This is a genomic window from Pseudomonas aylmerensis (assembly GCF_001702265.1).
GTDB lineage: Bacteria > Pseudomonadota > Gammaproteobacteria > Pseudomonadales > Pseudomonadaceae > Aquipseudomonas > Aquipseudomonas aylmerensis.
The window spans coordinates 113,305-170,662 of sequence record NZ_MAUE01000005.1 but is presented as its reverse complement, the minus strand read 5'-3'; the positions used below and the strand labels follow the sequence as shown (position 1 = coordinate 170,662).

The following is a 57,358-nucleotide window of genomic DNA, read 5'->3' as shown; positions in this document are numbered from 1 at the left end:
CCTGCCGCAGATCAGCGCCGATGGCCTGACCTACACCTTTCACCTGCGTGACGACATCAAGTTCCACACCACCGACTACTTCAAACCCACGCGCAACATGAACGCCGACGACGTGCTCTGGAGCTTCCAGCGCCAGCTGGACCCGAATCACCCGTGGCATAACAAGTCCCTCGTGGGCTACCCGTACTTCGAAAGCATGGGCTTCAAGGAACTGCTCAAGAGCGTGGAAAAGACCGACGATCACACCGTCGTCTTCACCCTGACCCGCCCTGAGGCACCGTTCCTGGCCGACCTGGGCATGGCATTCTCTTCAATCCACTCGAAGGAATACGCCGACCAGTTGCTGAAATCCGGCAAGACCGAAGACCTCAACGCCAAGCCCATCGGCACGGGTCCGTTCATCTTCAACCGTTATCAGAAAGACGCCCAGGCGCGATTCAAGGCCAACCCGGACTACTTCCGCGGCAAACCAGCAGTCGACCCGCTGATCCTGGCGATCACCACCGATAACAACGTGCGCCTGCAGAAGCTCAAGGCCAACGAGTGCCAGATCGCGCTGTTCCCCAAGCCGGATGACATTCCAAGCATCAAGCAAGACCCGAACCTGAAAGTCGACGAACTGGCGGCGATGACCACCAGTTACACCGCGTTGAACACCACTCACAAATACATGAGCGATGCGCGGGTACGTCACGCGATCAACATCGCGTTCGACAAGACCGGCTATACCGAAGCCCTGTTCGGCAAAGGCAATGCGGTGGTCGGTACCGGCCCTTATCCGCCGACCTTGCTGGGTTTCAGCGACAAACTGAAGAACCCGCCCCGCGACCTGGACAAGGCCCGCGCCCTGCTCAAGGAAGCCGGCGTACCGGAAGGCACCGAGTTCACCCTGTTCACCCGTAACGGCGGCGGCCCGACCAACCCCAACCCGATGCTCGGCGCCCAGCGCATGCAGGCGGATCTGGCGCAGATTGGCCTGAAGATCAACATCAAAGTCATGGAATGGGGCGAGATGCTCAAGCGCGCCAAGAACGGCGAGCACGACATGGTTTCGGCTGGCTGGGTCGGTGACAACGGCGACCCGGACAATTTCCTGACCCCAAACCTGAGTTGCGATGCTGCGAAAAACGGCGAAAACTACGCCCGCTGGTGTAACAAAGAGTTTCAAGCCTTGATCGACAAGGCTCGCGCCATCGCTGAACCCGGCCAGCGCGCTGCACTCTATGAACAAGCACAGGACGTTTTCGAGAAGGACCAACCATGGCTTCCCATGGCTTACCCGAAACTGTTCACCGCCATGCGCAAGAACGTAGAAGGCTTCACCCAAAGCCCTCTGGGGACAAATAACTTCGCCACCACCCAGGTGAAGTAAATAAGAAAAACGCTCGGCGCCTTCGCTATTGAAGGCGTCGAACCTGCCTAACCGGCTGATTGAGGTACACAACAAGATGTTTAGTTTTATTGCCCGCCGACTGGGGTTACTGATCCCCACGTTTTTCGGCATCACGTTGCTGACGTTTGCGTTAATTCGCATGATCCCTGGCGACCCCGTAGAAGTCATGATGGGCGAACGCCGCGTCGATCCCGAGATGCACGCACAGGCAATGGAACGCCTTGGCCTTAACAAGCCGTTGTATGCGCAATACCTGGACTATGTCGGCAAGCTCGCCCAGGGCGACCTTGGCGAATCGCTGCGCACCCGCACCAGCGTGTGGACCGAGTTCACCGCGCTTTTCCCGGCGACCCTGGAACTGTCCATGGCCGCCCTGTTGTTCGCCGGCATCCTGGGCCTGCTGGCCGGGGTGATTGCGGCACTCAAGCGAGGATCCCTGTTCGACCATGGGGTGATGGGCATCTCCCTCGCGGGATATTCGATGCCGATCTTCTGGTGGGGCCTGATCCTGATCATGTTCTTCTCGGTAAGCCTGGGCTGGACCCCGGTATCCGGGCGTATCGACCTGCTCTACGACATCGAGCCGCGCACCGGCTTCATGCTGATCGACACCCTGCTGGCTGACGAGCCGGACGCGTTTTTCGACGCCCTGCACCACCTGATCCTGCCGGCCATCGTGCTGGGCACCATCCCGCTGGCGGTGATTGCGCGGATGACCCGTTCGTCGATGCTCGAAGTGCTGCGCGAAGACTACATCCGCACCGCCAAGGCCAAAGGCCTGTCGCCGGCGCGCGTGGTGTTCGTGCATGGCCTGCGTAACGCGCTGATCCCGGTACTGACCGTGGTCGGCCTGCAAGTCGGCACCCTGCTGGCCGGTGCGGTCCTGACCGAAACCATCTTCTCGTGGCCCGGCATCGGCAAATGGCTGATCGAAGCCATTGGCGCGCGGGACTACCCGGTGGTGCAGAACGGCATCCTGTTGATCGCCTGCCTGGTGATCCTGGTGAACTTCGTGGTGGATATCCTCTACGGCTTCGCCAACCCACGCATCCGTCACCAGCGCTGAGATCATGACCATGACCACACCTACTCAAGTGTCAGCAGTCGATCAGAGCCTGCTGTACCCGTCCCCGTACAAAGAATTCTGGCAAGCCTTTTCCAAGAACAAAGGCGCGGTTGCCGGCCTGCTGTTCATGTTGCTGATCGTGTTCTGCGCGATCTTCGCCCCCTGGGTCGCCCCGCATAACCCCAGCGAGCAATACCGTGACTTCCTGCTGACCCCGCCATCGTGGCTGGAAGGCGGGCAGATCCAATTCCTGCTCGGTACCGATGAACTGGGCCGTGACTTGCTTTCGCGCCTGATCCAGGGCTCACGCCTGTCCTTGCTGATCGGCCTGTCGTCGGTGGTGATGTCGCTGATCCCGGGGATTCTGCTGGGGCTGTTCGCCGGGTTCTTCCCGCGCTTGCTCGGCCCGACCATCATGCGCCTGATGGATATCATGCTGGCCCTGCCGTCGCTGCTGCTGGCGGTTGCCATCGTCGCGATCCTCGGCCCTGGCCTGATCAACACCGTGATCGCGATCGCCATCGTGTCGCTGCCGTCCTACGTCCGCCTGACCCGCGCTGCGGTGATGGGCGAGCTGAACCGTGACTACGTGACCGCCGCCCGCCTCGCCGGTGCCGGCCTGCCGCGCCTGATGTTCATCACCGTGCTGCCCAACTGCATGGCACCGCTGATCGTCCAGGCCACCCTGAGTTTCTCTTCGGCGATCCTCGATGCCGCGGCCCTGGGCTTCCTCGGCCTTGGCGTCCAACCGCCAACCCCTGAGTGGGGCACCATGCTGGCTTCGGCCCGTGACTACATCGAACGCGCCTGGTGGGTGGTGAGCTTGCCTGGTTTGACCATTTTGCTCAGCGTGCTGGCAATCAACTTGATGGGTGACGGCCTGCGCGACGCGCTGGACCCGAAACTCAAGAACGCCGCCTGAGGAGATTCCCATGTCACTGTTAGAAATCAAGAATCTCAACGTGCGCTTCGGCGACAAGACCGCCGTACCGGTGGTCGATGGCCTCGACATTTCCGTCGACAAAGGCGAAGTACTGGCAATCGTTGGCGAGTCGGGCTCGGGTAAATCCGTGACCATGATGGCGCTGATGGGCCTGATCGAGCACCCCGGCATCGTCACCGCCGACGCGCTGAACTTCGACGGCAAGGACATGCTCAAGCTGAGCAACCGCCAGCGCCGCCAGATCGTCGGCAAGGACCTGGCAATGGTGTTCCAGGACCCGATGACCGCGCTGAATCCCAGCTACACCGTGGGTTTCCAGATTGAAGAAGTACTGCGCCTGCACCTGAAGATGTCCGGCAAGCAAGCGCGCAAGCGGGCCATCGAGCTGCTCGAAAAGGTTGAAATCCCAGGCGCTGCCAGCCGTATGGATGCCTACCCGCACCAACTGTCCGGCGGTATGAGCCAGCGTGTGGCCATCGCGATGGCAATTGCCGGCGAGCCGAAACTGCTGATCGCGGATGAGCCGACCACCGCCTTGGACGTCACCATTCAAGCGCAGATCATGGACCTGCTGCTGGCCCTGCAGAAAGAGCAGAACATGGGCCTGGTGCTGATCACCCACGACCTCGCGGTCGTGGCCGAAACCGCCCAGCGCGTGTGCGTGATGTACGCCGGCCAGGCCGTGGAAGTCGGCCAGGTGCCGCAACTGTTCGACATTCCGGCGCATCCGTACAGCGAAGCGCTGCTCAAGGCGATCCCCGAGCACAGCCTCGGCGCCACGCGCCTGGCCACGCTGCCGGGTATCGTGCCCGGCCGCTATGACCGTCCGCAGGGTTGCCTGCTGTCGCCACGCTGCCCGTATGTGCAGGAAAGCTGCCGCCAGACCCGCCCGGGCCTGGACCCTAAATCCAACAGCCTTGCACGCTGCTTCTACCCCTTGAACCAGGAGGTGGCGTAATGGCCGTCGTTCTTACCGCCCGCGACCTGACCCGTCACTACGAAGTGTCCCGTGGCCTGTTCAAGGGCCACGCCACCGTGCGTGCCCTCAATGGTGTGTCCTTCGAGCTGGAAGCCGGCAAGACCCTCGCCGTGGTAGGCGAGTCGGGTTGCGGCAAGTCCACCCTGGCCCGTGCACTCACGCTGATTGAAGAGCCGTCGTCGGGCTCGTTGAAAATCGCAGGCCAGGAAGTCGCCGGTGCCGACAAAGCCCAGCGCAAGCAATTGCGCAAAGACGTGCAGATGGTGTTCCAGAGCCCGTACGCCTCGCTGAACCCTCGGCAGAAAGTCGGTGATCAACTCGGCGAGCCGTTGTTGATCAACACCAACCTGTCCGCTGCCGAACGCCGCGAGAAAGTGCAGGCGATGATGAAGCAGGTGGGCCTGCGCCCCGAGCATTACCAGCGCTACCCGCACATGTTCTCCGGTGGTCAGCGCCAGCGCATCGCCCTGGCCCGGGCGATGATGCTGCAGCCCAAGGTGCTGGTGGCGGACGAGCCGACCTCGGCACTCGACGTGTCGATCCAGGCCCAGGTGCTCAACCTGTTCATGGACCTGCAGCAGGAGTTCAACACTGCCTACGTGTTCATCTCCCACAACCTGGCGGTGGTGCAGCATGTGGCCGACGACGTGATGGTGATGTACCTCGGTCGCCCGGTGGAAGTGGGCCCCAAGGAAGATATCTACGCCCGCCCCTTGCACCCCTACACCCAGGCGCTGCTGTCGGCGACCCCGACGATTCACCCGGACCCGAACAAGCCGAAGATCAAGATCGTCGGCGAGCTGCCCAACCCGCTGAACCCGCCGCCGGGCTGCGCTTTCCACAAACGCTGCCCGTATGCGACCGCGCGATGCAGCACCGAAGAGCCGCAATTGCGGGCGCTGGATAACCGTCAGGTGGCCTGCCACTACGCGGAGCAATTCGTCGCCTGAAATCATCCGTGCCCTGCACGGAAATGATAAAGGCCCTGGGGGTTAGCCCAGGGCCTTGCAGAAGTTGTACCGCCCCACCTGTCGGATTGCGCATCAGTCCGGCAGGCGGGGCTTTTTTTTACTTCGACTTACGTATCGCTGTCACCGTCAGCATCGGCGTCATCGTCGTCTGGTGGAGCTTGCTGGTCGTCATCATCCTTGGAGCCGCCCTGGCCTTCATCACCCGGCTCGGACTCGCTCTTGGCCAGCTGCAAGCCACCCGCCTGCGCCGTCTTCGCCGCTACAAACCCTGGGGCCTGGCTCTGCACGGCCGTACTAGCCCACGCAGAGGACGCGCCCAGCGACAACATCACCAGCACTTTCAGCAGCAGCACTAAACGTTGAAAAATACTCATGGTCGATTTCCGTCCAGTCAGTGAATCACGTGCGCCGGTGTTCGACCGTCGCTGTGAATTAAGCTAGTTCCGATCCTGGGTTTGCGCCACTCGCGCTTCAGGTATCACCGTCGTCATAGGTTTCACTGTCTTCCCCTTCGTTGTAGGGGTTTTCTGCATCCTCCTTGGGCGCCGGCTGGGCCTGTGGCTGCCATCCGCCCGAGTTGACCTCGTTCTGCTTTTTCTTGGTCACCGGTCCGGTGTCCTTCCACTGGGGCGTGCCCGCGTCCGCCAGCGTCGAGGTGTACGCCAAGGTAGTGGACACGCCCAAGGCTCCCAGCAGCACCAGTTGGATGGCGCGTTGAGTTATACGCAAGGTCCTCTCCTGATCCGTCGGTGAGTGGGTGAAGTAGTTCAAACGCTAGACTGAATGTGGGCTTCTCGCCAATCGCCCTGACAGATGAAAATCAACGGCGGGCACCCGATTCAGCCCCCCCACCCTGTAGGTGCTGAGCCAGGCACAGGAATCAGGCCACACACAAATAAGTGTGGGAGCTGGCTTACCTGCGAAAGCGTTGGGTCAGCCAGCCTATTTATCACTGACACACCGCTTTCGCGAGCAAGCCCGCTCCCACATTGGAACTGCGCCAGGCACAGAAACCAGGCCCCACAAATAAGTGTGGGAGCTGGCTTGCCTGCGAAAGCGTTGGGTCAGCCAGCCTATTTATCACTGACACACCGCTTTCGCGAGCAAGCCCGCTCCCACATTGGAACTGCGCCAGGCACAGGATTCAGGCCCCTACAAATAAGTGTGGGAGCTGGCTTGCCTGCGAAAGCGTTGGGTCAGACACCTGGCTATTACTGACACACCGCTTTCGCGAGCAAGCCCGCTCCCACATTGGAGCTGCGCCAGGGACAGGAATCAGGCCAGACACCAATAAGTGTGGGAGCTGGCTTGCCTGCGAAAGCGTAGGGTCAGCCAGCCTATTTATCACTGAAATACTGCTTTCGCGGGCAAGCCCGCTCCCACATTGGAGCTGCGCCAGGCACAGGATTCAGTCCCACACAAATAAGTGTGGGAACTGCGCCAGGCACAGGATTCAGGCTTCCCACCCTTAGCTTTATGCCACCCACAAAAAAGGGCAAAGCCATGACAGCTTCGCCCTTCTCTTTACCACTCAGACCTTAATGATGCTCACGGGTCGCGCGGAATTTCACGTCCGGCCAGCGCTCTTCCATCAGCGCCAGGTTGACCCGGGTCGGGGCCAAGTAGGTCAGGTGGCCGCCGCCGTCGACCGCGAGGTTTTCCACGGCCTTGTTGGAGAATTCCTCCAGCTTCTTCTTGTCGCTGCAATCAATCCAGCGCGCGGAGTACACGGTGATCGGCTCGTAGGAGCACTCGACCTTGTATTCCTCTTTCAGGCGGCTGGCGACCACGTCGAACTGCAGCACACCGACGGCGCCAAGAATGATGTCGTTGCTGCGCTCGGGGAAGAACACCTGGGTGGCGCCCTCTTCCGCCAGTTGCTGCAGACCTTGGCGCAGTTGCTTGGATTTCAGCGGGTCACGCAGGCGTACGCGGCGGAACAATTCCGGGGCGAAGTGCGGGATACCGGTGAAGCCCAGGGTTTCGCCTTCGGTGAAGGTGTCGCCGATCTGGATGGTGCCGTGGTTGTGCAGGCCGATGATGTCGCCGGCGTAGGCTTCTTCGAGCTGTTCACGCTCGGAGGAGAAGAATGTCAGCGCGTCGCCGATGCGCACGTCCTTGCCGGTGCGCACGTGGCGCATCTTCATGCCTTTTTCGTATTTGCCGGAGCAGATGCGCATAAAGGCGATGCGGTCGCGGTGCTTGGGGTCCATGTTCGCCTGGATTTTGAACACGAAGCCGGAGAATTTCTCTTCCACGGGCTCCACGGTCCGCTCGTTGGCCACACGGGCCAAGGGACGCGGCGCCCAGTCGACAACAGCGTCGAGCACGTGGTCGACACCGAAGTTGCCCAGGGCGGTCCCGAAGAACACCGGGGTCAGCTGGCCGTCGAGGAATTCCTGCTGGTTGAACTCATGGCAGGCGCCCTGCACCAGTTCCAGCTGGTCAACAAAGCGGTCGTACTCGTCACCCAGGTGGGCGCGGGCTTCGTCGGAATCAAGTTTCTCGATGATCTTGGTTTCGGTGCGCTCGTGACCGTGACCGGCGGTGTAGACAATGATGTAGTCGTCAGCCAGGTGGTACACGCCCTTGAAGTCGCGGTAGCAACCGATCGGCCAGGTGATCGGCGCGGCCTTGATCTTGAGGACCGCTTCGATTTCATCGAGCAGTTCGATCGGGTCGCGGATATCGCGGTCGAGTTTGTTGATGAAGCTGACAATCGGCGTGTCCCGCAGGCGGCACACGTCCATCAGCGCGATGGTGCGTGGCTCGACGCCTTTACCGCCGTCGAGGACCATCAGGGCCGAGTCCACCGCGGTCAGGGTGCGGTAGGTGTCTTCGGAGAAGTCTTCGTGGCCCGGGGTGTCGAGCAGGTTGACCATGTGGTCGCGATACGGGAACTGCATGACCGACGTGGTAATGGAAATACCACGCTGCTTTTCCATCTCCATCCAGTCGGATGTCGCATGGCGGTCGGATTTGCGCGACTTCACCGTGCCGGCCACAGCGATTGCCTTGCCCATCAGCAGGAGCTTCTCGGTGATGGTGGTTTTACCGGCATCGGGGTGGGAAATAATGGCGAAAGTGCGGCGTTTCGCGACTTCGGCGGCCTGGTGGGTCATGGGAAATCGCCTGGCAGGTGAGTCAAAAAAGGGCGGCGAGTATAGCGCAAACCCAGGGTCACGGACCACCGTTCACCCCATTGGGGGTGGCTAAATGCTGCCAAGTGTGGAACCTTTTAAAAGGTAGAGACGTCCACTCCCCTGCTGCCGCACTCGTAACAGGGGCTGAAAAATCAGCAAGTTAGCCTGACGAGGCTGCGCTCATGGCTCGAATACATACCGCATTGCCGGTATCGACGAGCTGCTTTTCGCGACCCTATTCGCCGACAGCCAGGAATGGCATTGCCGCTCGGAAATGTGGTCGCCGACAAAAGAAAAAAGGAGTCCGCCTGTGGCTATTCGCTATGGCAAAGGGCTGATAGGAGGAGCGGTTGTCGTCGCTCTCCTGGCCCTGCTGGTCCACTGGATCGGCATCAACACGATCGAACTGTACCGCGACGATTTGTTGTTTTACCTGCAAGCTCATCTGATCCTCGTTCTTGTCTCCATGCTGGCCGCCCTGATTGTGGGCATCCCCGCCGGTATCCTGCTCAGTCGACCGACTATGGTCGGGCGCGCAGAACGCTTCATGCAGATCTTCAACATCGGCAACACCGTCCCTCCCCTGGCCGTACTGGCCATCGCCCTCGGCGTCCTCGGCATCGGCAGTGGCCCGGCTATCTTCGCGCTGTTCCTCGCCTCCCTGTTGCCCATCGTGCGCAATACCTACGAAGGCCTGAAAAACGTTCAAGGCTCGCTGAAAGAAGCCGCCACCGGCATCGGCATGACGCCGCGCCAGGTGCTGTTTCGCGTGGAATTGCCCAACGCCGTGCCGATCATCATCGGCGGTGTGCGCGTGGCCCTGGCGATCAACGTCGGTACCGCGCCGCTGGCCTTCCTGATTGGCGCCAACAGCCTGGGCAGCCTGATTTTCCCCGGCATCGCCCTGAACAACCAGCCGCAATTGCTGCTTGGCGCCGCGTGCACCGCGTTGCTGGCATTGCTGCTCGACGGTCTGGTGACCATGGCCAGCCGCCTCTGGCTGGAACGCGGGTTGCGTGCGTCTTAAGGCTTGGCAAAGGAAATCACATGAAAAGACTGACCCTGATATTGAGCTGCGTCCTGCTGTTTGCAGGCATTGCGCAAGCTGCCGAAAAACCGGTGATCCGCATCGGCGCCCGGGTGTTCACTGAACAGACCCTGCTCGCCGAAATCACGTCCCAGTACCTGCGCACCAAGGGCTACGACGCCCGCGTGACCGGTGGCCTGGGCAGCAACCTGGCACGCAGTGCCCAGGAAAGCGGGCAACTGGATCTGATCTGGGAATACACCGGCGTGTCACTGGTGGCCTACAACCACGTCGACGAGAAACTCGACAGCGAACAGTCCTACGCCCGGGTGAAAGAACTCGACGCGAAAAAAGGCCTGGTCTGGCTCTCGCCATCGAAATTCAGCAACACCTACGCGTTGGCACTCCCCGAGAACGTGGCCAAGGAATTCCCGCAGATCAACAGCATCAGCGACCTCACCCAAGCCCTTGCGGAAAAAACCAAAGGCACGCGCCTGGTCGCCCTGGACACCGAGTTCGCCAACCGTTCCGACGGCATGGCGGGCATGGTCAAGCTGTATGACATGAACCTCACGCGCAAAAACACCCGGCAGATGGACGCCGGCCTGGTCTACACCGCCCTGCGTAATGGCCAGGTGTTTGCCGGTTTGGTCTACACCACCGACGGTCGCCTGAACGCCTTCAAATTGAAGCTGCTGGAAGACGACAAGCACTACTTCCCGGACTACACCGCAGCGCCGGTGGTGCGTCAGGTTTATCTCGACGCCCACCCTGAGTTGGCCGCCGACCTCAAGCCGCTGGCCGCCCTGTTCGACGATGCAACCATGCGCGAGCTGAACGCGCGGGTCGACGTCGAGCATGAAAGCCCGTCCGCCGTGGCTGCCGATTTCCTGCGCCAGCACCCACTCAACTAAGAGGAGAAGACATGGAATTCCTGAACGCCTTTTCCCATCTTGATTGGGCACAAGTCCTGCACCTGACCTGGCAGCACATTACCCTCGTGGGGATCGCCGTACTGCTGGCGATCTTTATCGGCGTGCCCCTGGGCATCCTGATGACCCGCTTCCCGACCCTGGCCGGCCCGCTGCAAGCCAGCGCCACGGTGCTGCTGACCGTGCCGTCGATCGCCCTGTTCGGCCTGCTGCTGCCGTTCTACTCCAAATTCGGCCAGGGCCTGGGGCCGATGCCGGCGATCACCGCCGTGTTCCTCTACTCCCTGCTGCCGATCATGCGTAACACCTACCTGGCCCTGACCGGCGTTGAACCGGGCATTCGCGAGGCCGCACGCGGCATCGGCATGACCTTCGGCCAGCGCCTGCGCATGGTCGAATTGCCCATCGCCGTGCCGGTGATCCTCGCCGGTGTGCGCACCGCCGTGGTGATGAATATCGGCGTGATGACCATTGCCGCCACCATCGGCGCCGGTGGCCTGGGTGTACTTATTCTGGCTTCCATCAGCCGCAGCGACATGTCGATGCTGATCGTCGGCGCCGTGCTGGTCAGTCTCCTGGCCATCTTCGCCGACCTGCTTCTGCAATGGCTGCAACGCTCGCTGACTCCAAAAGGACTGCTCAAATGATCGAACTTCAAAACCTGACCAAGACTTTTCAAAGCAACGGCAAGACTGTTTCCGCCGTCAACGACGTAAGCCTGACCGTCAACGAAGGCGAGATTTGCGTATTCCTCGGCCCCTCGGGCTGCGGCAAGAGCACCACGTTGAAAATGATCAACCGCCTGATCAAGCCCACCTCGGGCAAGATCCTGATCAACGGCGAAGACACTACCGACCTTGATGAAGTGACCCTGCGCCGCAACATCGGCTACGTGATTCAGCAGATCGGCCTGTTTCCCAACATGACCATCGAAGAAAACATCGTGGTAGTGCCCAAGCTGCTCGGCTGGGACAAGCAGAAATGCCATGACCGCGCCCGCGAGTTGATGAGCATGATCAAGCTGGAACCCAAGCAGTACCTGCACCGCTACCCGCGCGAGCTGTCGGGCGGCCAGCAACAGCGGATCGGCGTGATTCGCGCTTTGGCGGCCGATGCGCCGCTGCTGCTGATGGATGAGCCGTTCGGCGCGGTCGACCCGATCAACCGCGAGATGATCCAGAACGAGTTTTTCGAGATGCAGCGCGCGCTGAACAAGACCGTGATCATGGTCAGCCACGACATCGACGAAGCCATCAAGCTGGGCGACAAGATCGCCATCTTCCGCGCCGGCAAGCTGCTGCAGATCGACCACCCGGACACCCTGCTGGCGCATCCGGCCGACGAGTTCGTCAGCAACTTCGTGGGCCAGGACAGCACCCTCAAGCGCCTGCTGCTGGTGAAGGCCGAAGACGCCGCCGACAACGCCCCGTCGGTGAGCCCGGAAACCCCGGTGGCCGAGGCCCTGGAGTTGATGGACGAACATGACCGCCGCTACATGGTGGTCACCTGCGCCGAGAACAAGGCGCTGGGTTATGTACGACGTCGCGACCTGCACCGTCAGACCGGCACTTGCGGCCAGTACCTGCGCGAGTTCAACGCCACCGCGGCGTATGACGAGCATTTGCGCATCCTGTTGTCGCGCATGTACGAGTTCAACCGCTCGTGGCTGCCGGTGATGGATGCCGAGCGGGTATTCCTCGGCGAGGTGACCCAGGAGTCGATTGCCGAGTACCTGAGTTCCGGTAAGTCGCGTGGCGGCAAGACCAGCATCGTCTCCCCTGCGGAAACTGCGCTGGCCTGATAAACCTGCCTCTGTGGCGAGGGGGCTTGTCCCCCGTTGGGCTGCGTAGCAGCCCCAATGAACTCCGCGCGTTTTTTTCATACAAAACGCGGGGGCAGGATTTGGGGCCGCTCCGCAGCCCAAAGGGGGGCAAGCCCCCTCGCCACAAAGGCCCTCGCCGACCAGCTGTTTTCCTTGCAAATTGCCCCTCCCGGGGAACATCAATCCGTCACACCTGTCGGTTACATAAGTAGCTGCACGCCATCGCGCGACGAACGCGTGCAAAAACGCGACATTTTTAGTTGATCTATGGCCCCTCACGTCCTAAAGTTCGCGCCGAACGTCCATGCTGGAAACGATCCATCCGGCTCAAGTACTGACGACGAGACAGCAAGGCCAAGGGAAGCGGTTATTCCCATGGCCTTTTTGCTTTCGGCGACATGCCTTGGGAAGTAGGCGAACCAAAGTGGGGATACGGAGGACGTTCATTTGCACCCATTGATCAATACAGTTTGCCCTTAGGAGTTCCCAGCATGTCGATCAACGTCGAAGATTATTTCGCGCGCGCCACTTTTGACAAAATGAAGGCGTTCGCCGACAAGCAAGAAACCCCGTTCGTGGTGATCGACACCGCGATGATCAGCCAGGCCTACGATGACCTGCGCGCCGGTTTCGAATTCGCCAAGGTGTACTACGCCGTCAAGGCCAACCCGGCCGTCGAGATCATCGACCTGTTGAAAGACAAAGGGTCGAGCTTCGACATCGCCTCGATCTACGAGCTGGACAAGGTGCTCGGCCGCGGCGTCAGCCCGGACCGTATCAGCTACGGCAACACCATCAAGAAATCCAAGGACATCCGCTACTTCTACGAGAAGGGCGTGCGCCTGTTCTCCACCGACTCCGAAGCCGACCTGCGCAACATCGCCAAGGCCGCGCCGGGCTCGAAAGTCTATGTGCGCATCCTCACCGAAGGCTCGACCACCGCAGACTGGCCTCTGTCACGCAAATTCGGCTGCCAGACCGACATGGCCATGGACCTGCTGATCCTCGCCCGTGACCTCGGCTTGGTGCCTTACGGCATCTCCTTCCACGTCGGCTCGCAACAGCGTGACATCAGCGTGTGGGACGCGGCGATTGCCAAGGTCAAAGTGATCTTCGAGCGCCTGAAGGAAGAAGACGGCATCCACCTCAAGCTGATCAACATGGGTGGCGGCTTCCCGGCCAACTACATCACCCGTACCAACAGCCTGGAAACCTACGCCGAAGAAATCATTCGCTTCCTCAAGGAAGATTTCGGTGATGACCTGCCGGAAATCATCCTGGAGCCGGGCCGCTCGTTGATCGCCAACGCCGGCATCCTGGTCAGTGAAGTGGTACTGGTGGCACGCAAATCGCGGACCGCCGTCGAGCGCTGGGTTTACACCGATGTGGGCAAATTCTCCGGCCTGATCGAAACCATGGACGAAGCCATCAAGTTTCCGATCTGGACCGAGAAGAAAGGCGAGATGGAAGAAGTGGTCATCGCCGGTCCTACCTGCGACAGCGCCGATATCATGTACGAAAACTACAAGTACGGCCTGCCGCTGAACCTGGCGATCGGTGACCGCCTGTACTGGCTGTCGACCGGTGCCTACACCACCAGCTACAGCGCGGTTGAGTTCAATGGCTTCCCGCCGCTGAAGTCGTTCTACGTCTGATCATCCCGCCCGGGAACGATCACCCTCTGTAGGAGCCGGCTTGCCGGCGATAGCGATCTTCAAGACGCCATCGCCGGCACGCCGGCTCCTACGGGTTCAGGTGTGTGGCGCATTCTTTGTAAGCTTCGGCCATCGCCCGGATCTGCGGGTCATTCGCCGCCGCCAGCGCCTTGTGCGCCGTGCGCAGGAACTTCAGGTTGCCACCGGCCAGCGCCTTGCGCAGCCACTCCAGCGCCGCCTCGATCTGGCCTCCGTCGGCCAACACCGCTGCATAACTGAACTGCCCACGAAAATCCCCGGCTTCGGCTGAACGGCGATACCACGTCACGGCCGTCTCCAGATCCCTGGGGCAACACCGGCCGTCTTCCAGATAGCGCCCCAACAGGTTCATCGACTTGGCATGCCCCTGCTCCGCCGCCTGGCGGTATAACGCCAGTGCCTGCGGTTGGTCTTCAGCGACGCCCCGCCCGGTCGCCAACAGATTGGCATAGTTGTACTGCGCCCAATCCAGTCCGGCTACGGCTGCCACGCGGTATTCACGCGCCGCGGCTGCCTCATCCACCGCACAGCCCCAGCCATGCTCCAGGCAGCGACCGGTCATATTGCGCGCCATCAAGTGGCCGCCCTTCGCCGCAATCTGGAACCAGCGCAGCGCCAAGGCTTCATCGCGGGCAATGCCACGGCCTTCCAGCAGGATTTGCCCGAGCAGGGCCTGGGCATCCACCACGCCCTCTTTCGCCGCCATCAGGATCGCCTGGGCCGCGCGCACCGGGGAGTCGTCGAGCATGCTCTGCAACTGCTCGACGTTGAGCACTTCTTCACGACGCAACAAAAAGCCCATGTCAGACCTCGACCCAGCGGCGCAGCAGGTTGTGATACGTGCCGGTGAGCTGGATCAGGGCCGGATGGTCAGGCACATCGCGGGTCAGTTGCTGGATCGCACCGTCCATCTCGAACAGCAGGGTGCGCTGGCTGTCTTCGCGCACCAGGCTTTGCGTCCAGAAAAACGAGGCATAGCGCGCACCACGGCTCACGGCGTTGACTTTGTGCAGGCTGGAGCCGGGGTACAGCACCATGTCGCCGGCCGGCAACTTCACGCGCTGCAGGCCGAAGGTGTCCTGGATCTCCAGTTCGCCGCCGTCGTATTCCTCCGGGTCGCTGAAGAACAGCGTCGACGACAGGTCAGTGCGCACCCGCTCGTGACTGCCCCGGGCCTGGCGCACGGCATTGTCGATATGGAAGTCGAAGCTGCCACCCGCGGTGTAGCAGTTGAACAACGGCGGGAAAACTTTGTGCGGTAACGCCGCTGACATAAACAGCGGATTTTTCCACAAGCGCTCAAGCATCGCCGCACCGATTTCCTTGGCCAATGGATGGCCTTCGGGCAATTGCAGGTTGTGCTTGGCCTTGGCGGATTGGTGCCCGGCGGTGATTTTTCCGTCGGCCCACTCGGTGTTTTCCAGGGCTTGGCGAATGCGCTGCACTTCCTCACGAGAGAACAGGCCGGGAATGTGCAGCAGCATGGGCAGTACCTGATATCGAAGAGACATCAATGATATTGATTCTTATCCACGCTGTAAAACATGCCAGACGAACGACTTCGTAAAAACCGTAAGCAAAAAGTGTAAAGAATGTAAATTCAGTGCGAATAGCAATGTATCGCAATTGATAGAAAGTCTTGTTGACCCTATATTCCGCGGCCTCACATCCTTGGGGAAAGGACACGTCATGTCGCGCACCACTACAAAAATACCTGCCAGTTCACCACGCATGCTGGCTTCGGCCATCGGCGTCGCCCTCAGCGCCGGCTCTGTTGCCCATCTGGCGCAGGCGGCCGAAGACACTGAACAAAAAGGCCAGCGCAACAGCATCTCCCTGGGCGCCACCAGCATTACCGGGGAAGAGCAGGACACCACGTCCTACCAGGTCGAAAAAGCCTCTTCGCAGAAATACACCGCCCCGCTGGTGGACACGCCGCGCTCGGTCACCGTGGTGCCGCAACAAGTGCTCAAGGACACCGCCGCCACTTCGTTGCAGGATGCCTTGCGCACCGTCCCGGGGATCACCTTCGGCGCCGGCGAAGGCGGCAACCCGCAGGGCGACCGCCCATTCATCCGCGGTTTCGACGCCCAGGGCGACACCTACCTGGACGGCGTGCGCGACACCGGCGGCCAGAGCCGTGAGATCTTCGACATTGAATCCATTGAAGTCAGCAAAGGCCCGAACTCCTCGTTCGGCGGCCGTGGCTCGGCCGGTGGCAGCCTCAACCTGGTGAGCAAGACCCCACAAGCGCGGGACTTCACCAACGGCGGCTTCACCTACGGTTCCGACCAGACTCGCCGCTATGTGCTCGACGTCAACCGCCAGTTCCTCGACGACAGCGCCGCGTTCCGCCTGAACCTGATGAGCCACGAGCAAAACGTGGCCGGTCGCGATGCGATCAACTATGACCGCTGGGGCGTGGCGCCGTCGCTGACCTTCGGCCTGGGCACGCCGACCCGCGTCAACCTCAGCTACTACCACATGGAAAGCGACGACCTGCCGGATTCGGGCATTCCGTATGGCTACGGCTCCTCGACGGCCGCCGCCCACGTGCATGACAAACCCAACGATGGTGGCGACAGCACGAACTTCTATGGCTTGAAGGACCGTGATTTCCGCAAGACCCGCGCCGATATCAGCACGATCTCCATCGAGCACGACCTGAGCGACACCATGACGCTGAAAAACACCCTGCGTCATGGCAGCACCGGCCAGGACTACATCCTGACGCAACCGGACGACAGCAAATTCAACGTCAACCGGTTCGGCACCGTGTGGCGTCGCCCCAACTCACGCGTCTCCACCACGGAGACCACCACCAACCAGACCGACCTGTTCGGCAGCTTCCAGGCTCTGGGCTTCAAGCATTCCTACTCCACCGGCCTGGAATTCACCGGCGAAGAAACCCGCGCCAGCAGCTACACCGTGCGCACCGCCAACGGTGCCGTCGCAGCCAACCCAAGCGGCGGCTGCCTGCCGAGCCAGATCGGCAGCAGCGGCGGCAACTGCACCTCGCTGGGCAATCCCAACCCGGACGACGCGTGGACCGGCAGCGTCGCGCGCAACTACTTCGGCACCAACACCAAGGCCACCAGCCGTGGCGCGTATGTCTTCGACACGATCGAGCTGGACCCGAAATGGCTGCTGAACGTCGGCCTGCGCTACGACACCTTCGACACTGTGGCCAATACCGACTCCGCCACCGGCCGCACCAAACTCAAGCAAGACAGCCAGTTCTTCAACTGGCAGGCCGGCCTGGTCTGGAAGCCGGTGGAGAACGCCAGCATCTATGCCTCCTACGCCACCTCGGCAACCCCTGCCGGTGGCCTGGTCGGTGAAGGTTCGGACGGCAACCCGCTGTCCGCCGGCGCCGCGACCAGCGACCTGCAGCCTGAAGAAACCGTCAACTACGAGCTGGGCACCAAGTGGGACCTGTTCCACGATCGCCTGTCCCTGACGGCGGCGGTGTTCCGTACCGAGAAGAAAAACACCCGCATCCTGGTGGACTCCCTCACCTACGAAAACGCCGGCGAGTCCCGCCTGGATGGCGTGGAGTTGTCGGCCAGCGGCAAGATCACCGATCACTGGCAGGTGTTCGCGGGCTATAGCTACCTGGACAGCGAACTGGTCAACGCCGGCCTCAACGGTCGAAACGGCGTGGTCAGCACGGGCTCAAGCAAAGGCAACCAGATGCCGAACACGCCGAAGAACACGTTCAGCCTGTGGACCACTTACGACATCACCTCCAAGCTCACCGTCGGCGGCGGCGCGTTCTATGTCGACGAAGTCTATGGCGATGCCGGCAACCTCGTTTATGTACCGTCCTACACCCGCTACGACGCCATGGCCAGCTACAAGCTGACCAAGAACGTCGACCTGCAGTTGAACGTGCAGAACCTCACCGACAAGGTGTATTACGACAAGGCCTTCTCCACCCACTTCGCCAACCAGGCGGCCGGGCGTACTGCGTTGTTGACCACCAGCTTCCACTTCTAAACGCGCTCGACGCGCAACCAGGAGCCCCACGCATCGGATGCGTGGGGCTTTTGCGTGTAAAACAGAATGTTTCTCGACAACTCACGGCATAATGCGCGCCGTGGCATTTACAGACAGATGAGCGAGGCGGTCCGACGTGTTGAAGAAAACCCTGTTCCAGTTGCACTGGTTCTTCGGCATCACTGCCGGGCTGGTGCTGGCCTTGATGGGGATCACCGGGGCTGCGGTCTCGTTTCAGGATGAAATACTGCGGGCGCTCAACCCGACGGTGCTCAGCGTGCAAAAACGCGAGGCCGGGGTACTGCCGCCCGCCGAATTGGTACGCAAGCTCGAAGCCACCGAAGGCAAGACCGTGTCGATGCTGTGGGTCGAAAGCGAAAGCGGCAACGCCGCGCGCGTGTTCTTCACCCCGCCGCCCGGCGAGCGCCGTGGCCAGATGCGCTACTTCGATCCCTACACCGGCGACTACATGGGCGACGCTGTCGGCCAGGATGTGTTCGGCTTCATCCTGCAACTGCACCGCTTCCTGGTCATGGGTGAAACCGGCCGGCAGATTACCGGTGCGTGCACGCTGATCCTGGTGTTTTTCTGCCTCTCCGGCCTGTACCTGCGCTGGCCACGCCAGGTGGCAAGCTGGCGTGCCTGGCTGACCCTGGACTGGCGCAAAAAAGGCCGCAACTTCAACTGGGACCTGCATTCGGTGTTCGGCACCTGGTGCCTGCTGGCCTACCTGTTGTCGGCGCTGACCGGCCTGTCGTGGTCCTACGACTGGTACAGCCAGGGCCTGACCAAGCTGCTGTCCGATGCCCCGCAAAATGAGCGGGTGCGCAAACGTGGCCCGGCGCCCGAAGGCCCTTTGCCGGTGGCCAACTATGACGCGATCTGGAGCAGCATCTACAGCAATGCCGGTCCCGGCCTCAGCGCCTACAACATCCGCATGCCCGCCGTCGCGGGGCAGCCGGCCACCGTCTACTACCTGTTGAAAGACTCGCCCCATGACCGAGCGCTGAACCAGATCAACCTGGACCCGGCCACCGGCGAGGTCAAATCCCACGACCAGTACGCGAGCAAGAGCCTCAAGTCGCAGCTGCTGACCAGTATTTACGCGCTGCACACCGGCAGTTATTTCGGCCTGGCGGGGCGCATCATCCTCACCGTCAGCTCGCTGCTGATGCCGTTGTTCTTCATCACCGGTTGGCTGCTGTACCTGGACCGCCGGCGTAAAAAACGCCAGGTGCGCGATGCACGCAAAGGCCTCGGCGCCAACCCCAGCGATGCCCCGGCCTGGTTGATCGGCTTTGCCAGCCAGAGCGGCTTTGCCGAGCAGTTGGCCTGGCAGACGGCCGGGCAATTGCAGGCTGCCGGCTTGCCGGTGAAGGTGCAGCCCTTGGGCAGTGTCAGCCAGGACGACCTGCGCCAGTCGCAGAATGCGCTGTTTGTAGTCAGCACCTTCGGTGACGGCGAAGCGCCCGACAGCGCGCGGGGTTTCGAGCGCAGCGTGCTCGGCCAGGACATGTCCCTCAAGGGCCTGAACTACTCGGTATTGGCCCTGGGTGACCGACAGTACGAACACTTCTGCGGCTTTGCCCGCCGCTTGCATTTCTGGCTGACCAACCAGGGCGGCAACCCGTTGTTCGCCCCGGTCGAAGTGGACAGCGGCGACAGCGCCGCGCTGCTCAATTGGCAACAACAACTGGGACAGCTGACAGGGCACGCACCGGCCGCCGCCTGGCCGACCGCCCAATACGAAAACTGGACGCTGAGCCAGCGCACCCTGCTCAACCGCGACAGCAGCGGCTCGGATGTCTACCTGCTCGGCCTCACCAGCACGTCGCCACAGCGCTGGGAGGCCGGCGATCTGGTCGAAGTCCTGCCGCGCAACTGCCCATGGGCCATCGAGCACTTCCTGGAAGGACTGGGCCTGGCCGGCAGCGACGGCGTGCTGATCGACGGCCTGGCGCAAACCCTCAACCAGGCCCTGGCCACGCGCCAATTGCCGGACAACCGCGCGCACCTGGTGGGCCTGCATGCCCAGGCACTGGTGAATGCACTGGCGCCGCTGGGCATGCGCGAATACTCCATCGCCTCGATCGCCAGCGACGGCGTGCTGGAACTCATCGTGCGCCAGGAGCGCCACCCGGATGGCGGCCTGGGCGTCGGCTCGGGTTGGCTCACCGAGCATGCGGCCATCGGCGCCGCAATCAGCCTGCGCCTGCGCCGCAACAGTGGCTTCCACCTGCCGGACGCGCCCGTGCCGTTGATCCTGCTGGGCAATGGCACGGGCCTCGCTGGCCTGCGCAGTTTGCTCAAGGCGCGCATTGCCGATGGCCAGCAGCGCAACTGGCTGTTGTTCGGCGAACGCAATATCAAGCATGACTTCCTGTGCCAGGACGAGCTGCAAGGCTGGCTCGCCAGCGGTGACCTGGCGTTGCTGGACCTGGCGTTTTCACGCGACCAGGAGGAAAAAATCTACGTGCAGGATCGCCTGCGTGAATCGGCCGAGGTACTGCGCAGGTGGCTGGCAGAAGGCGCGGCGATTTATGTGTGCGGGAGCCTGCAGGGGATGGCGGCCGGGGTGGATCAGGCGTTGGTGGACATACTCGGCAGTGACGCGGTGGAGCGCTTGATCGAACAAGGCCGCTACCGCCGCGACGTCTACTGATGATCAACTGTGGGCGCTGGCTTGCCTGCTCCCACAGTCTTGAGCGCAGGCCAATCAGGCGGGTTGCAGCTTTTGCTCGAACACCGAGACGCCATCCAGGTCACGCAGGATCACGGTCAACTCCGCAGTCTGCCCATCGATCTGCACCTCGCCAAAAAACTGGAAACCCGCAAACGGCGACGTGTTCTGCGCCGGTGGGGCCTTCTCGAACACCACCTCGGGGCCAAAGGTCTTGTCCAGCGGATTAGGCCCGAAGCTCCCCGCATTCAACGGCCCGGCGACAAACTCCCAGAACGGCTCGAAATCCTGGAACGCCGCGCGATCTGGGTGATAGTGATGCGCCGCGCAGTAATGCACGTCTGCCGTCAGCCAGACATGGTTGCGCACCTGCTGTGCACGCAGGAACCCGAGCAGCTCGGCGATTTCCAGCTCGCGGCCCTGGGCCGGGCCCGGGTCATTGTTGGCAATGGCTTCCCAACGCGGCACGCCGGGGCTGACTTCGCCGTCGGGCACGCCGAGGCCGATGGGCATGTCGGCGGCGATGACCTTCCACTGCGCCTGGGAGGCCTTGAGTTCGCGCTTGAGCCAGTCCAGTTGCTCGCGGCCGAGGAAGGGCTTTTCTGCGCCCAGGTTGTCGTCGTTGGGGCCGCGATAGCTGCGCATATCGAGCACGAACACATCCAGTAGCGGCCCATAGCTGAGCTTGCGATAAATGCGCCCGCCACCGTCGGCGCTTTGCCGGCGCATCGGCGAATATTCCAGCCAGGCCTGACGCGCGCGGCCGACCAGGGTGTTGATGTCCTTGGTCTGGTAGCGCTCGTCGAGTTGCTTGCTCGGCGACCAGTTGTTCACCACTTCATGGTCGTCCCACTGCCAGATCTGCGGCACTTCGGCATTGAAGCGGCGCACGTTTTCATCCAGCAGGTTGTAGCGGTAATTGCCGCGATATTCATCCAGGGTTTCGGCGACTTTGCTCTTGGCCTCGGTGGTGATATTGCGCCAGATGCGCCCGCCTTCGGTGGCCAGTTGCGCGGGCACCGGGCCGTCAGCGTAAATGGTGTCGCCGCTGTGGATAAAAAAATCCGGCAGGCGCAGGCGCATGGCTTCGTAGATGCGCATGCCGCCGATGTCCGGGTTGATGCCAAAGCCTTGGCCCACGGTGTCGCCGCTCCACACAAACCGGATGTCACGGCGCTGTTGCGGCACGCTGCGCAGGTGGCCGAACCAGGGCTCGCTGGCCACGCCGGTCTGGGCGTCTTCGAAGTGCACGCGATAGAAGATCGCCTGGTCGGCGGGGAGCCCGGTAAGTTCGACGCGGGCGGTAAAGTCGGTGCGGCTGTCGGCCAGCGGCGAGACGAATTTGCGCGGGTTGCTGAACACGCTGCGGGTGTCCCACTCCACCACCATCTTCGCCGGGCGGTCGCTGCGGCTCCAGATCATCGCGCGATCGCCCAGCAGGTCGCCGGACTGCACGCCATCGGTGAGTTGCGGGCGATCTTTCACCGAAGCGATCACCGCCGGGGCCAGGCCCGGCAGCAACAGGCCGGCGCCGACGGCTTGCATCACGCGGCGACGGCCGAGGTCGAAGTGGCTCATGCAGGTGCCCTCTTGAGTATCAAAAGGGAAACTTAACCACGCCGGGATGAAAGCCAGATGACACCCCCACTGTAGGTGCCGGCAAGCCGGCCCCTGCAGGGTCAGGCAGGGGCGACGGCCAGCTCCACCGCTTCCGGGCGCTTGATCAGCGCGTACACCAACCCGGTCAGCAGGCTACCCGCGACAATCGCCAGCAAGTACAGCAACGCATGGTTCATCGCATTCGGGATCACCAGCACAAACAGGCCGCCGTGGGGCGCCGCCAGTTTGCAGCCGAAGTACATCGACAGCGCGCCGGTCAACGCGCCGCCGGCGATGCTGGCCGGGATCACGCGCAGCGGGTCCTTGGCGGCAAACGGGATCGCGCCTTCGGAGATAAAGCACAGGCCCAGGATCATCGCGGCCTTGCCGGCCTCGCGTTCGGTCTGGGCGAACTTGCGCCGCGCCAGGAACGTGGCGATGCCCATGCCGATCGGCGGCACCATGCCGGCGGCCATGGTCGCGGCCATCGGTGCGCCACTCTGCGCAGCCAACAGGCCGACGGAAAACGCATACGCGGCCTTGTTGATCGGCCCGCCGAGATCCACGCACATCATGCCGCCCAGCAGGATACCCAGCAGCACCGCATTGGTGGTGCCCATGGTACTGAGAAAATCCGTCAGCCCGGTGAGCATGCGCGCCACCGGTGGGCCGACCAGGTAGATCATCGCCAGGCCGGTGAACAGGCTAGCGAGCAACGGGATGATCAGGATCGGCTTGAGCGCTTCCAGGCTTTGCGGCAACTTCACCGCGCGGGTGATCAGCTTGACGCAATAGCCGGCGAGGAAACCGGCGAAGATCCCGCCGATAAACCCGGCGCCCAGCGTCCCCGCGAGCAGGCCGCCGATCATGCCGGGCGCAATGCCCGGACGGTCGGCAATCGAGTAGGCGATATAGCCCGCCAGCAACGGCACCATCAGCATGAAAGCGCGGTCGCCGACGGTTTTCAGCGCCGCCGCCAAGGTGCCTTCCTGTTCGAATGCGTGGATGCCGAACACGAATGACAAGGCGATCAGCAAGCCGCCCGCCACCACCATCGGCAACATGAACGACACGCCCGTGAGCAGGTGTTTGTAGACGCCGGTTTTTTCCGGCTTCTTGGTCGCCGCACTGCCGGCCGCGCTTTCCACCGCGCCTTCGGCCAAGGCTTTGTTGAGGGTCGCTTCGGACTGCTTGAGCGCAATGCCGGTGCCACAGCGGTAAATCTTCTTGCCGGCGAAGCGCTCGGTGGCGACTTCAATGTCGGCCGCCAGCAACACCACATCGGCATCGGCGATGGCCTGCGCGCTCAACGGCGTGCGGGCGCCGACTGAGCCTTGGGTCTCGACCTGCAAGTCATATCCCAGGCGCTTGGCCGTTTGCTGCAAGGCCTCGGCAGCCATGAAGGTGTGGGCCACGCCGGTGGGGCAAGCCGTGACGGCAACAATGCGCGGAACGTTTTTCGCGGCGACGGGGGCCGTCGCGACATACACCTGCGCCTCTTGCGCACCGCGGCGCAAGACCGCCTCGACATCCGCCAGCGCCTGGGCCGGTGTGCTCTGGAACACGCGCTTGCCGACAAACCGCTGCATGTCCACCGCGGTGCTGCTGACCAGCAATACCCATTCGGCCGCGTCGAGCGTCGCCTGGGACAGCTGGCGCTCCGGACGTTGCACGTCGACCACTTCGACGCTGGTGCTCCAGCCTTGACGCTGCGCGGCCGCGTCCAACAAGCGGGCGCACAGCACACTGGTGACCATGCCGTTCGGGCAGGCAGTAACAATGGCTAACTTCATCACAATCCCTCTTATTGTTCTGTCAGCGTGCGGACGTCGACGCCGTTTTGCAGGCGCGCCAACTGCGCGTCATCGCTGATGCCAAAACCGATCTGCGTCACCGCCATCGCGGCAATCGCCGTCGCGCGGCGCAGGGTGTGCTCCGGTGTATCGCCACTGAGCAGACCGTGAAGCATCCCGGCCAGCAGCGAGTCACCGGCGCCGACCGTACTGGCGACCGTCACCTTGGGCGGCGTGGCATGCAGGGCCCCCTGCGGGCTGTACCAGGTCACGCCTGCGGCGCCGTCGGAGACAACCACGTGTTCCACGCCTTGCTGATGCAGTTGGTGGATGACGTCAGTGGAATGTCCCAGGGCATCGGCCAGCTCTTCGGTATTGGGCTTGACCAGCCATGGGCTGGCCTTCAGACCGGCGCGCAGGGCCTCGCCACTGGTGTCCAGGGCGACTTTCAAACCCAGGTCCTTGAGTTGCGCCAGCAAGCCCTGGAACCACTGCGCACTGACGCCGCGCGGCAAGCTGCCAGCCACCACCACGGCATCGAACTCTGGGCCGATCACGGCGAGCAGCTTGAGCAAGGCGTGTTGTGCCTGCTCGCTCACCAGCGGCCCCGGCGCGTTGATGTCGGTGACCCGACCGTCCTGTTCGGCAATCTTGATATTGCTGCGGGTTTCGCCCGGCACGCGAATGAACGCGTCGCCGAACCCTCGGCTGGCGATCAGCGCCTCGAACGCCTCGGGGTTGGCCGCACCGAGAAAGCCGCCCACGCTCACCTGATGGCCGAGGTCGGCCAGCACCTGCGCCACATTCACGCCCTTGCCGGCCGCGTGGGTCAGCAGGGTTTCGCTGCGGTTGACTTCACCCGGCTCCAGGCGCCCCAGGCGTACCGTCAGGTCCAACGCCGGGTTCAGCGTCAGGGTCAGAATCATTGCCATCTACACGGCCTCCACAAGGGCACGCACTTCGGCGGGCGAACCCACCGCGAGTGCTTTTTGCGCCAGGCCCTGGGCCTCGCTCAGACTGAGTTCACGCACGCGCGCCTTCACCTCAGGAATGCTGCGGGCCGACACGCTCAGCTCATCCACCCCCAGGCCGACCAGCACCGGCACTGCCAGCGGGTCTGCCGCCAGCTCACCGCACACGCCCACCCATTTGCCCTGGGCATGGGCGGCGCGCACGGTGATGTCGATCAGTTGCAGCACGGCCGGATGCAGGCCGTCGGCCTGGGCCGACAGGGTCGGGTGGCCACGGTCGATGGCCAGGGTGTACTGGGTCAGGTCATTGGTGCCGACGCTGAAGAAATCCACTTCCTTGGCCAGCACCGGCGCGAGCAATGCCGCAGATGGCACCTCGATCATGATCCCCAGTTGCAGATCGGCTACCGGGATTTCCAGGCGCAGGCGCTCGGTCATGTCGCGGGCCGCGCGCCATTCATCCACGCTGCCGACCATGGGGAACATGATGCGCAACGGGCGGTTGTCCGCCGAGCGCAGCAGCGCGCGCAATTGCGCCTCCATGATCTGCGGACGTTGCAAAGTCAGGCGAATCCCGCGCACGCCCAGGAAGGGGTTTTCTTCCTCGGCGATCGGCCAATACGGCAGCGGTTTGTCGCCGCCCACATCGAGGGTGCGCACCACCAGCGGGCGACCGCCCAGGCCGTCGAGCACGCGGCGGTATTCGGCTTCCTGGGTGGCTTCATCCGGCGCTTGCGGATGGGCCATGAAAATCAGTTCGGTGCGCAGCAAGCCAATGCCTTCGGCGCCCTGCTCCACCGCGCTGGCCACACCGGCGCTTTCGCCGATATTGGCGAACACTTCCACCGCGTGGCCGTCACGGGTCAGGGCCGGTTCATGACGCTGGGCCGAGGCGGCTTGCAGGCGTTGTTCGCGGGTATCGCGTTCGACGGTGGCCCGTTGCAGGGTGGCGGCATCGGGGTCGACATGCAGGCGGCCACGCTGGCCATCCAGCAACAACGCGGTGCCGGCAGCCAGCAGCAACACCGTCGGACCGGCGCCCACCAGCGCGGGAATCCCCAGGGCGCGGGCGACGATGGCGCTGTGGGCCGTGGCGCCGCCACGCGCGGTGAGGATGCCGGCGACGCGCGCCGGGTCCAGCCGCGCGACGTCCGAGGGGCCCACTTCGTCCATCACCAGGATGTAGGGTTCGCTCGGCTCCTGGGCGGTTTCGACGCCGCACAGTTGCGCCAGCACGCGGCGACCAATGTCGCGCAAATCGGCCGCGCGCTCGGCGAGCAAGGCGTCCTGCAACGACTCCTGCTGTCTGGCGGCGGCTTCGATCACGCTCATCCAAGCCGCTTCGGCGCTTTCGCCTTGCTTGAGGCGGGTGTCGACTTCGTCGGTGAGTTCCGGGTCGTCGAGCATTTCCTGGTGGGTGATGAAAATTTCGCGGATTGCCTTGGCCTGGCTGCGTTCGATCAGGCCCTGGATATCACCGCGCACATCGGTCAATGCGGCCTGCAGGCGCTGGCGCTCGATGGCCGAGGACTCGCCGCGCAGCGGGTAGTCGAACACCTGTTGAACCTGGACATGCGCCGGGCCAATCGCGATGCCGGGGGCGGCGGCGATGGCCTGGAGCTGGCTGCCGGCCAGCGGTGCGCTGAGCACCGGTGCGCTATCCAGAGTGGCAGGCTGGGCGCTCACGGTCGGCAGCGGCTCGACTTCTTCGCCGAGGCCGGCTTCAACGGCAGCCAACAGCGCGGGCAGCGCATCACCGGCAATCGCCGGTTCAGCGACAAACTCCAGCACCTGGCCACGTCGGGCGCCGAGGCTGAGCAACTTGCTCAGGCTCTTTACCGACACGGCGCCTACCGGGCCGTCGACAATGCGCAGACGGATATCGCCGTCAAAACTTTTCGCCAACTGCGCGAGGATCTTCGCCGGCCGCGCGTGCAGGCCATGGGCATTGGCGAGGGTGACGCGCACGCTGGGCCAGTCCGGCGGCAGTTCGCCACCCAACACTTCGAGCACTGCGCGGCTGCTGGTGGCGCGGCCCAACTCCTGGCCGCGCCCTTCGATCAGCAATGCACACAGGCGTTCCAGCAGGGCCTGGTGCGCTTCGCCCAGGCTGGCCAGGCAGAACAGGCCGTTGAGCGGCTGGCCAAGGTAGCGCATGGGTTTGTCCGGGGTGACAAACGCCAGGCCCGGGCGCTTGACGGTCTGCTCGCTGTGCAACCACCACAGGCCATCGCCCAGGGGCAGCGCATCGACCTGTTGCAAGACGGCGGCGAAACCATTGCTCACACAATCGGCCTGACGCAACAGCCGGGCGCCGCGCCATACCAGCTCTTCAAAATCATCGGCGGACACGCCCAGGCTGATCATCTGCGCGTCCAGCGCCAGCTCCTGTGGCGCACCCTGCAACAGTTTCAGCAGCGCTTCGGCACTGCCGGCACGCCGCAGCGCCTGGCCCAGGTCGGTTTCACCGAGGGCACGGGTGAGCAGTTGCAACAGGCGCAGGTGTTCATCGGACTTGGCCGCGATGCCGATCGCCAGGTAGACGATCTGGCCGTCGCCCCAGTCCACCCCTTCGGGGAACTGCAGCAGGCGCACGCCGGTGGAGAACACCTGGTCGCGGGTTTCGGGGGTGCCGTGGGGGATGGCAATACCTTGGCCGAGAAAGGTCGAGCCTTGGGCTTCACGGGCTTGCAAGCCATTGAGATACCCCTCGGCGACCAGGCCATCGGCCACCAGTTTGTCAGCGAGCAGGTGCAGGGCGGCAGATTTATCCACAGCCGTCTGGCCCATGGAAATCTGCTCTACAGTGAGCTCAAGCATGCCGTTCTCCTAGTTAGTGCGGGGGCCGCACTAGGTATTGTTTTGAATAAAACAGTGTAAGGGCGTTTCGGGATAACTGACTGAGCAGTCAATTGGCAGTAGGTACTCAGTCGCGAACGTCGTAAAAATACGCTGGCTGAAACGTTTAATCTAGAATTTATGGCAGATTACGCGTTAATTGCGCATCCTTGAAGGACCACTCGGCACTTGCGCTGAGACATTGGTCGCGTGCCGTAATCGGTTACGATTGGACAAAATGTCGGGGCAAGCTCCAAAAAACAAGGAAATCCCGGTTTGAAACTCAGTGATATCGCGCGTCTCGCCGGTGTGTCCGTGACCACCGCCAGCTATGTCATCAATGGCAAGGCTGAACAGCAACGGATCAGCAACGCCACCGTCGAACGGGTGCGTGCCGTGGTCGAAGCCCATGGCTTCACCCCCAACCCCCAGGCCGCCGGGCTGCGCAGCCGGCACACGCGTACCTTGGGGTTTATCCTGCCGGATCTGGAAAACCCCAGTTACGCGCGCATCGCCAAGCTGCTGGAGCAAGGCGCACGGGCACGTGGCTATCAGTTGCTGATCGCCAGTTCCGATGACGAGGCCGACAGCGAGCGCCAACTGCTGCAGCTGTTCCGCGCGCGCCGTTGTGACGCGCTGTTCGTCGCCAGCTGCCTGCCCGCCAGCGATGACAGTTACCGCGAGTTGCAAGCCAAGGGCTTGCCGGTGATCGCCATCGACCGGGTAATGGAGCCCGGGCAGTTCTGCTCGGTGGTCAGCGACGACCGCCAGGCCTGCCAGCAATTGACCAGCAGCCTGCTGCAGCCGCTGCCCAAGCAGATCGTGCTGATCGGCGCGCGTCCCGAGCTGAGCATCAGCCAGGAGCGCGCGGCAGGCTTCCATGAGGCGTTGCAAGGCTTCAAGGGCGAGGTATTGGTCGAACACGGCGAAGCCTTCAGCCGTGACTGTGGCCGACAACTGATGGAGCAATTACTGCAACGCCTGGGGCATTTGCCTGACGCGCTGGTGACCACGTCCTACGTGCTGCTGCAAGGCGTGTTCGATGCGCTGCATGACTTCCCGTTGAAGTCGCGCCCCCTGAGCCTCGGCACCTTTGGTGACACCCAACTGCTGGACTTCCTGCCGTTGCCGGTCAACGCCATGGCCCAGCAGCATCAACTGATCGCCGACACCGCCCTGCGCCTGGCCCTGGCCGCCATCGAAGACGAGCAGTACCAACCCGGCGTGCACGCCATCGGCCGCACGTTCAAGCAGCGTATTCACGAGGCTTGAGCGTGGAGCTGATCGACACCCACACCCACCTGGACTTCCCGGACTTCGACAGCGATCGCCGCGAAGTCCTCGCCCACAGCCGCGCGCTGGGCGTTCGGCGCATGGTGGTGTTGGGCGTGTATCAGCAGAATTGGCAGCGGCTGTGGGACCTGGTGCAAGCAGACGAAAGCCTGTTCGCCGCCTTCGGCCTGCACCCGGTGTACCTCGATGATCATCGACCTGCCGACCTGACCGAGCTGGGCGACTGGCTGACCCGCCTGCAGGGCCATCGGCAACTGTGCGCCGTGGGCGAGATCGGCCTGGATTATTTCCTCGAAACCCTGGACCGCGAACGCCAGCAACACCTGTTTGAAGTCCAGCTCAAGCTCGCCGTGGACTGCCAACTGCCGGCATTGCTGCACGTACGCCGCAGTCACGCGGCGGTGATCGCAACCCTCAAGCGCATCCGCCTGCCACGGGGCGGCATCATCCATGCCTTTGCCGGTAGCCGGGAAGAAGCCCGCGAGTACATCAAGCTCGGCTTCAAACTGGGACTGGGTGGCGCCGCCACCTGGCCCCAGGCCTTGCGTATGCACAAGGTACTGGCGCAATTGCCGTTGGACGCGGTGGTGCTGGAAACCGACTCACCGGACATGGCGCCCGCCATGTACCCTGGCCAACGCAATAGCCCGCTGCATTTGCCGGCGATCTGCACCGACCTGGCCGCGCGCATGGGGACCACGCCCTTATTGCTGGCTGAGGCGAGCACACGCAATGCGTGCGAGGTGTTCAACTGGTAGTGCCGGCATGACTGCTTGCAGGTCCAGGGTGATCCGCTGCCGCGAACGGGCATAACGCAATGCCAGGAAGTGCACCAGCAGCACCACCAATGACACGTTGAGCTGGCCGATCACACTGATCAATCCCACCCACTCCGCCACCAGTGCCACGATCAGCACCACACACGTCAGGACCGCCATGCTCGGGTGCACCAGCGCCCAGTGGTCGAGCGCCTTGAACTGACGCAGTTGTCGCGGACAGCTCAGCTGCAACACCCGATGACAATACGGGCAATCGAAGGGCTCTTCGATGGCGATGGCATTCAACTGCCAAGGCTTGAGCTCAAACGTGATGTCGCAATGGGCGCAGTGCCCTTTGATGCCAATTGCCGTGGCCATCGCCGTGCTCCCCAGTACCTTGAGTGTGTGAAACAAATTCTCACCCATTCACACAGCCACAGAAGAGCGAGCGGCGAATCAAGACACGAACTACGTCACAAGCAGACAATTCCTACTCTTGCGCCTTACACACGAAACGCCCCAATCAGTTGCTTCAATTCGATCACCTGCATCGACAGCTGCCGGCTCGCCGCTTCGGTCTGATGTGCGCCCTCGGCTGCATGCTCGCCGGCACGATTGATTTCGACGATGTTCTGGTCGATATCGTGGGCGACGGCGGTCTGCTGCTCCACCGCGGCGGCAATCTGCTGGTTCTGATCGACGATCATGCCTACGGCCCCGAGGATGTTTTCCAGGGCCTGCTGGACTTTTTCCGACTGCCCTACCGTGCCATTCGCCATTTCATGGCTGGTGCCCATGGCCTTCACCGCGGCTGCCACCCCGCTGTGCAAACGACTGATCATCTGCTCGATTTCTTCGGTGGAATGCTGGGTGCGGCGGGCCAACGTGCGCACTTCATCGGCCACCACCGCAAACCCGCGCCCCTGCTCACCCGCCCGCGCCGCCTCGATGGCAGCATTGAGCGCGAGCAGGTTGGTTTGCTCGGCGATGCTCTTGATCACTTCCAACACGCTGCTGATCGACTGGCTGTCGGTGGCCAGCTGGTTGATGACCCGCACCGACTCATCGATCTCCGAGGCGAGCCGGGCGATGCTGCCTTGCTGGGATTGCACCAGGCCACGGCCGCTGACAGTTTCATCATTGACACTGTGGGCACTGCTGACCGCCGCCGCCGCACTGCGCGCGACTTCCTGGGCAGTAGACGACATCTGGTTCATGGCCGTTGCGACCTGCTCGATCTGAGTGCGCTGGCCGGAGACGGCCTGGTTGCTCTGCGCCGAGACCGCTTCCACCTGGCCGGCCTGCAGTTCAACCTGGCTGACGGTGTGACCGACGCGCTCGATCAAGTCATGGATTTTTGCCACGGTGCCGTTGAACACCTGGCCCAGGTCGCCCAATTCATCGCGGCTGTGGGCGACAAAAGTGACGGTCATATCACCGGCGGCGACCTTGTCCATCATCGCCCCCAAACGCCGCAGCGTGGTACGCGTGGAGGCGTAGAAGCCTGCATACAAGTAAAAGATCAGCAGGAACACCGCGCTGAGGGCCGACACCAGCACCACCATGTGTGTGCGGTTTTGCGCCAGGCGCTGCTCCAGTTGCTGGCCGATGAAGCTCAGGGTTGCTTCATCCAATTGATACGTCTGCGCCATCAGTTGGGTGACGTTGTCGTAGAACGCCTGCCAGGGCGCGTCGAGAGTCTCGGCCATCACCACCTGTTCTTCAAACAGCTCGCTGCCTTGCTTGAGGCTGGCGTTGCTGGCCTTGGCCAAACTGTCGAGCGCGGTGTGCACGGTCTTGCTGGAACCCAACGCGTCCTGCAACTTCAAGCCGTATTCGGCCTGGAGCTTTTCCAACTGCTGCAACAACTCGTCAAAGCGCGTGCTGGAGGATGAATTGAGGAACCCCTGGCCCAGCGAATACGCGCCCATCGCCCGGCCCTCCCCCAGGGTTTGCGTGACCTGCGGGGTCACGCTGGTGATGAGTTCGCTGAGTTGGCGCAAATCGCTCTGGGGGTCGCGGCTCAAGCCGGATTGGCTGGCGATGATCTGGCTGAGCATCTGCGCCTTGTTGAGCAATTTGCCGATCAACGCGCTTTTACTCAGCAGCGAGGTTTCCTGTTGCTGGGCCTTGAAGGCCGCGACCAGCTCGTCGCGCTTGGCGTCAAAGGCGGCGATTTGCTCAGGGTCGGTGGCCATCGCGCTGAGGCCTTGCAGGCGGGTCAGCACGCTTTGCTCCAGGGCAGTGATCTTGCCCTCCAGGTCACCAGCTTTGCCGGCCTGCCCCAGGGTCGCGTTGATCTGCACCTGGTTGTTGAGGGTTTCCAGGTCGCGGCGCAGCGCCAGGCTGCTGCCGAGTAAATCCAGGCTTTGCAGTTCGATACGCGTGCCCTGGAACTCACGCCAGGAATCACGTACCAGGTAATAGTTGGTTGCCAGCATCGGCAGCAGGAACAGCACGCTGATCAGGCTGAACTTCATGCCGAAACTCAGACGGTTCATCAGCGCGACGGCGGGATAGAGCAAGCTCTTCACAGGTGAACTCCCTTTCTATTATTTTTATTTGAGGCGCAGGGCGGCGGCAGAAAGCCACTATTTGGCGCTCTGTCTGTATAGCTCAATTTGAAAGGGAGTTTTGTAACGTAAAGTTAACGAGATAGGCGCCGGCTTGCCGGCGATCGACGCAACTCGGGTGATGTAACCACCAAAGTGCTCGTATCGCCAGCGAATCGGGGGTCTGCGAGGATCAGGGCAACACGGTCCAGATAGCGAACCCGGCATACCACAGCACCGCCGCGCGCAGCAGCAGCTCCCACAGGCGGTCCAGGCTGTTGATGCCATCGGCACCGACCACTGGCGGCGGGATTTCGGCGGCAACCAGGCCCACCTTTTCCACCAGTTGGGCGGCGCTGATATCCCAGTTCAACAGCTCGTGCAGCATCACGCGGCTGACCGCCACGAAATTGCCTACCAGGGCGAAGCTGGCTGCCAGCAGGCGAACCGGCAACCAGTCAAACGCATGCCGCAATTGCCCGGCACGCTCGGCCACCAGCGGGTTCTTGCTGTGTTCGCTGGCCAGCGCCAGCAGGCGGTACGCCAGGGCGGCCACCGGTCCCAGCAGGAAGTACCAGAAAATCACCGCGAAAAAGCTCTGGTAGGCCTGCCACAGCAGATGCCCCTGGACGCGTTCGAGCAGCTGTTCGCCGCTGTCGGCACTCAGGCTCAGGTCGCGCTCGGCCACGTGCTCTGCGGCTTGCAGGTCGCCGCGCCGCCAGGCATCGCGAAACGGGCCCAGCCCGGCCAGTAGATCGCCACGCCCCAGGCTGTAGATCACCACCACCAGGTGCACCGGCAGTGCCAACAACCCGTAGGCCACCGGCTCCAGCACCAGAAGCAACAGCGCCAGCAACGCCACCGGCAGCAACACCATCACGGTCAGAATCAGCCAGGGCTGCTTGCCCATGCGCGGGCTGGATTCCAGCTTGGCCAGCTCGCGCAACCAGCCGCCATCGCGCTGCACACGCCGGCGCAGGGCCGAGAATTTCTCGATCCAGACCGCCAGCACCAACACCAGAAAACTCATTGTGCGTGTCCTCCATCCAGCAGGGCGCTGCGAAAGCGCGTCCAATCAAAAGCGGGGCCGGGATCGGTCTTGCGTCCCGGCGCGATATCGCTGTGGCCACAAATCCGCTGCGGCGTGATCCCGGGGTAGGCCGCCAGCAACTGGCGGGCCAGGTCGATCAGCGACACATACTGGGCGTCGGTGAACGGCAGGTCATCGGTGCCTTCCAGCTCGATTCCCAGGGAAAAATCATTGCACGTCTCTCGCCCTTCGAAGCACGAGACCCCGGCATGCCAGGCGCGGTCGATGCAGGACACAAACTGCGTCACCGCGCCGTCGCGCTCAATCAGAAAATGCGCGGACACCCGTAGGTCAGCAATCCCTTCAAAGTAGGGATGTTCCGTGACATCCAGGCGGTTCTGGAAAAACTCCTGCACCTTGCCGGTAGCGAACTGCGCGGGCGGCAGGCTGATGTTATGCACCACCAACAGTGAGATTTCGCCTGCGGGGCGCTCGTTGAAGTTGGGCGAAGGGCAATGACGAATACCCTTGCACCAACCGCTGGCGGGGTCCAACTGCATACCGGTTCCTTGAACGAGACAAAGTGTTACCAGTATGCCGCGTTCGCCCCTGTGGTTGCGATCACTTGCCGCGATTGAGTTGTCGCAGCTTGCCCACCACCGCCGCCAGCGCACGCTCGAACAAGGGCCCATCGTCGAGCCTATGCAGCGTGCCAGCCTTGAATGCCACCGCCAGTTGGCCGGCGCTTTGCTCCAGGACCTTGAGCCCCGTGCGACTGACAAAGATGTAGCGATTGGCCGGCGCCATGATCATCGTGAGCTTGCATCGCAGGCTGCTGGCAGTCTCGCGTTGGAACTCCACCCACTGCCCCATCCGCAATTGCCGAGCCTGGAGCAGGTCGGGATCGTTGTCCGGCAGGTCTTCATCCGGCTCATGCGAGACCGCCCCAAGTACAAAGGGCTCACTCACCTCGATCAGCTCATCGAGGTCGTCAGTCGCCTGCCTATGCAGGGCCTGCAGCCGCACAAAAAAATCACGCGTGCTGAATGGGTCGAACGCAGCGCTGGTCAATCCGTCACGCAACGCCTTGAGCAATCCCGGCAACTGTTCCAGCAAGTGGCGCCCAGCTTCGGTGTCTTGCTGCAGGCTGACACTCCAGATCAGTTCGTCGAGGGTGCGCAGCCCCGCTTGCCATTGCACCGACTGCTCACCGTGCTTGAGGCTGGCCAGCAACAGCACCTGGCTCCAGGCCTGCTGCAGGAACTGCACCACCGTGCGTGGCAGGACCTTACCCAGCAGCCGCCGGTTGAGCACATCAGCCACTCGCTGACGGGCCGCCTCGGTGCGTACGCGAGCTTCCTCGGCTTCGCGGGTGTGCTGTTCGAGCAATTCGCTGCGGTGCCGCTCATCGGCGGTAAACGCACTGAACTCGGTCAACAACCCGGAAAAAATCGCTGGGTCTTCGACATAATCGTTGAGCAGGCGCTGCACCACTTGTTCGATACGCAGGTACAGGTGGTCGCGCTGATAGTCATCACACGGGCTCCAGCCCATGGCCGCCGCCGCGACTTCATTGAGCAGGCGCCGCGCGGGGTGGTTGGCGCGGGTGAAAAAGCTCTTGTCCAACACCGCGACTTTGAGCATCGGGATCTGCAATCGGCCGATCAAGGCCTTGAAGGCATCGGGCACCGTGCGGTCATTGAGGATGAACTCGAACAACAGCGCGACCAGGTTGATCACGTCTTCGTCTGCATCCTCCACCACCCGCGACTTGCCACTCTTGACGCTGACACGCGTGAGCAGTTGTTCCAGCTGGTTGCGCAGGTCGAAGTCGTCTTCAAGCTCCGGCTCCGGCACATACTGCTGCAAATGGGACAGCAGCCTGAGCAGGTCACGGGTGGCGATAGGCTGGGGCTCGGCGCTGGCTTCGAGGGTGGGGGCCACGCTGCCGCGCACGGCTTTGAGCAGCTCCTGCAGGACGGCGAACGCTTGCTGGCCGCTGTCATCGACAGGCTGCTCGGCGCCCGGCTGCGCATCCGGGCTGGGTTGTTCACGGGCGGCACGCCCACCGGGGCGGCGCGAGGGGGCGGCCTTGAGTTCCGGCAACACCCCCGTCGCGACCAACAATTGGTTGGCTTCGCCGTACAACTGGTCGGCATCGCTGAGCACGTATTTCTCGAAGAGCTTGAGCATGATCAGCTTGACGCGAATTTCCACGCCGAGGCTGCGCCCCGCCCGCAGGAAAAACTCGCAGAGCAGCGCCGGACCGAGCGGGTTCTCCCGATCGTCCAGGCGATTGCCGAGCAATGCACTCAAACGGGCGGTCAGTTGCCCCAGCGCCAGGCCGTCGCGGTGATGCACCCGGCCCAGCATGGCCTCCAGCGCCACGGCTTTTTCCAGTTGATCCCTGGAGGTACCGGGTGCAGCGTCGTAGGACATCACCGGCACCCACTTCAACGCCCCCCGCCCCGCGTCGCCCAGGTGGGCAAAGGCTTCGAACAGGCGCTCCATGAACACGCGCTCGAAATTCTTGCGCTTGAGGCGCAGGTCGCGCATGGCTTCGAAGAAAATATGGTGATCGACGTTGTTACGGGCCTTGTCGGCCATTTCGAACAACGTGTCGTCGGCGTTATCGAACAGTTCCTGCAGCCCCTGCTGCAGCTGTTGCGCCGCCTTGTCGCGGACCTGCAGCAACACCACCGGCAACCGGGCGAGCGGAGATGGCGTGGCGTGTGCCTTGTTGATTGGCACCACCTTTCCGTCATTGTGCATCCTGGCCTCCTGAAACGGCGGTATTGAGTGGGGCAAAGACCGGCTACAGGCCCGCGTGGGCGCACTGGATAGCCGGTGATTACCATGACGTCAAAGCTATGACGCCAATTGAAAGGCGCGAGATTATCTTGCAAATGAGGGGGGTTGCGCCAGCAAACTCTGCGACGGCGCGGTAAATGAGCAGCGAGTGTGGGTTCGGACGCGCACTGCCCCTATAATCGGGGCACTTTGTTTGTGGAGCCTGTTATGCCGAATCTCCGTCTTGCCGACCTCACCGCCGAAATCGAAGCCAACGTGCGCCGCGCACTGCTGGAAGACATCGGCAGCGGCGACATCACCGCACAGTTGATCCCGGCCGAACGGCTGGCCACGGCCGCCATCATTACCCGCGACAACGCAGTCATTTCCGGTACGGCCTGGGTCGATGCCGTGTTTCGCCAGTTGGACCCACGCGTCGCCGTGCATTGGCAGGTGGCCGACGGGGAGCGCGTCAGCCCCAACCAGGTGCTGTTCCGCCTTGAAGGACCGGCACGCTCGCTGCTCAGCGGCGAACGCTGTGCGCTGAATTTCCTGCAATTGCTCTCCGGGGTCGCTACCCGCGCGCAGTACCTGGCGGATTTTGTCGCGAGCACTCAGGTCAAGCTGTTGGACACCCGCAAAACCCTGCCGGGCCTGCGCCTGGCGCAGAAGTACGCGGTGACCTGCGGCGGCTGCCACAACCACCGTATCGGTTTGTACGACGCGTTCCTGATCAAGGAAAACCATATTGCCGCCTGTGGTGGCATCGCCCAAGCCATCACCGCCGCGCACAAGATCGCCCCCGGCAAACCGGTGGAAATCGAAGTGGAAAGCCTGCAGGAACTGCGCGAAGCGCTGGCGGCGGGCGCCGATATCATCATGCTCGATGAGCTGAGCCTGGAAGACATGCGTGAAGCCGTGCGCCTGAATGGCGGCAAGGCCAAGCTGGAGGCCAGCGGCGGGATCAATGAAAGCACGCTGCTGCCTATCGCCGAGACCGGGGTGGACTACATCTCCATTGGCGCGATGACCAAGGATGTAAAAGCGGTGGATCTGTCGATGCGTCTCAGCATCTGAGGAAAATCTGCAGGAGCCGGGTTGCCGGCTCCTGCAGGCTGATTCAAACAACCAGGCCGTTCATCTCGCAATATTCTTCCCAGTCGACGCCCAGTACCTCAGATGCCTCCTTGTGCAAGGCGAGCCTGGCGGCTTCGAATTCTTCCGGTGTCGACGTGTAATAGAGGGTCAGCTCCCAGGGCTGGTAGCCCCGGCTCTCGGCCTCGTCCTCGAATGCCCACTGAATCTGGTCGCGCTGATCATCGGCGCTCAGGTCCTTGATCTCTTCTTTAAGCTGCGGCGATTCCTCGAGGTATTTTTCGAGGGCTGCTTGATGCCGAACTTCCTGGGTCATTTCAGTTGTGGTCATGTTGTTCTCTTAGATCGAGGAATGGGGATGCATCTGGGTCATCAAGGTTGCGCAGATACAAAAGAGCGGGCGCAAATGCCAGCTCGTCTGGCCTTCAGAACCATTCTGGGATCATCTGAAAACAGTATTGCCTTTGAGACAGTGTTGCCTTTGAAACAGTAGTGCCCTTTTGCCCGAGACAGGAATCGAACCTGCGACCTTCGCGTTACGAGTGCGCTGCTCTACCGGCTGAGCTACACGGGCGGTGGGCTAAAGCTAGCACCGCATCGGGCGTCCGGCAACTTGCGACCCTCAACGGGCAATCACGCCCTGGGTCCAGAAGCGGGGTCGCAGCAAATTGTCATGGCTGTCCAGGTACTGCCGCTGGGCTTGGGTGATGTGCGGGATGTCGCGCGCCGCGATGAAGATCAACAGACCAACGGCCAATACACTCAGGGTTTTCCACGCCCCACGCAACCATGGCACCGCTGCGAAGGCCGGCAACCGCCACTCATGCAGTGCCAGCAGCCAGCCCACGACCAGCGCCAGCCACACCTGGGAGACGGGCATCACAATCACGCCGTCGACCATGGACTGCACCAACGCGCCAACCAATGCCGCAAACAGGCATAGCCTCAGCAGGTCCGCACGTTCGGCGGACAGCGCGCGCTCACGCACCACAGTCAACGTGGCCCAGCCACCTCGCCACGCCAAGGCCGCAACGCACACGGCGGATGGCACTCCCCATTCACTGGCCCATTGCAGGATAGCCTGGTGGGGGTGAGCGGCAATCTTGTTGGCAATATCGGCAAAATGCATCGGCCCGAAGCCCAGCCAGGGCCGCTCGACGAGCATATGCCACGCCTGCCACCAGATCGGACCACGCCCCGACAGCGTGGTGGTAAGTCGATCACGTGCAGCATTGGTAATCTCGATCCCCAGGTAATCCGCCAACACCGTGAACAGCAGCCAGTACAGCAATAAGCCGCACGACACCGCGGCCAATTGCCAGCCGAGCCAGCGTCGCCCCCACGGCCCCAACATCGCCAGTACCGCCCCGGCCACGCCGAGGCCAAGCCATGTACCGCGCGTGCCGCCGCTGATCGCGATCAACCACCAGACACACAGCAACGCAAATATCAGGCCTCGCTGGGTTCGAAAGGCCTTGGGCAGTAACAGGGGGAGCGCCAGCAGCGGCAAGGTAAAGGTCTGGAACTGGCCGTAAAAGCGCTTGTTGGAAAAGCTCGACAGCAACAGGTCAGGGTCCAGCGTCAGCGCACCACTGCTGAAGGCCACCGCGCCGGCGTACAGGTATTGGATGGATTTGATCAGGCACAGCAGTACCACGACCATGACCAGCAAACGGTCCAGAGACTCACCTTCGCGGCGACGCAGCACGGCAAACGCCACGGCGATCGCCGCGCAACCGACAAACAACGCCACTTCGGTAAACGCCCAGAGCGGCTGTCGGGCCAGCGCCGAAGACACCAGCCCCAGCACGATGATCAGCGCGAGCCCGAAGGCCGTGAACCGATCCACCAACCGCTCCTGCGAAGTCACCGACAGCCCATACAGCACCGCGCAGACGGCAATGGCAATCTGCAATGTCCGCTGTAGATCATGCCCACTGAAGGGCACGCATATCCCCACAACCAGCAAACACACCGTCACTACCAGGAAAATACTGCCGCGCTGCTGTACAGATAACGACATCGGCCACCTCTACGTCCATGTGGATGGTTTAGCAGTCAGGCACCGTCGGCGCCGCAACCTTTGGCTGCATATTTGGCATCGGCGGTCGTACTGCACTTCCAGCCCGTGGTGGCATTGCGCGTGAGGTTGATGCTCTTGCCCAGCACCGGTGCCGGTGCGTCGAGTATTTCGCAGCTGATGGAACCGGCCCCCGTGGCAACGTCGCCGGAGACGTCGATCTTGCAGTTGGCCGTCGGGCTGGTGCCGCCGATCAATGCCAGGGTGGGCACGGTCCCTTGATTGAGGGTGTCTTCGTACCCGGCTTTCAACGCTGTGATTTCAGCCAGGCCGGCAGTGAATTTAGCCTTGGCCTGATGGGTGGTATACATCGGCAGGCCGATGGTGGCCAAAATGCCGATGATTGCCACGACGATCAGTAACTCGATCAGGGTAAAACCTTTCTGACGCATCACATTCACTCTCCAGAATAAAACTCATGACAAGGCGCGTCCTGCGCCCCGTATTTTGCAGCGGCCCCAGTGTACTCATCCGCAAGCAGTCAATCGCGCACAAGACGCACATTCTGACATTTTATCGGTGGTTCCCCGCCAGCCCGAATCCGTCACCTGACTAAGCTATAAATCTTCGACGACTTGTGTGCGGAACCGTGACATGAACAACGCCTCGACGATTTACGCCTGGGAAGGCATCAACCGCAAAGGACGCAAGGTCTGCGGGCATGCCACGGCGCACAATCCGGCCCTGGTAAAGGCGCAGCTGCGCCAGCAAGGCATCAGCCCCGGTCGCGTGCGCGAACGATCGCATTGGCTGCCGAGCTTCACCCCGCCCGTTAAACCGGCGGACATCACCTTGTTCACGCGCCAGTTGGCCACGCTGCTCAAAGCCGGGATCGCACTGCTGCAGGCCTTCGACATCATCAGCGAAGGCTTCGACAACCCCTCGGTGCGCGAGCGGGTGCAGCGCCTGAAGCAGGAGGTCGCCGCCGGTACCAACTTGAGTGAAGCGTTGCGCAAACAACCGCGCTATTTCGATGAGCTGTACTGCAACCTGGTGGCTGCCGGTGAACAAGCGGGGGCACTTGAGACCTTGCTGGAGCGCGTGGCGGTCCACCGGGAAAAGAGCAAACGGCTCAAAGCCAGAATCAAAAAGGCCATGACCTACCCGATCGCAGTGCTGGTCGTCGCGAGCGTCGTCACCGGCGTGCTGTTGATCCACGTGGTGCCGCAATTCCAGACGTTGTTTGCCGGGGTCGATGGCAAGCTGCCGGATTTCACCCTCCACGTGATCGCGCTGTCCGAGTTCCTGCAACGCGCCTGGTGGATCGTGGCGCTGGGCCTGGGGTCTGCCGCCATGGGGTTGCGTCACGCCTATCGCGCTTCAGTAGAGGTTCGTCGCTGGCTGGACGCCGGTTTGTTGAAAACGCCCCTGGCAGGCAAACTGCTGCAGAAATCGGCAGTAGCCCGCTTCGCCCGTACGCTCTCCACGACGTTTGCTGCCGGCGTTCCGCTGGTGCAGGCGCTGGGGTCGGTGGCCGGTGCTGCTGGTTCAGAACCGTTCAAACAGGCAATCGAGCTTATGCGACACGATGTATCCACCGGTATGCAATTGAATCAATCCATGGCCGCCAGCGGGCTGTTTCCCGGCATGGCGATCCAGATGACGGCGATCGGCGAAGAGTCGGGCACACTGGACCGCATGCTGGAAAAAGTCGCCAGTCATTACGAGGCCGCAGTGGACGATCAGGTCGATAACCTCACGAGTTTGATGGAACCGCTGATCATGGTGGTATTGGGCGGGATTGTCGGGGCACTGGTCGTCGCCATGTACCTGCCGGTTTTCCAATTGGGGAGCGCATTTTGAGCCTGCTGCTGAGCGAGCACGCCTGGGTCTTTGTGTCGATGGCCTTGGTGCTGGGGGTGATCGTCGGCAGTTTTCTCAACGTACTGGTGTGGCGCCTGCCAAAAATGCTCGAACGGGAATGGCGAGCCCAGGCCCATGAAGTGCTCGGTTTGCCCGCCGAACCTGCGGGGCCGACCTACAACCTGATGCTGCCCCACTCATGCTGCCCCCACTGCAATCACCCGATCCGCCCCTGGGAAAACATTCCCCTGCTCAGTTATCTGTTGCTCAAGGGTCGCTGCGCTCACTGCCGGGGAGCGATCAGTGCGCGCTACCCACTCACCGAACTGGCGAGCGGGTTGCTCTGCGCGCTGGTGGCCTGGCATTTCGGTTTCGGTTGGCAAGCCGCAGCGCTGATGCTGTTGAGCTGTGGGTTATTGGCGATGAGCCTGATCGATGCCGACCACCAACTGCTGCCGGATGTGCTGGTATTGCCGCTGCTGTGGCTGGGGCTGATCGTCAATAGCTTCGGGCTGTTCACCACGTTGCCCGATGCCCTGTGGGGCGCTGTGATCGGCTACCTGAGCCTGTGGAGCGTGTTCTGGCTGTTCAAGCTGGCCACCGGCAAGGACGGCATGGGCCACGGCGACTTCAAGTTGCTCGCCCTGCTCGGGGCCTGGGGCGGCTGGCAGATCCTGCCCATGACACTGCTGATGTCATCGCTGGTGGGGGTATTTTGTGGCTTGATCCTGATGCGAATGCGCAAGGCCCAGGCGTCGACACCCATGCCATTTGGTCCGTATCTGGCGATTGCCGGCTGGATTGCATTGCTCTGGGGTGGTCAAATAACCGACTTCTATTTGCAGTCTGTCGGTTTCAGATGACCAATTCTGTTGCAACACCCTGGATTCTTGGCCTGACTGGCGGTATCGGCAGTGGCAAGAGCGCAGCTGCCCAGCACTTTGTCGACCTGGGCATCGACCTGGTGGACGCCGATCACGCCGCGCGCTGGGTGGTCGAACCTGGGCGGCCGGCACTGGCATGCATCGCCGAGCATTTTGGCGACGGCGTGCTGCAACCTGACGGCCAACTGGATCGCGCCGCACTGCGCAAGCTGATCTTTGAAGTACCTGAAGAGCGACGCTGGCTCGAAGCCTTGCTGCATCCGCTGATTGGCGAAGAGATTCGCAGCCACCTGGCGCGCGCGCAGTCACCCTACGCGATTCTGGTGTCGCCGCTGCTGATCGAATCCGGCCAGTACAGCATGACCCAACGCATCCTGGTGATCGACGTGCCGCAATCGCTGCAGATTCAGCGTACCCTGCAGCGCGATGGCATCAGCGAACAGCAGGTGCAGGCGATCCTCAAGGCCCAGTCCAGCCGCGAAGACCGCCTGAACCATGCCGATGACGTACTGGTCAATGACCAGGACCTGGCCTGGCTGCACAGCGAGGTCGAGCGACTGCACCACTTTTACCTTACTTTGCGTGGAGGCCGATCATGAGCCAACCCTTGACCGTCGATTGCCCAACCTGCGGCGCCCCCGTGGAATGGAAAGCGACCAACCTCAACCGGCCGTTCTGCTCGGACCGTTGCAAACTCATCGACCTCGGCGCGTGGGCCGCTGAGGAGCACAAGATCCCGGTAGCTCCGGACGCTGAAGACGAGCTGTTCTCCGAGGACCTGCCGCCGCGCCATTAAGGGCGCATAAAGGCGTATTCCTGCTGGTCGTCGAGATTCTCTGCAAGGTATTGCAGCTCGTCGGCCAGGTCTTCGAAACTGCGTACCCCCTTGCTCTGCTGCACCACCGCGCTGAGCATGGCGCGCAGGGTCAAGCCCGGATCGAAACCGATTTCCTGTGCCGCGTCCTGGCTTCTGCGCAACTCCTGCCGTGCCCATTCGTACACACTCATGTCCGTGCTCCTGGAAAATTTTGCAGAGCATGGGCCTGTGCAACCCCGCGGGATTTGATCTGGATCAACGCCGCGAATCGTCATCCTTCCAGGGCGCCGACAGGTAGCGTGTGCGATTGAACGTCTCCAACCACTCCGGGCAAAACACCACCAGGGCGCTGATGACCATGCCGTTGATAAAGGCCTCGGGGAAGATGATCAGCCACAGGTAGCCGATGAAATCTTCCAGCCATTCCGGCATGGCAAAACGCCCGTCCAGCCACAGCAGGCCCAATGCGGCTAGCAAGCAGAGCAACGCCGACAACGCCGCAGCGAAGAAACCGGAACAGAAGATGTACACGAAGGGATTGCGCGGTTGCGCCCGCTCCACCAGCAGTGCGCAGCCTTCAGTGACCAGCACCGGCAACACAATCAGCAGCATGCCATTGACGCCGAGGGCTGCGAGATCCTGGCGCCCCAGTGCCATCAGGCCCAGCTGGGCGGCAAACCCACCGACAATGGCTAACGGCCAATCCAGCAACAGGGTCACGGCAGTCATGCCGATAAAGTGGTAGGAAACCCCGGTATCGAAATCACGCCGTACCAGCCACAGCATGAACAGCGCGAATACCGTGCCGAACAGCAAATGCTGGCGCCGCCGGTCGGCAAACAACTCGACCCACGGCGAGCGCAGGATCGCCCACAGCAACACCGGCGCGTACAACAACCAACCGATGCCGAGCGTCGTCGGTGCCAGCACGGCGGCGCTGATCACGGCTTCACCTGCTCCAGGGCCTGGCGCAGATCGGTGGCGGAGCTGTATTCGCGTTGCTCAATCAATTGGCCTTTATCCAGCTGCAGCCACAGCACTTTATCCACAGCGCCCGGGTAGCGCGGGGCGATGCGCGCGTCCCGATCAAGCATGACCCGGTAGTTGTAGGCCTGCATGGCGGGTACGGCGAACAGCTTGGCGATCAGCCGGGGCATGCGCTGTATGTCCGCGACAAACACCGCATGCCGTGCTTCCAGGTAACCTTTGGGCTGGCCTTGCAGCGCTGCGTCCACCTGCTTGGCGGCGTCCATGCTGCGCGCGACCAGCAGAATCTGCGCCTGATCATTCAGGGTGTAGGCCTGGTCAAATTGATCCAGCAGGGTCCACGGCGCCAGGCGCTCACCCACCTCGACGGCCTGGGCGCACAAGGGCAGCAGGCCAAGCAACAGCAGCAGAAAAAACTTCACAGCGGACTCCTCATCCTCGGCATAGCGGTCGAGTAGCCAGTCTACACCGACCTTTTGCAGCGGGACTTCCTGCGGTCATCATTTGGACGCTAAGCTGCAAGCATGGATGACTCAGATTATTTGCGCCTGCTTACCGTAGCGGCCGAACAAGCCAATGCTTTTCTGTCCAATGCCCGCAAATGGGAGCGTGAGCGTTGGGTCTGCCAGCGCCTGTTGCAAGGCTTGAATGTGCCTTATCGGGCCGAGGAGTTTCACGCCGCCGGGCAGGAACCGCCGGACGTGCTGTTTCGCGATGCCAGTTTCGAAGTGTTTTTCGTATTGGATGAGGGACGGCGCCTGAACGACGAATGGCGCGACGAATTGCTGCGCCGGCGCAGTGCGTTTTCCCTCAGCCAACTGGTGCGGCGCGAAGCCAAGCCTCGGCGCATTCCCGCCCACGAATTCCTGCTGCGCCTGGCGCCGACCCTGCGCAAGAAGGCCCATAACTACAAGGAACGCGGGATGGACCTGGGCGAGTTGGACATCGTCGCCTTCACCAGCCTCAAGCGCGAAGTGCTGGACCTCAACAGCCACTTCCCGCCGCCTACCGAATACCTGCGCCAGGGCTGGCGCTCGCTGTCGCTGGTTGGGCCGACATTTGCGCGGGTATTGTTCGCGCATCCGGATGCACCGGATTTCTTGCGCAACAACCTGGGGCGCAGCATAGTGTTCGACGTGGGCATCAGCCTGTGACGCAGGCACAGGCTACGCTTGTGGCGAGACCGCCCACTTCCCGACTGTAACGTGGCGCCCTTTTGCAACGTCTACCTGACGAGGCCTTTATGACCAGCCGCCTGAACCCCGATGACCAACAGCATGTCGAAGAGTACCTGCAACTCTCCCAGAACCAAGTCGAGCGCAAGCCTTTCCGGCCGTGGCTGCTCCTTGGTGTGGTGCTGGTGGTGGTGATCGGGCTCGGGTTGCTGAGCCGCCTTTTGAGTTACCTGACGCTATGAGCTGCCTGGCGCTCGCGGGGGTAACTGCTCCGATTTCTTTTAGCCTTGCGAGATATCCCCATGACCCATCGTATTATTATCGTCGGCGGCGGCGCCGGCGGCCTGGAGTTGGCTACCCGCCTGGGTAAGACTCTGGGCAAGCGCGGCACCGCCAGCATCACGCTGGTAGACGCCAACCTGACCCATATCTGGAAGCCGTTGCTGCACGAAGTGGCTGCCGGCTCGCTGAACTCTTCGGAAGACGAACTCAATTACGTCGCCCAGGCCAAATGGAACCACTTCGAGTTCCAACTGGGGCGCATGAGCGGACTCGACCGTGAGCAGAAAAAAATCCAGCTGGCCGCCACCCTCGATGAAGAGGGCCGTGAGCTGGTGCCCGCGCGCGTGCTGGGCTATGACAGCCTGGTGATTGCGGTCGGTAGCACCACCAACGATTTCGGTACCGAAGGCGCCGCACAGCACTGTCTGTTCCTCGACACCCGCAAGCAGGCCGAGCGCTTCCATCAGCAATTGCTCAACCACTACCTGCGCGCCCATGCCGGGCAGACCGATACCATTGAACAGATCAGCGTCGCCATCGTCGGCGCCGGTGCCACCGGCGTGGAACTGGCCGCAGAGCTGCATAACGCCGCCCATGAGCTGGCGGCCTATGGCCTGGACCGGATCAAACCGGAAAACATGCACATCACCCTGATCGAAGCCGGCCCACGGGTATTGCCCGCGCTGCCGGAGCGCATTGGCGGACCTGTGCATAAAACCCTGGAGAAACTTGGGGTGACCGTGCTGACCAACTCGGCGGTCAGCGAAGTGACGGCCGACGCGCTGATCACCAGCAGCGGCCAGGTGATTCCTGCCAGCCTCAAGGTGTGGGCAGCCGGTATTCGCGCGCCTGGCTTCCTCAAGGATATCGATGGCCTGGAAACCAACCGCATTAATCAGCTGCAAGTGCTGCCGACGCTGCAGACCACCCGCGACGAAAATATCTTCGCCTTTGGCGATTGTGCCGCCTGCCCGCAACCGGGCACTGACCGTAATGTACCGCCACGCGCCCAGGCGGCTCACCAGCAGGCCTCATTGCTGGCCAAGTCGCTGAAGCTGCGGATCGAGGGCAAGGACCTGCCATCTTACAAGTACACCGACTACGGCTCGCTGATCTCGCTGTCGCGGTTCTCGGCGGTAGGTAACCTGATGGGCAACCTCACCGGCAGCGTGATGCTCGAAGGCTGGCTGGCACGGATGTTCTATGTGTCGCTGTACCGCATGCACCAGATGGCGCTGTATGGCTTCTTCCGCACGGCGATGCTGATGCTGGGCAGCAAGATCGGACGCGGGACCGAGCCGCGCCTCAAGCTGCACTGATACCTCACAACCCTGTGGGCGCTGGCTTGCTGGCGATGGTGGAGGGTCAGCCGACTGAGCCGTCGCTGATACAACGCTTTCGCGGGCAAGCCCGCTCCCACATGGGGATTGCGCTGGCTGACTCCTTGTAGGTGCTGGCTTGCCGGCGATGGTGGTGGGTCAGCCGACTGAGCCGTCGCTGGTACAACGCTTTCGCGGGCAAGCCCGCTCCCACATGGGAGTTGCGCTGGCTGACTCCTTGTAGGCGCTGGCTTGCTGGCGATGGCGGTGGGTCAGCCGACGAAGGCGTCGCTGAGACAACGCTTTCGCGAGCAAGCCCGCTCCCACATGGGAATTGCGCTGGCTCACTCCTTGTAGGTGCTGGCTTGCCGGCGATGGTGGTGGGTCAGTCGACTAAGCCGTCGCTGGTACAACGCTTTCGCGGGCAAGCCCGCTCCCACATGGGAATTGCGCCGGCTGACTCCTTGTAGGCGCTCGCCTGCTGGCGATGGTGGTGGGTCAGCCGACGAAGCCGTCGCTGATACAACGCTTTCGCGGGCAAGCCCGCTCCCACATGGGAGTTGCGCTGGCGGACTCCTTGTAGGCGCTGGCTTGCTGGCGATGGTGGTGGGTCAGCCGACGAAGGTGTCGCTGATACAACGCTTTCGCGGGCAAGCCCGCTCCCACAGGGGAATTGCGCTGGCTGCCAGCTCCCACGTGGGAATTGCGCTGGCGCCTACAGAGGTCAAATTTCGGACAAAAAAAATCCCCGTATCTTTCGATACGGGGATTTTTAATATGGTCGGGGTAAGGGGATTCGAACTCCTGACATCCTGCTCCCAAAGCAGGCGCGCTACCGGACTGCGCTATACCCCGGTAAAAAAAAGGCGACCTTTCAGTCGCCTTCTTCGATCAGCGCTTTTGGCCTCTGATCTTAAGATTCGATTCCAGTGTTAACTGGTCTCAAAAATGGTGGGTCGTGTGGGATTCGAACCTACGACCAATTGGTTAAAAGCCAACTGCTCTACCAACTGAGCTAACGACCCAAATATGGTCGGGGTAGGGGGATTCGAACTCCCGACATCCTGCTCCCAAAGCAGGCGCGCTACCGGACTGCGCTATACCCCGGTTTGAAATTGGCTCCGTGACCAGGACTCGAACCTGGGACCCAATGATTAACAGTCATTTGCTCTACCGACTGAGCTATCACGGAACTACATATTTCAAAGTACAACTTTTGCTGCGGTGTAACCTTCTCTTCGACCCGTCCGTATCGCTACGTTCATGTCTCTGAGGCGCGCTATTCTACAATCTTAAAAACCCCTGTCAACCCTTTAAATTGCTTTTAAGACAATGATTTGCGCTTCTTTCTGATTTCTTCTTGGGGAGAAGAAACCCGTGGGCTGACGTTGCTGCGGGGCGCACTTTACAAGCCTTTGCCTTACAGTTCAACGCCCTATCGAAAAAAAAGGCCCCGCAATGCGGGGCCTCCTCTTATCGCCATACAGGCCGGGCTCAGTGGAAGACGATTTCGTCGTTTTCCACCGTCGCCGTGACGCTGGTGCCGGGCATGAAGCTGCCCGACAGGATCAACTGCGCCAGCGGGTTTTCGATCCAGCGCTGGATCGCACGCTTCAACGGCCGTGCGCCATACACCGGGTCGTAACCGACCGCGATCAGTTTGTCCAATGCCTCGCGACTCAGCTCCAGCGACAGCTCGCGCTCGGCCAGGCGGCCACGCAGGCGACCCAACTGGATCTCGGTAATGCCCGCGATCTGATCCCGCGCCAAAGGCTCGAAGATCACCACTTCATCGACCCGGTTGATAAATTCCGGACGGAAGTGCGTGGTCAGTGCGTCCATCACCGCAGCACGCTGCGCTTCGCGATCCCCCACCAACTCCTGGATCTGCGCCGAGCCCAGGTTGGAGGTCATCACGATCACCGTGTTGCGGAAGTCCACGGTACGCCCGTGACTGTCCGTCAGACGGCCATCTTCCAGCACCTGCAGCAGGATGTTGAACACATCCGGGTGGGCCTTCTCGACCTCGTCCAGCAGGATCACCGAGTAAGGCTTGCGCCGCACGGCTTCGGTCAGGTACCCGCCCTCCTCGTAGCCCACATAGCCTGGTGGCGCACCGATCAAGCGGGCCACCGAGTGTTTCTCCATGAATTCGGACATATCGATCCGCACCATGGCCTCTTCGGTATCAAAGAGGAACTCGGCCAAGGCCTTGCACAGCTCGGTCTTGCCCACGCCGGTCGGGCCGAGGAACATGAACGAGCCGCTTGGGCGGTTCGGGTCGGACAAGCCGGCCCGGGAACGCCGCACCGCGTTGGACACCGCGACCACCGCCTCTTCCTGGCCGATGACGCGTTGGTGCAAGAGGTGCTCCATCTTCAGCAACTTGTCGCGCTCGCCTTCGAGCATCTTCGACACCGGGATGCCGGTCCACTTGGAGACAACCTCGGCGATTTCCTCCTCGGTCACCTTGCTGCGCAGCAGCTGGTTCTCGCTGTGGCCATGCTGGTCGACCATCTGCAGGCTGCGTTCCAGGTCCGGAATTACCCCGTACTGCAACTCGGCCATGCGGTTCAGGTCGCCTTTACGGCGCGCCGCTTCCAACTCCTGACGCGACTGCTCGATCTTTTGCTGGATCTGGGCAGAGCCCTGTACTTCAGCCTTTTCCGAGGTCCAGATTTCTTCGAGGTCCGAGTATTCGCGTTCGAGGCGGACGATTTCTTCCTGGAGTTTTTCCAGGCGTTTCTTCGCCGCATCGTCCTCTTCTTTCTTCAGGGCCTGGGATTCGACTTTCAGTTGAATCAGGCGCCGATCCAGACGGTCGAGCACTTCCGGCTTGGAGTCGATCTCCATGCGGATGCGGCTGGCCGCTTCGTCGATCAGGTCGATGGCCTTGTCCGGCAACTGCCGGTCAGTGATATAGCGATGGCTCAATTTGGCCGCCGCAATGATCGCGCCGTCGGTAATCGCCACCTTATGGTGGACCTCATAGCGCTCTTTCAGGCCACGCAGGATCGCGATGGTGTCTTCTTCGCTCGGTTCTTCCACCAGCACTTTCTGGAAACGCCGCTCCAAGGCTGCGTCTTTCTCGATGTACTGGCGGTACTCGTTGAGCGTCGTGGCACCCACGCAATGCAACTCACCCCGCGCCAATGCGGGCTTGAGCATGTTGCCTGCGTCCATCGAGCCTTCGCCTTTACCGGCGCCGACCATGGTGTGCAGTTCGTCGATAAACAGAATGATCTGCCCTTCCTGCTTCGACAGCTCGTTCAACAGGGATTTGAGGCGCTCTTCGAATTCACCACGGAACTTGGCACCGGCGATCAGCGAACCCATGTCCAGGGACAACAGGCGCTTGCCTTTGAGACCGTCCGGCACTTCACCGTTGATGATGCGCTGGGCCAGGCCTTCGGCAATCGCGGTTTTACCCACGCCAGGCTCGCCGATCAGCACCGGGTTGTTCTTGGTGCGACGCTGCAGGACCTGGATAGTGCGACGAATCTCATCGTCACGGCCGATCACCGGATCCAGCTTGCCTTCTTCGGCGCGCTTGGTCAGGTCGACGGTGTACTTGTCCAGGGCCTGGCGCGACTCCTCATGGTTGGGGTCGTTGACCGCCTCGCCGCCGCGCAGGTTGTTGATGGCGTTTTCCAGGGCTTTCTTGCTCACGCCCTGGCCCAGCAACAATTTGCCAAGCTTGCTGTTGTCGTCCATGGCGGCGAGCAATACCAGCTCGCTGGAAATAAACTGGTCACCTTTCTGCTGGGCCAGGCGATCGGCCTGGTTGAGCAGACGTGCCAGGTCCTGCGACATGTTCACGTCGCCGGTAGGGTTTTGGATTTTCGGCAGTTGGTCGAGCTCTTTGCTCAACTCCTTGCGCAGGCTGTTGACGTCAAAGCCCACCTGCATCAGCAAGGGCTTGATAGAACCACCTTGCTGATCCAGAAGCGCCTGCATCAAGTGCGCAGGCTCGATGGCCGGGTGGTCGAGGCCCACCGCCAACGATTGAGAGTCCGATAAGGCCAACTGCAATTTGCTGGTTAAACGATCTATACGCATTAGTCACCTTCCTTTTGAGCAGGCCGGAGCTATGTGCGAGCGAGCTTGCTCGCGATAAACACATCCTGAATGAAGAAACCTGCCAGATACCCCTATAGATGGGGTGGATTCTGGAAGATTCAAGCGACCGACGGTTGATATGGATCAGCGTTGACCCAGATCAACAGAGTCTAGCGTTCAAGCCAGATAAGGGAGGCAAAACGACCGGTGCGGGGGCTGCGCCGGTAAGAAAAGAAGCGCGGGTCGGTGACGGTGCAGAAGCCGCCACCATAAACCGCGGTGATGCCACGTGCCGCCAGGCGCAGGCGGGCCAACTGGTAGATATCGGCCATGAACTTGCCTGGATTGCGGCTCGGCACAAAGGCTTCGGCGGCAACCGGCAGTTGCTGCATAAAGGCCTCACGCACTTCCGGGCCGACTTCAAAGGCCTGTGGACCGATGGCCGGGCCCAGCCACACCAACACCTCACCGGCATCGGTATCCAGGCTTTCGAAGGCGGCTTCGAGCACACCCGCTGCCAGGCCACGCCAGCCGGCATGAGCTGCTGCGACACGCGTGCCGGCACGGTTGCAGAATAATGCGGGCAGGCAATCGGCGGTCATGGATGTGCAGGCGATGCCGGGCGTACTGCTCCAACTGCCATCGGCTTCGACGGTCACTCCAGGATTCGCCTCGACCACCTTCACCCCATGGACCTGACGCAGCCAGGCGGGCTGGATATCAAAGGCATCAGTGAGACGACGACGGTTTTCGAGTACAGCCTCCAGGCTGTCCTCGACATGATCGCCCAGGTTGAGACTGTCGAACGGCGCCAGGCTGACGCCGCCCGCACGGGTGGTGACGCAGGCCTTGACCTGAGCCGGCGCGGGCCAGTCAGGAATCAGCCAGTCACTCATCCGATAAACGCCTCGCGATCCTGCTTGAGCAGCGACAGCAACCAGACCAGATCGTCTGGAAGAGGCGATTCCCAGCTCATCCGCTTACCGCTCGTCGGATGATCCAGCTCCAGGAAACGTGCATGCAGTGCCTGGCGCGGGAAGTTTTTCAGCGAATCAACCATGGTCGCACTGGCCGCCGGCGGAATGCGGAAGCGGCCACCGTAGGCCGGGTCGCCGACCAACGGGAAGTTGATATGGGCCATGTGCACACGAATCTGGTGGGTACGCCCGGTTTCCAGCTTGACCCGCACATGGGTGTGGGACCGGAAACGCTCCAGCACACGGTAGTGGCTGACGGCCTGCTTGCCACCTTCCATTACCGCCATACGCTGGCGCTGCTGGCCGTGGCGACCAATTGGGGCGTTGATCTTGCCACCCGCCACCACCACGCCGATCACGATGCACTCGTAGATCCGGCTGACACTGCGGCTCTGCAATTGCGTCACCAGCTGTGTCTGTGCCTGGATGGTCTTGGCCACCACCATCAGGCCGGTGGTGTCCTTGTCCAGGCGGTGCACGATGCCACAACGCGGGACATTGATGATGTCCGGCACGTGGTGCAACAGGGCATTGAGCAAGGTGCCATCAGCGTGCCCGGCCGCCGGGTGAACCACCAGGCCTGCGGGTTTGTTGATGACCAGGATGTCGTCGTCTTCATAGACGATATCCAGCTCGATGTCCTGGGCGACCCATTCTCCCTGGGCTTCCTGCTCGGCAGTCAGCTCAAGAATCGCACCGCCATGCACTATGTCTCGCGGGCGGATAACCGCTCCATCCACAGTCAGGCGGCCGTCTTTGATCCAGGCGGAAAGGCGCGAGCGCGAGTGCTCAGCGAATAATTGTGCGGCGACTTGATCGAGGCGTTGGCCGCCCAATTCGGACGGCACCTCTGCGCGAAGTTCAATTTTATCGGACATGCTCAGACTAGGCGTGGCACAGCCTTTGGTTTCGGCTGCGCGCTTGTGGTTAAATACGGCGTCTTTTGCCCCGAGGCTTTCAACGGGGCGCTCATCATAACAGGACGGCCCCGCCCAAGACAGCGGCCGTCATAGGGACGCAAGCCGCCATGCAAGTGAAACACCTGCTGCTGATCGCCATCCTCGCCATGACTGCTGCTTGCTCGTCAACAAAGGAAGTCGTCGACGAAAACCTGAGCGAAGTCGAGTTGTACCAACTGGCTCAGAAAGACTTGGACAATAATAGCTACACCAGCGCCACAGCGAAGCTGAAGGCACTGGAGTCGCGCTATCCGTTCGGGCGCTACGCCGACCAGGCCCAGCTCGAGCTGATCTACGCCAACTACAAGAACGCCGAGCCGGAAGCTGCCAAGTCCGCCGCCGAGCGTTTCATCCGCCTGCACCCGCAGCACCCGAACGTCGACTACGCCTACTACATGAAGGGCCTGACCTCATTCGACCAGGACGTCGGCCTGCTGGCGCGCTTCCTGCCGCTGGACATGACCAAGCGTGACCCGGGCGCTGCCCGCGACTCCTACAACGAGTTCGCCCAGCTGACCAGCCGCTTCCCCAACAGCCGCTACGCGCCGGACGCCAAGCAGCGCATGATCTACCTGCGCAACCTGCTGGCTTCCTACGAGATTCACGTGGCTCACTACTACCTGACCCGTCAGGCTTATGTAGCGGCAGCCAACCGTGGTCGTTATGTCGTGGAAAACTTCCAGGAAACGCCTTCGGTCGGTGATGGCCTGGCAGTGATGACCGAGGCTTACCAGCGCCTGCACCTGGACGAACTGGCCAGCACCAGCCTGGAAACCCTCAAGCTCAACTACCCTGACCACCCAAGCCTGAAGGACGGCCAGTTCGTGCCTCAGGTTGCCGAAGCCGACAACCGTTCGTGGCTTAGCAAGTACACCCTGGGCCTGATCGAGTCGCGTCCGCCGCTGCCGCCGGGCGAAACCCGCGCCAACCAGGACGTGATCAAGCAGTACCAGGACGCGAAGGACGCGATCCCTTCGGACCTCAAGCCACACGACGAGAACGGCGACGTGATCGAAGAGCAAGAGCCGCAGGCCCTGGGCAACAACCAGGATCGCTCGTGGTTCAGCTACATGACCTTCGGTGTGTTCGACTGATTCAGTCGACGCAACGCAAAAGGGAGCCACACGGGGCTCCCTTTTTTATGCGCCAGCATTATTGCGCTGTGCGCCTGTCGCGTCCTTGGCTAAACTGGCGCATTACTTATCGAGAAGCTGCCCATCATGGTTCGTCTACTGTTCTGGATTGCCGTCATTGCTGCCGCGGTATGGTTCTGGCGCAAATTCAAAAGCCCGACCGCCAGACAGCAACGCCCCGGCGAACCGGGCGCAGCCCTGATGGTGCGCTGCGCACATTGCGGCGTGCATCTGCCGCAGGATCGCGCCCTCAGCTCACGCCAGGAGTGGTATTGCACCCAGGCGCATCTGGAACAGGGGCCGAAGTCTATCCAGCGTTGAGGCGACCAGCGGGCGCGTAGGGCGCTGGATCAATGATCGGCGCTCGCTCCAGCAACAAATCCGCAAACAGCTGGCAGGACGCCGGCGCCAGCACCAGGCCATTGCGGTAATGCCCGCAGTTGAGCCATAGCCCATTAAAGCCCGGCACCTGGCCGATATACGGAATACCTTCCGGAGAGCCGGGGCGTAAACCGGCCCAGTGCCCCACCACTTCGGCATCTGCCAAGGCTGGAATCAGCTCCACCGCCGACGCCTTCAAGCTTTCCAGCGCGGTGTCGGTAGGCGTCTTGTCGAAGCCTTCATGCTCCAGGGTGCTGCCGATCAGGATGTGCCCATCGCGCCGGGGAATCGCATAGCGCCCCTTGGCCAGGACCATGCTCGAGAGGAAATCCGAGGCGCATTTGTACAGAATCATCTGTCCCTTGACCGGCTCCACCGGCAGCGCCAACCCCAGCGTACCGAGCAGCTGACCACTCCACGCCCCCGCCGCCAGCACGACCTGATCGCCATGGATCGGGCCATCCGCAGTGTTCACGCCCACGACATTGCCATCCTCGAGGACAAAACCAGCTACCTCGCATTGCTCGTGAATCGTCACACCCGGCAACGCCAACAGTGCCGCCTTGAGCGATTTGACCAACCGCGGGTTGCGCACATTGGCCACGTTGGCCATGTAGATCGCCCGGGCATAGCCGCCGCCCAGTACCGGTACGGCATCGTGGGCAGCGGACACATCCACTTTGCTCAACGGCCGGCCTTCACGTGCCGCCCAGGCCAGGGCCTCGGCTTCATCATCCAGATCGAGCCAGTACAACCCGGTGGTATGCACCTCCGGGTCAACGCCTGTGGCCGCAAACAGCCGCTCGGCCAGCTGCGGATAAAAATCCTGGGACCAATGGGCCAGCGCAGTGACCGCCGGGCTGTAGCGCCATGGGTACAAGGGAGAAACAATGCCACCGCCGGCCCAGGAAGACTCCTGCCCCACGCCCGCGCGCTCCAGCAGCACCACCGCCTGCCCTTGCGTCGCCAGGTTGTACGCCGTCAACAAGCCGATAACACCGCCACCGACAATCACCACTTGCTGTTGCTTAGCCATCATTTGATCCAGCCGATAAATAGGAACAAGCGCACCCGGCGCCCAATCATCCAGCACTCTCATCATTGCCCCCAGCATGTCTTGCGCGGCATGGCGGGTGCGGCGCCAGGGTTGGCCCGCGCACCGCTGCTGGTCAGGCTGAAGTCACCGCAGGGATCGCCGGCCATTCCCGAGTCGACGGCAGGCGTAGCCACCAGGCGGTAATCCTGAGGGTTCAATGCTGCGGTGATTCTATAGCGATCATTGCCCGTACTGACGCCGCTTGCGTCAATAAAAGTACCGTTCCTCGCATAAAAGCGCTCCAGGTACTGAGCCTGCTCGGTCAACAGCGCGACGATCTCGGCGCGATAGACTTTTTTCACATGACCGGCGTACCCGGGGTAAGCGATACCGGCCAGAAGCCCGATGATCGCCACGGCGATCAGTAACTCGATCAGGGTAAAACCCTGGCTATCCATGTCCATCCCTCTACTCCTTATTGAAGTTGTCGCCAGGCCACTCGCCGAAACCACGACCGCCCGTCCTCCTCTACCCGCACATACACACTCTCCAGCACCGTACGCGATTGGCCACTGAGCCCGACCGCGGTCACTCGGTACAAGGTGGCCGGGGTTTGCGCCGGCAAATGCGCCACCCCCACGCCAGTCCCCAGGGCTTGAACACCGTAGAGACCACTTTTCAGGCCGGCCCAATTCACGCCCGACACGGGATTCACGCCAGCACCTGTCACCGAGAACGCCTCACCCGGTGGCGCACAGGTGACGAACGATTGGCACGGCGCTAACCCCGCAAACTCCCGCCGCACCCTTGACTCACCCAGCCTCAAGCCACTTTCAGCCGTCTGAAATGACTGGTTGCGATGCCAGAGGCTCGCGGCGATCTTTTGCTGAGTCACAGCCATTTGCATCGATGACAAACCGACCAGCGACAACAGCAGCAGAAACACCAGGCTGATCAACAGCACCATGCCGCCTTGACGAGAAAACACCATGGCAGCCCTACCCCACACGGTTTCGCAGCGCCGCCGCGACGCTGTAGGTTTGATCCTTGACCCGGCCGGTCGGGTCTTGCAGCGTCATCAGGATGCGCACGCTGCGTATCAAGGCAGCGTCGACCGGGCTGTCGTCGTAGCGCGCCACCGTCAATGAGTCCAACCTGTCAGCCATGCCAAAACTGATTTCGAAACGCTGCACGTTATCCACCAGCACCGCCTTGGCCGGCGCAGCAGGCGTGCTGACCTTCAACTGCCCCGCCTCAAAGGTGTAGGTAAGCTGGCGTAGCGCAAAAGAGATTTGCCCAGGCGTTGGCGCAGGTGCGCTGGCGGAGTAGGCATGGGCAGTGCCGGTGCAGTCGGACAGCACTGTCCAGTCGGGCTTGCCACCTGCGATATCAGCGGTGATCAACGTCAGCGACTTTGAGGCGCCCACGGCACTCCAGGCGACAGGCCGATCAAAGGCCGGCGGGGCATTCTCGATAAACGCTGTCGCCAGGCAGCCAAACATGCCGGCCTGGCGAATGTCCTGGATCAACTTGCCCAGGGCAAACCGCGCATCATCCTGCAGCAACATCGCCGCCTGCTGACTGGCAGAGGTCGTTCGCGAGCTGATCGCCACCTGGCTCACGCCGAGGATCAGCACCAGCCCGACGGCCAGGGCCAACAGTAATTCCACCAGGCTGAAACCGCGTGCGTCCCTCCTCACTGTGCGGCCTCCATGCGACTGGTCAGGGTGAAGGTTTCGCGCGCACCCGGGGTATGCGTGCCGCGTTGATCGTTCCAACTGATGCTGACAGTCACCTCATTGGCGCCGATCACCACCGAACCCGTCGCGCTCTCCCCGGCGAAACCGCGAATATTCGCCTCGAAGTCATGCAGATCCAGATCGCGCACGCTGGCGTTTGCGGTACTGGCCGGCACGCTCGCCCCGGCGCGCCAAGCGTAATCGGCACCGGCATTGGCGCGAATTCGGTCGAGCATGTCGTAGGCGATGAAACTGGCCTGGCTGGTCATCCGTGAACTGTCGGTGTACTTGAGCGCGTTCAATTGGATCACTGCCGCACCCAGCAGGCCGACGGCGAGAATCAACACCGCCATCAGCAC

The 57,358-nt window shown here is 62.0% G+C and carries 52 protein-coding genes, 5 tRNA genes and 1 pseudogene (2 of these 58 running past the window's edge); 24 read left to right on the top strand and 34 right to left on the bottom strand.

Translation table 11 applies throughout. The features are described from left to right. The 5 genes from BBG20_RS04595 to BBG20_RS04575 all read left to right on the top strand — a co-directional run. Window positions 1–1,372, top strand: the 3' portion of a protein-coding gene (locus BBG20_RS04595; RefSeq protein WP_065900633.1) for an ABC transporter substrate-binding protein. 227 nt of this gene lie to the left of the window's left edge; the window shows 1,372 of its 1,599 coding nt (coding positions 228–1,599); the start codon falls outside the window, past its left edge; the stop codon is at window positions 1,370–1,372. A gap of 76 nt (window positions 1,373–1,448) precedes the next feature. Then, complete coding sequence (locus tag BBG20_RS04590; RefSeq protein ID WP_017739471.1) at window positions 1,449–2,459, top strand: ABC transporter permease subunit; 1,011 nt, start codon at window positions 1,449–1,451, stop codon at window positions 2,457–2,459. A gap of 10 nt (window positions 2,460–2,469) precedes the next feature. Beyond that, window positions 2,470–3,381 (top strand): ABC transporter permease subunit, encoded by a 912-nt coding sequence (locus BBG20_RS04585; RefSeq protein ID WP_027604858.1) that lies wholly within the window; start codon window positions 2,470–2,472, stop codon window positions 3,379–3,381. A gap of 10 nt (window positions 3,382–3,391) precedes the next feature. Next, window positions 3,392–4,360 (top strand): ABC transporter ATP-binding protein, encoded by a 969-nt coding sequence (locus BBG20_RS04580; protein WP_024073411.1) that lies wholly within the window; start codon window positions 3,392–3,394, stop codon window positions 4,358–4,360. After that, the gene (locus BBG20_RS04575; protein WP_025856265.1) at window positions 4,360–5,331 is read left to right on the top strand and encodes a peptide ABC transporter ATP-binding protein; all 972 of its coding nucleotides are present in this window, start codon (window positions 4,360–4,362) and stop codon (window positions 5,329–5,331) included. The genes BBG20_RS04580 and BBG20_RS04575 overlap by 1 nt, the downstream gene beginning before the upstream one ends. Before the next feature lie 128 nt (window positions 5,332–5,459). Here the strand turns inward: BBG20_RS04575 and BBG20_RS04570 are convergent, their stop codons facing one another. From BBG20_RS04570 to BBG20_RS04560, 3 genes are all read right to left on the bottom strand, one after another. Further along, on the bottom strand, window positions 5,460–5,726 hold the full coding sequence (locus BBG20_RS04570) for a hypothetical protein (protein WP_065900632.1): 267 nt from the start codon (window positions 5,724–5,726) through the stop codon (window positions 5,460–5,462). Window positions 5,727–5,823: 97 nt separating this feature from the next. Then, window positions 5,824–6,081, bottom strand: coding sequence for a hypothetical protein (locus BBG20_RS04565; protein WP_065900630.1), 258 nt, complete (start codon window positions 6,079–6,081; stop codon window positions 5,824–5,826). Between the two features lie 809 nt (window positions 6,082–6,890). Then, on the bottom strand, window positions 6,891–8,474 hold the full coding sequence (locus BBG20_RS04560; protein WP_065900628.1) for a peptide chain release factor 3: 1,584 nt from the start codon (window positions 8,472–8,474) through the stop codon (window positions 6,891–6,893). 331 nt (window positions 8,475–8,805) lie between these two features. Here BBG20_RS04560 and BBG20_RS04555 point away from each other — a divergent pair, with 331 nt between their 5' ends. From BBG20_RS04555 to BBG20_RS04535, 5 genes are all read left to right on the top strand, one after another. Continuing rightward, complete coding sequence (locus tag BBG20_RS04555) at window positions 8,806–9,522, top strand: ABC transporter permease (protein WP_065900627.1); 717 nt, start codon at window positions 8,806–8,808, stop codon at window positions 9,520–9,522. A gap of 20 nt (window positions 9,523–9,542) precedes the next feature. Next, window positions 9,543–10,436, top strand: coding sequence for a glycine betaine ABC transporter substrate-binding protein (locus tag BBG20_RS04550; protein ID WP_065900624.1), 894 nt, complete (start codon window positions 9,543–9,545; stop codon window positions 10,434–10,436). Window positions 10,437–10,447: 11 nt separating this feature from the next. Then, window positions 10,448–11,101 carry an ABC transporter permease gene (locus BBG20_RS04545; protein ID WP_065900622.1) on the top strand — a complete coding sequence of 218 codons (654 nt, stop codon included), beginning with the start codon at window positions 10,448–10,450 and terminating at the stop codon, window positions 11,099–11,101. Further along, window positions 11,098–12,255, top strand: coding sequence for an osmoprotectant ABC transporter ATP-binding protein OsmV (locus tag BBG20_RS04540; protein WP_065900620.1), 1,158 nt, complete (start codon window positions 11,098–11,100; stop codon window positions 12,253–12,255). The genes BBG20_RS04545 and BBG20_RS04540 overlap by 4 nt, the downstream gene beginning before the upstream one ends. Before the next feature lie 512 nt (window positions 12,256–12,767). After that, window positions 12,768–13,931: a type III PLP-dependent enzyme gene (locus tag BBG20_RS04535; RefSeq protein WP_025856258.1), complete on the top strand. Its 1,164-nt coding sequence runs from the start codon at window positions 12,768–12,770 to the stop codon at window positions 13,929–13,931. Window positions 13,932–14,019: 88 nt separating this feature from the next. Here BBG20_RS04535 and BBG20_RS04530 read toward each other — a convergent pair whose 3' ends face one another. Together BBG20_RS04530 and BBG20_RS04525 are read right to left on the bottom strand one after the other, a co-directional pair. Next, window positions 14,020–14,772 carry a tetratricopeptide repeat protein gene (locus BBG20_RS04530; protein WP_065900618.1) on the bottom strand — a complete coding sequence of 251 codons (753 nt, stop codon included), beginning with the start codon at window positions 14,770–14,772 and terminating at the stop codon, window positions 14,020–14,022. A gap of 1 nt (window position 14,773) precedes the next feature. Further along, a complete protein-coding gene (locus BBG20_RS04525) occupies window positions 14,774–15,454 on the bottom strand; it encodes a Fe2+-dependent dioxygenase (protein WP_065900613.1) in 681 nt (226 codons plus the stop codon). Window positions 15,455–15,659: 205 nt separating this feature from the next. Between BBG20_RS04525 and BBG20_RS04520 the strand changes: the two genes are divergently transcribed. After that, window positions 15,660–17,969 (top strand): TonB-dependent receptor, encoded by a 2,310-nt coding sequence (locus BBG20_RS04520; protein ID WP_065900611.1) that lies wholly within the window; start codon window positions 15,660–15,662, stop codon window positions 17,967–17,969. 136 nt (window positions 17,970–18,105) lie between these two features. Beyond that, a complete protein-coding gene (locus tag BBG20_RS04515) occupies window positions 18,106–20,631 on the top strand; it encodes a PepSY domain-containing protein (protein ID WP_065900609.1) in 2,526 nt (841 codons plus the stop codon). Between the two features lie 54 nt (window positions 20,632–20,685). Here the strand turns inward: BBG20_RS04515 and BBG20_RS04510 are convergent, their stop codons facing one another. From BBG20_RS04510 to ptsP, 4 genes are all read right to left on the bottom strand, one after another. Beyond that, window positions 20,686–22,227 carry an alkaline phosphatase D family protein gene (locus tag BBG20_RS04510; RefSeq protein ID WP_065900607.1) on the bottom strand — a complete coding sequence of 514 codons (1,542 nt, stop codon included), beginning with the start codon at window positions 22,225–22,227 and terminating at the stop codon, window positions 20,686–20,688. 101 nt (window positions 22,228–22,328) lie between these two features. After that, on the bottom strand, window positions 22,329–24,041 hold the full coding sequence (locus BBG20_RS04505) for a PTS fructose-like transporter subunit IIB (RefSeq protein WP_065900605.1): 1,713 nt from the start codon (window positions 24,039–24,041) through the stop codon (window positions 22,329–22,331). 11 nt (window positions 24,042–24,052) lie between these two features. Continuing rightward, a complete protein-coding gene (pfkB, locus tag BBG20_RS04500; protein ID WP_065900603.1) occupies window positions 24,053–24,973 on the bottom strand; it encodes a 1-phosphofructokinase in 921 nt (306 codons plus the stop codon). Beyond that, entirely contained in the window at window positions 24,974–27,832 is a 2,859-nt protein-coding gene (ptsP, locus tag BBG20_RS04495; RefSeq protein WP_065900600.1) for a phosphoenolpyruvate--protein phosphotransferase, read from the bottom strand. 294 nt (window positions 27,833–28,126) lie between these two features. On the opposite strand from ptsP, the gene cra reads away from it, so the two are divergent. Then, complete coding sequence (cra, locus tag BBG20_RS04490; RefSeq protein ID WP_065900599.1) at window positions 28,127–29,122, top strand: catabolite repressor/activator; 996 nt, start codon at window positions 28,127–28,129, stop codon at window positions 29,120–29,122. 2 nt (window positions 29,123–29,124) lie between these two features. After that, window positions 29,125–29,901, top strand: coding sequence for a TatD family hydrolase (locus tag BBG20_RS04485; protein WP_065900597.1), 777 nt, complete (start codon window positions 29,125–29,127; stop codon window positions 29,899–29,901). On the opposite strand, the gene BBG20_RS04480 is transcribed toward BBG20_RS04485, so the two are convergent. From BBG20_RS04480 to BBG20_RS04460, 6 genes and pseudogenes are all read right to left on the bottom strand, one after another. Continuing rightward, entirely contained in the window at window positions 29,848–30,279 is a 432-nt protein-coding gene (locus tag BBG20_RS04480; RefSeq protein WP_065900596.1) for a hypothetical protein, read from the bottom strand. The two genes, BBG20_RS04485 and BBG20_RS04480, sit on opposite strands and share 54 nt — an antisense overlap. A 125-nt stretch (window positions 30,280–30,404) precedes the next feature. After that, window positions 30,405–31,109 carry a methyl-accepting chemotaxis protein gene (locus BBG20_RS33455; RefSeq protein ID WP_404940332.1) on the bottom strand — a complete coding sequence of 235 codons (705 nt, stop codon included), beginning with the start codon at window positions 31,107–31,109 and terminating at the stop codon, window positions 30,405–30,407. A gap of 153 nt (window positions 31,110–31,262) precedes the next feature. After that, window positions 31,263–31,466, bottom strand: a pseudogene (locus BBG20_RS33450) (HAMP domain-containing protein); the annotation flags it as partial. A gap of 1,180 nt (window positions 31,467–32,646) precedes the next feature. Beyond that, window positions 32,647–33,483, bottom strand: coding sequence for a regulatory signaling modulator protein AmpE (gene ampE, locus BBG20_RS04470; RefSeq protein WP_065900592.1), 837 nt, complete (start codon window positions 33,481–33,483; stop codon window positions 32,647–32,649). Continuing rightward, window positions 33,480–34,043, bottom strand: coding sequence for a 1,6-anhydro-N-acetylmuramyl-L-alanine amidase AmpD (ampD, locus tag BBG20_RS04465; RefSeq protein ID WP_065900590.1), 564 nt, complete (start codon window positions 34,041–34,043; stop codon window positions 33,480–33,482). The genes ampE and ampD overlap by 4 nt, the downstream gene beginning before the upstream one ends. 61 nt (window positions 34,044–34,104) lie before the next feature. After that, window positions 34,105–36,255, bottom strand: coding sequence for a DUF1631 domain-containing protein (locus BBG20_RS04460; RefSeq protein WP_065900587.1), 2,151 nt, complete (start codon window positions 36,253–36,255; stop codon window positions 34,105–34,107). Between the two features lie 246 nt (window positions 36,256–36,501). Between BBG20_RS04460 and nadC the strand changes: the two genes are divergently transcribed. Beyond that, window positions 36,502–37,350 (top strand): carboxylating nicotinate-nucleotide diphosphorylase, encoded by an 849-nt coding sequence (gene nadC / locus BBG20_RS04455; protein WP_065900584.1) that lies wholly within the window; start codon window positions 36,502–36,504, stop codon window positions 37,348–37,350. 43 nt (window positions 37,351–37,393) lie between these two features. On the opposite strand, the gene BBG20_RS04450 is transcribed toward nadC, so the two are convergent. The 4 genes from BBG20_RS04450 to BBG20_RS04435 form a co-directional block, all read right to left on the bottom strand. Continuing rightward, window positions 37,394–37,699 (bottom strand): DUF6388 family protein, encoded by a 306-nt coding sequence (locus BBG20_RS04450; RefSeq protein ID WP_065900582.1) that lies wholly within the window; start codon window positions 37,697–37,699, stop codon window positions 37,394–37,396. 170 nt (window positions 37,700–37,869) lie between these two features. Further along, window positions 37,870–37,942 (bottom strand) — tRNA-Thr (locus tag BBG20_RS04445). 48 nt (window positions 37,943–37,990) lie between these two features. Next, complete coding sequence (locus BBG20_RS04440) at window positions 37,991–39,391, bottom strand: O-antigen ligase family protein (protein ID WP_065900580.1); 1,401 nt, start codon at window positions 39,389–39,391, stop codon at window positions 37,991–37,993. 35 nt (window positions 39,392–39,426) lie between these two features. Further along, window positions 39,427–39,840: a pilin gene (locus BBG20_RS04435; protein ID WP_065900578.1), complete on the bottom strand. Its 414-nt coding sequence runs from the start codon at window positions 39,838–39,840 to the stop codon at window positions 39,427–39,429. 202 nt (window positions 39,841–40,042) lie between these two features. Here BBG20_RS04435 and BBG20_RS04430 point away from each other — a divergent pair, with 202 nt between their 5' ends. From BBG20_RS04430 to yacG, 4 genes are read left to right on the top strand one after another with little or no spacing between them, the layout of a single operon-like run. After that, on the top strand, window positions 40,043–41,251 hold the full coding sequence (locus BBG20_RS04430; protein ID WP_065900576.1) for a type II secretion system F family protein: 1,209 nt from the start codon (window positions 40,043–40,045) through the stop codon (window positions 41,249–41,251). Continuing rightward, window positions 41,248–42,114, top strand: a complete 867-nt coding sequence (locus tag BBG20_RS04425) for a prepilin peptidase (protein WP_065900574.1) — start codon at window positions 41,248–41,250, stop codon at window positions 42,112–42,114. Before BBG20_RS04430 ends, BBG20_RS04425 begins: the two co-directional genes overlap by 4 nt. After that, window positions 42,111–42,734 carry a dephospho-CoA kinase gene (gene coaE / locus BBG20_RS04420; protein WP_065900573.1) on the top strand — a complete coding sequence of 208 codons (624 nt, stop codon included), beginning with the start codon at window positions 42,111–42,113 and terminating at the stop codon, window positions 42,732–42,734. Before BBG20_RS04425 ends, coaE begins: the two co-directional genes overlap by 4 nt. Then, on the top strand, window positions 42,731–42,931 hold the full coding sequence (yacG, locus tag BBG20_RS04415; RefSeq protein ID WP_003188437.1) for a DNA gyrase inhibitor YacG: 201 nt from the start codon (window positions 42,731–42,733) through the stop codon (window positions 42,929–42,931). Before coaE ends, yacG begins: the two co-directional genes overlap by 4 nt. On the opposite strand, the gene BBG20_RS04410 is transcribed toward yacG, so the two are convergent. The 3 genes from BBG20_RS04410 to BBG20_RS04400 form a co-directional block, all read right to left on the bottom strand. Next, complete coding sequence (locus tag BBG20_RS04410) at window positions 42,928–43,143, bottom strand: hypothetical protein (RefSeq protein WP_003171680.1); 216 nt, start codon at window positions 43,141–43,143, stop codon at window positions 42,928–42,930. The two genes, yacG and BBG20_RS04410, sit on opposite strands and share 4 nt — an antisense overlap. Window positions 43,144–43,207: 64 nt before the next feature. Beyond that, window positions 43,208–43,897, bottom strand: coding sequence for an energy-coupling factor ABC transporter permease (locus BBG20_RS04405; RefSeq protein WP_065900572.1), 690 nt, complete (start codon window positions 43,895–43,897; stop codon window positions 43,208–43,210). Further along, the gene (locus tag BBG20_RS04400) at window positions 43,894–44,361 is read right to left on the bottom strand and encodes an FAD/FMN-containing dehydrogenase (protein ID WP_065900571.1); all 468 of its coding nucleotides are present in this window, start codon (window positions 44,359–44,361) and stop codon (window positions 43,894–43,896) included. The genes BBG20_RS04405 and BBG20_RS04400 overlap by 4 nt, the downstream gene beginning before the upstream one ends. 102 nt (window positions 44,362–44,463) lie before the next feature. On the opposite strand from BBG20_RS04400, the gene BBG20_RS04395 reads away from it, so the two are divergent. The 3 genes from BBG20_RS04395 (at window position 44,464) to BBG20_RS04385 (ending at window position 46,715) form a co-directional block, all read left to right on the top strand. Beyond that, a complete protein-coding gene (locus BBG20_RS04395) occupies window positions 44,464–45,093 on the top strand; it encodes a DUF1780 domain-containing protein (RefSeq protein ID WP_010213242.1) in 630 nt (209 codons plus the stop codon). Window positions 45,094–45,182: 89 nt separating this feature from the next. Then, window positions 45,183–45,356, top strand: a complete 174-nt coding sequence (locus BBG20_RS04390; protein WP_048724181.1) for a DUF3094 family protein — start codon at window positions 45,183–45,185, stop codon at window positions 45,354–45,356. A 60-nt stretch (window positions 45,357–45,416) separates the two neighbouring features. Continuing rightward, window positions 45,417–46,715: an NAD(P)/FAD-dependent oxidoreductase gene (locus tag BBG20_RS04385; protein ID WP_065900570.1), complete on the top strand. Its 1,299-nt coding sequence runs from the start codon at window positions 45,417–45,419 to the stop codon at window positions 46,713–46,715. Between the two features lie 778 nt (window positions 46,716–47,493). Here the strand turns inward: BBG20_RS04385 and BBG20_RS04380 are convergent. From BBG20_RS04380 to rluD, 7 genes are all read right to left on the bottom strand, one after another. Then, window positions 47,494–47,570 (bottom strand) — tRNA-Pro (locus BBG20_RS04380). A gap of 94 nt (window positions 47,571–47,664) precedes the next feature. After that, window positions 47,665–47,740, bottom strand: a tRNA-Lys gene (locus BBG20_RS04375). A 5-nt stretch (window positions 47,741–47,745) separates the two neighbouring features. Continuing rightward, window positions 47,746–47,822: transfer RNA gene (locus BBG20_RS04370), tRNA-Pro, on the bottom strand. A 9-nt stretch (window positions 47,823–47,831) separates the two neighbouring features. Next, window positions 47,832–47,907: transfer RNA gene (locus BBG20_RS04365), tRNA-Asn, on the bottom strand. 302 nt (window positions 47,908–48,209) lie between these two features. Beyond that, complete coding sequence (clpB, locus tag BBG20_RS04360) at window positions 48,210–50,774, bottom strand: ATP-dependent chaperone ClpB (RefSeq protein ID WP_065900568.1); 2,565 nt, start codon at window positions 50,772–50,774, stop codon at window positions 48,210–48,212. A 170-nt stretch (window positions 50,775–50,944) separates the two neighbouring features. Further along, a complete protein-coding gene (pgeF, locus tag BBG20_RS04355) occupies window positions 50,945–51,670 on the bottom strand; it encodes a peptidoglycan editing factor PgeF (protein WP_065900566.1) in 726 nt (241 codons plus the stop codon). Beyond that, the gene (rluD, locus tag BBG20_RS04350) at window positions 51,667–52,629 is read right to left on the bottom strand and encodes a 23S rRNA pseudouridine(1911/1915/1917) synthase RluD (protein WP_010213248.1); all 963 of its coding nucleotides are present in this window, start codon (window positions 52,627–52,629) and stop codon (window positions 51,667–51,669) included. The genes pgeF and rluD overlap by 4 nt, the downstream gene beginning before the upstream one ends. A gap of 149 nt (window positions 52,630–52,778) precedes the next feature. On the opposite strand from rluD, the gene BBG20_RS04345 reads away from it, so the two are divergent. After that, window positions 52,779–53,804, top strand: coding sequence for an outer membrane protein assembly factor BamD (locus BBG20_RS04345; protein ID WP_065900564.1), 1,026 nt, complete (start codon window positions 52,779–52,781; stop codon window positions 53,802–53,804). A gap of 126 nt (window positions 53,805–53,930) precedes the next feature. After that, window positions 53,931–54,164, top strand: a complete 234-nt coding sequence (locus tag BBG20_RS04340) for a PP0621 family protein (protein WP_065900562.1) — start codon at window positions 53,931–53,933, stop codon at window positions 54,162–54,164. On the opposite strand, the gene thiO is transcribed toward BBG20_RS04340, so the two are convergent. The 5 genes from thiO to pilV form a co-directional block, all read right to left on the bottom strand. Further along, a complete protein-coding gene (gene thiO, locus BBG20_RS04335; RefSeq protein ID WP_065900560.1) occupies window positions 54,151–55,260 on the bottom strand; it encodes a glycine oxidase ThiO in 1,110 nt (369 codons plus the stop codon). The two genes, BBG20_RS04340 and thiO, sit on opposite strands and share 14 nt — an antisense overlap. 62 nt (window positions 55,261–55,322) lie before the next feature. Continuing rightward, on the bottom strand, window positions 55,323–55,724 hold the full coding sequence (locus tag BBG20_RS04330) for a type IV pilin protein (protein ID WP_065900558.1): 402 nt from the start codon (window positions 55,722–55,724) through the stop codon (window positions 55,323–55,325). Window positions 55,725–55,735: 11 nt separating this feature from the next. Then, window positions 55,736–56,251: a pilus assembly PilX family protein gene (locus BBG20_RS04325; RefSeq protein WP_065900902.1), complete on the bottom strand. Its 516-nt coding sequence runs from the start codon at window positions 56,249–56,251 to the stop codon at window positions 55,736–55,738. A gap of 7 nt (window positions 56,252–56,258) precedes the next feature. Continuing rightward, window positions 56,259–56,960 carry a PilW family protein gene (locus BBG20_RS04320; protein ID WP_065900556.1) on the bottom strand — a complete coding sequence of 234 codons (702 nt, stop codon included), beginning with the start codon at window positions 56,958–56,960 and terminating at the stop codon, window positions 56,259–56,261. Continuing rightward, a protein-coding gene (gene pilV / locus BBG20_RS04315; RefSeq protein WP_065900554.1) for a type IV pilus modification protein PilV crosses the window boundary here: on the bottom strand, window positions 56,957–57,358 show its 3' portion. Its footprint extends 72 nt past the window's final position; only the last 402 of its 474 coding nucleotides appear in the window; its start codon lies beyond the right edge, outside the window; the stop codon is at window positions 56,957–56,959. Before pilV ends, BBG20_RS04320 begins: the two co-directional genes overlap by 4 nt.

Coding starts and splice junctions, on each gene's coding strand:
- BBG20_RS04590 (WP_017739471.1), top strand. CDS start 1,449: ATGTTTAGTTTTATTGCCCGCCGACTGGGGTTACTGATCCCCACGTTT.
- BBG20_RS04585 (WP_027604858.1), top strand. CDS start 2,470: ATGACCACACCTACTCAAGTGTCAGCAGTCGATCAGAGCCTGCTGTAC.
- BBG20_RS04580 (WP_024073411.1), top strand. CDS start 3,392: ATGTCACTGTTAGAAATCAAGAATCTCAACGTGCGCTTCGGCGACAAG.
- BBG20_RS04575 (WP_025856265.1), top strand. CDS start 4,360: ATGGCCGTCGTTCTTACCGCCCGCGACCTGACCCGTCACTACGAAGTG.
- BBG20_RS04570 (WP_065900632.1), bottom strand. CDS start 5,726: ATGAGTATTTTTCAACGTTTAGTGCTGCTGCTGAAAGTGCTGGTGATG.
- BBG20_RS04560 (WP_065900628.1), bottom strand. CDS start 8,474: ATGACCCACCAGGCCGCCGAAGTCGCGAAACGCCGCACTTTCGCCATT.
- BBG20_RS04550 (WP_065900624.1), top strand. CDS start 9,543: ATGAAAAGACTGACCCTGATATTGAGCTGCGTCCTGCTGTTTGCAGGC.
- BBG20_RS04545 (WP_065900622.1), top strand. CDS start 10,448: ATGGAATTCCTGAACGCCTTTTCCCATCTTGATTGGGCACAAGTCCTG.
- BBG20_RS04540 (WP_065900620.1), top strand. CDS start 11,098: ATGATCGAACTTCAAAACCTGACCAAGACTTTTCAAAGCAACGGCAAG.
- BBG20_RS04535 (WP_025856258.1), top strand. CDS start 12,768: ATGTCGATCAACGTCGAAGATTATTTCGCGCGCGCCACTTTTGACAAA.
- BBG20_RS04530 (WP_065900618.1), bottom strand. CDS start 14,772: ATGGGCTTTTTGTTGCGTCGTGAAGAAGTGCTCAACGTCGAGCAGTTG.
- BBG20_RS04525 (WP_065900613.1), bottom strand. CDS start 15,454: ATGCTGCTGCACATTCCCGGCCTGTTCTCTCGTGAGGAAGTGCAGCGC.
- BBG20_RS04520 (WP_065900611.1), top strand. CDS start 15,660: ATGTCGCGCACCACTACAAAAATACCTGCCAGTTCACCACGCATGCTG.
- BBG20_RS04510 (WP_065900607.1), bottom strand. CDS start 22,227: ATGAGCCACTTCGACCTCGGCCGTCGCCGCGTGATGCAAGCCGTCGGC.
- BBG20_RS04505 (WP_065900605.1), bottom strand. CDS start 24,041: ATGAAGTTAGCCATTGTTACTGCCTGCCCGAACGGCATGGTCACCAGT.
- pfkB (WP_065900603.1), bottom strand. CDS start 24,973: ATGGCAATGATTCTGACCCTGACGCTGAACCCGGCGTTGGACCTGACG.
- ptsP (WP_065900600.1), bottom strand. CDS start 27,832: ATGCTTGAGCTCACTGTAGAGCAGATTTCCATGGGCCAGACGGCTGTG.
- BBG20_RS04480 (WP_065900596.1), bottom strand. CDS start 30,279: ATGGCCACGGCAATTGGCATCAAAGGGCACTGCGCCCATTGCGACATC.
- BBG20_RS33455 (WP_404940332.1), bottom strand. CDS start 31,109: ATGTCGTCTACTGCCCAGGAAGTCGCGCGCAGTGCGGCGGCGGCGGTC.
- ampE (WP_065900592.1), bottom strand. CDS start 33,483: ATGAGTTTTCTGGTGTTGGTGCTGGCGGTCTGGATCGAGAAATTCTCG.
- ampD (WP_065900590.1), bottom strand. CDS start 34,043: ATGCAGTTGGACCCCGCCAGCGGTTGGTGCAAGGGTATTCGTCATTGC.
- BBG20_RS04460 (WP_065900587.1), bottom strand. CDS start 36,255: ATGCACAATGACGGAAAGGTGGTGCCAATCAACAAGGCACACGCCACG.
- nadC (WP_065900584.1), top strand. CDS start 36,502: ATGCCGAATCTCCGTCTTGCCGACCTCACCGCCGAAATCGAAGCCAAC.
- BBG20_RS04450 (WP_065900582.1), bottom strand. CDS start 37,699: ATGACCACAACTGAAATGACCCAGGAAGTTCGGCATCAAGCAGCCCTC.
- BBG20_RS04440 (WP_065900580.1), bottom strand. CDS start 39,391: ATGTCGTTATCTGTACAGCAGCGCGGCAGTATTTTCCTGGTAGTGACG.
- BBG20_RS04435 (WP_065900578.1), bottom strand. CDS start 39,840: ATGCGTCAGAAAGGTTTTACCCTGATCGAGTTACTGATCGTCGTGGCA.
- BBG20_RS04430 (WP_065900576.1), top strand. CDS start 40,043: ATGAACAACGCCTCGACGATTTACGCCTGGGAAGGCATCAACCGCAAA.
- coaE (WP_065900573.1), top strand. CDS start 42,111: ATGACCAATTCTGTTGCAACACCCTGGATTCTTGGCCTGACTGGCGGT.
- yacG (WP_003188437.1), top strand. CDS start 42,731: ATGAGCCAACCCTTGACCGTCGATTGCCCAACCTGCGGCGCCCCCGTG.
- BBG20_RS04410 (WP_003171680.1), bottom strand. CDS start 43,143: ATGAGTGTGTACGAATGGGCACGGCAGGAGTTGCGCAGAAGCCAGGAC.
- BBG20_RS04395 (WP_010213242.1), top strand. CDS start 44,464: ATGGATGACTCAGATTATTTGCGCCTGCTTACCGTAGCGGCCGAACAA.
- BBG20_RS04390 (WP_048724181.1), top strand. CDS start 45,183: ATGACCAGCCGCCTGAACCCCGATGACCAACAGCATGTCGAAGAGTAC.
- BBG20_RS04385 (WP_065900570.1), top strand. CDS start 45,417: ATGACCCATCGTATTATTATCGTCGGCGGCGGCGCCGGCGGCCTGGAG.
- clpB (WP_065900568.1), bottom strand. CDS start 50,774: ATGCGTATAGATCGTTTAACCAGCAAATTGCAGTTGGCCTTATCGGAC.
- pgeF (WP_065900566.1), bottom strand. CDS start 51,670: ATGAGTGACTGGCTGATTCCTGACTGGCCCGCGCCGGCTCAGGTCAAG.
- rluD (WP_010213248.1), bottom strand. CDS start 52,629: ATGTCCGATAAAATTGAACTTCGCGCAGAGGTGCCGTCCGAATTGGGC.
- BBG20_RS04345 (WP_065900564.1), top strand. CDS start 52,779: ATGCAAGTGAAACACCTGCTGCTGATCGCCATCCTCGCCATGACTGCT.
- BBG20_RS04340 (WP_065900562.1), top strand. CDS start 53,931: ATGGTTCGTCTACTGTTCTGGATTGCCGTCATTGCTGCCGCGGTATGG.
- thiO (WP_065900560.1), bottom strand. CDS start 55,260: ATGGCTAAGCAACAGCAAGTGGTGATTGTCGGTGGCGGTGTTATCGGC.
- BBG20_RS04330 (WP_065900558.1), bottom strand. CDS start 55,724: ATGGACATGGATAGCCAGGGTTTTACCCTGATCGAGTTACTGATCGCC.
- BBG20_RS04325 (WP_065900902.1), bottom strand. CDS start 56,251: ATGGTGTTTTCTCGTCAAGGCGGCATGGTGCTGTTGATCAGCCTGGTG.